The sequence below is a fragment of the Acinetobacter sp. SwsAc2 genome (assembly GCF_013391465.1).
GTDB lineage: Bacteria > Pseudomonadota > Gammaproteobacteria > Pseudomonadales > Moraxellaceae > Acinetobacter > Acinetobacter johnsonii.
This window is the reverse complement of record NZ_JACBEZ010000030.1, coordinates 1-41,796: the sequence shown is the minus strand read 5'-3', so window position 1 is coordinate 41,796 and position 41,796 is coordinate 1. Positions and strand designations below refer to the sequence as shown.

General features: G+C 42.9%; 34 protein-coding genes, 1 tRNA gene and 1 pseudogene. 22 read left to right on the top strand and 14 right to left on the bottom strand.

All coding sequences use genetic code 11. The features are described 5' to 3' along the window. Positions 1-530: 530 nt before the first annotated feature. From HYI04_RS12935 to HYI04_RS12905, 7 genes are all read right to left on the bottom strand, one after another. Complete coding sequence (locus tag HYI04_RS12935; protein ID WP_178896236.1) at positions 531-1,940, bottom strand: efflux transporter outer membrane subunit; 1,410 nt, start codon at positions 1,938-1,940, stop codon at positions 531-533. A 9-nt stretch (positions 1,941-1,949) separates the two neighbouring features. Continuing rightward, positions 1,950-3,941 (bottom strand): MacB family efflux pump subunit, encoded by a 1,992-nt coding sequence (locus tag HYI04_RS12930; RefSeq protein WP_078388513.1) that lies wholly within the window; start codon positions 3,939-3,941, stop codon positions 1,950-1,952. Between the two features lie 2 nt (positions 3,942-3,943). Continuing rightward, positions 3,944-5,278, bottom strand: coding sequence for a MacA family efflux pump subunit (locus tag HYI04_RS12925; protein WP_178896235.1), 1,335 nt, complete (start codon positions 5,276-5,278; stop codon positions 3,944-3,946). A 115-nt stretch (positions 5,279-5,393) separates the two neighbouring features. Then, positions 5,394-6,383, bottom strand: coding sequence for a DNA polymerase III subunit delta (gene holA, locus HYI04_RS12920; protein ID WP_004983481.1), 990 nt, complete (start codon positions 6,381-6,383; stop codon positions 5,394-5,396). 12 nt (positions 6,384-6,395) lie between these two features. Beyond that, complete coding sequence (lptE, locus tag HYI04_RS12915) at positions 6,396-6,905, bottom strand: LPS assembly lipoprotein LptE (protein ID WP_178896234.1); 510 nt, start codon at positions 6,903-6,905, stop codon at positions 6,396-6,398. Between the two features lie 217 nt (positions 6,906-7,122). Next, complete coding sequence (leuS, locus tag HYI04_RS12910; RefSeq protein ID WP_178896233.1) at positions 7,123-9,744, bottom strand: leucine--tRNA ligase; 2,622 nt, start codon at positions 9,742-9,744, stop codon at positions 7,123-7,125. Between the two features lie 134 nt (positions 9,745-9,878). Continuing rightward, entirely contained in the window at positions 9,879-10,223 is a 345-nt protein-coding gene (locus tag HYI04_RS12905; protein ID WP_372239177.1) for a DUF4124 domain-containing protein, read from the bottom strand. A 790-nt stretch (positions 10,224-11,013) separates the two neighbouring features. Here HYI04_RS12905 and HYI04_RS12900 point away from each other — a divergent pair. The 17 genes from HYI04_RS12900 to HYI04_RS12820 all read left to right on the top strand — a co-directional run bounded on the left by HYI04_RS12900 (position 11,014) and on the right by HYI04_RS12820 (position 27,832). Then, positions 11,014-12,741, top strand: coding sequence for an acetolactate synthase 3 large subunit (locus tag HYI04_RS12900; RefSeq protein ID WP_148825479.1), 1,728 nt, complete (start codon positions 11,014-11,016; stop codon positions 12,739-12,741). Next, on the top strand, positions 12,738-13,229 hold the full coding sequence (ilvN, locus tag HYI04_RS12895) for an acetolactate synthase small subunit (RefSeq protein WP_004697653.1): 492 nt from the start codon (positions 12,738-12,740) through the stop codon (positions 13,227-13,229). Before HYI04_RS12900 ends, ilvN begins: the two co-directional genes overlap by 4 nt. A 105-nt stretch (positions 13,230-13,334) precedes the next feature. Continuing rightward, positions 13,335-14,351, top strand: a complete 1,017-nt coding sequence (gene ilvC / locus HYI04_RS12890) for a ketol-acid reductoisomerase (RefSeq protein WP_004983494.1) — start codon at positions 13,335-13,337, stop codon at positions 14,349-14,351. 99 nt (positions 14,352-14,450) lie between these two features. After that, positions 14,451-15,290, top strand: coding sequence for a DUF2971 domain-containing protein (locus tag HYI04_RS12885; protein ID WP_178896231.1), 840 nt, complete (start codon positions 14,451-14,453; stop codon positions 15,288-15,290). Positions 15,291-15,394: 104 nt separating this feature from the next. Next, positions 15,395-16,675 carry a glycosyltransferase family 1 protein gene (locus tag HYI04_RS12880; RefSeq protein WP_178896230.1) on the top strand — a complete coding sequence of 427 codons (1,281 nt, stop codon included), beginning with the start codon at positions 15,395-15,397 and terminating at the stop codon, positions 16,673-16,675. Between the two features lie 192 nt (positions 16,676-16,867). Beyond that, on the top strand, positions 16,868-17,419 hold the full coding sequence (locus tag HYI04_RS12875) for a phosphatase PAP2 family protein (RefSeq protein WP_004697666.1): 552 nt from the start codon (positions 16,868-16,870) through the stop codon (positions 17,417-17,419). A 90-nt stretch (positions 17,420-17,509) separates the two neighbouring features. Next, entirely contained in the window at positions 17,510-17,710 is a 201-nt protein-coding gene (gene iscX / locus HYI04_RS12870; RefSeq protein ID WP_178896229.1) for a Fe-S cluster assembly protein IscX, read from the top strand. 110 nt (positions 17,711-17,820) lie between these two features. Continuing rightward, positions 17,821-18,252 (top strand): nucleoside-diphosphate kinase, encoded by a 432-nt coding sequence (gene ndk / locus HYI04_RS12865; RefSeq protein ID WP_004983508.1) that lies wholly within the window; start codon positions 17,821-17,823, stop codon positions 18,250-18,252. A 122-nt stretch (positions 18,253-18,374) separates the two neighbouring features. Continuing rightward, on the top strand, positions 18,375-19,610 hold the full coding sequence (gene rlmN, locus HYI04_RS12860) for a 23S rRNA (adenine(2503)-C(2))-methyltransferase RlmN (protein WP_004697671.1): 1,236 nt from the start codon (positions 18,375-18,377) through the stop codon (positions 19,608-19,610). Positions 19,611-19,626: 16 nt separating this feature from the next. Then, positions 19,627-20,427, top strand: a complete 801-nt coding sequence (gene pilW, locus HYI04_RS12855; RefSeq protein WP_159153267.1) for a type IV pilus biogenesis/stability protein PilW — start codon at positions 19,627-19,629, stop codon at positions 20,425-20,427. After that, on the top strand, positions 20,418-21,194 hold the full coding sequence (locus HYI04_RS12850; protein ID WP_130235008.1) for a helix-turn-helix domain-containing protein: 777 nt from the start codon (positions 20,418-20,420) through the stop codon (positions 21,192-21,194). Before pilW ends, HYI04_RS12850 begins: the two co-directional genes overlap by 10 nt. A gap of 18 nt (positions 21,195-21,212) precedes the next feature. Next, positions 21,213-22,328, top strand: coding sequence for a flavodoxin-dependent (E)-4-hydroxy-3-methylbut-2-enyl-diphosphate synthase (gene ispG, locus HYI04_RS12845; protein ID WP_159153266.1), 1,116 nt, complete (start codon positions 21,213-21,215; stop codon positions 22,326-22,328). Continuing rightward, positions 22,325-23,620 (top strand): histidine--tRNA ligase, encoded by a 1,296-nt coding sequence (gene hisS / locus HYI04_RS12840; RefSeq protein ID WP_178896228.1) that lies wholly within the window; start codon positions 22,325-22,327, stop codon positions 23,618-23,620. Before ispG ends, hisS begins: the two co-directional genes overlap by 4 nt. 27 nt (positions 23,621-23,647) lie before the next feature. Continuing rightward, the gene (locus HYI04_RS12835; RefSeq protein WP_159153264.1) at positions 23,648-24,346 is read left to right on the top strand and encodes a tetratricopeptide repeat protein; all 699 of its coding nucleotides are present in this window, start codon (positions 23,648-23,650) and stop codon (positions 24,344-24,346) included. After that, positions 24,343-25,488, top strand: coding sequence for an outer membrane protein assembly factor BamB (bamB, locus tag HYI04_RS12830; protein WP_078388498.1), 1,146 nt, complete (start codon positions 24,343-24,345; stop codon positions 25,486-25,488). Before HYI04_RS12835 ends, bamB begins: the two co-directional genes overlap by 4 nt. Before the next feature lie 169 nt (positions 25,489-25,657). Then, a complete protein-coding gene (gene der / locus HYI04_RS12825) occupies positions 25,658-27,067 on the top strand; it encodes a ribosome biogenesis GTPase Der (protein WP_010327527.1) in 1,410 nt (469 codons plus the stop codon). A 90-nt stretch (positions 27,068-27,157) separates the two neighbouring features. Beyond that, positions 27,158-27,832, top strand: a complete 675-nt coding sequence (locus HYI04_RS12820; protein ID WP_171519361.1) for a 4'-phosphopantetheinyl transferase superfamily protein — start codon at positions 27,158-27,160, stop codon at positions 27,830-27,832. Between the two features lie 31 nt (positions 27,833-27,863). On the opposite strand, the gene secF is transcribed toward HYI04_RS12820, so the two are convergent. The 7 genes from secF to queA form a co-directional block, all read right to left on the bottom strand. Beyond that, positions 27,864-28,838, bottom strand: coding sequence for a protein translocase subunit SecF (gene secF / locus HYI04_RS12815; RefSeq protein ID WP_005401700.1), 975 nt, complete (start codon positions 28,836-28,838; stop codon positions 27,864-27,866). A gap of 8 nt (positions 28,839-28,846) precedes the next feature. Further along, on the bottom strand, positions 28,847-30,748 hold the full coding sequence (secD, locus tag HYI04_RS12810; protein ID WP_058870295.1) for a protein translocase subunit SecD: 1,902 nt from the start codon (positions 30,746-30,748) through the stop codon (positions 28,847-28,849). Between the two features lie 55 nt (positions 30,749-30,803). Beyond that, positions 30,804-31,133 carry a preprotein translocase subunit YajC gene (gene yajC, locus HYI04_RS12805; protein ID WP_004697692.1) on the bottom strand — a complete coding sequence of 110 codons (330 nt, stop codon included), beginning with the start codon at positions 31,131-31,133 and terminating at the stop codon, positions 30,804-30,806. A gap of 104 nt (positions 31,134-31,237) precedes the next feature. After that, positions 31,238-32,368, bottom strand: a complete 1,131-nt coding sequence (gene tgt / locus HYI04_RS12800; RefSeq protein WP_126035309.1) for a tRNA guanosine(34) transglycosylase Tgt — start codon at positions 32,366-32,368, stop codon at positions 31,238-31,240. Positions 32,369-32,683: 315 nt separating this feature from the next. Beyond that, complete coding sequence (locus tag HYI04_RS12795; RefSeq protein WP_159151775.1) at positions 32,684-33,253, bottom strand: LemA family protein; 570 nt, start codon at positions 33,251-33,253, stop codon at positions 32,684-32,686. A 25-nt stretch (positions 33,254-33,278) separates the two neighbouring features. Further along, entirely contained in the window at positions 33,279-34,307 is a 1,029-nt protein-coding gene (locus tag HYI04_RS12790) for a hypothetical protein (RefSeq protein WP_178896227.1), read from the bottom strand. A gap of 9 nt (positions 34,308-34,316) precedes the next feature. After that, positions 34,317-35,357, bottom strand: coding sequence for a tRNA preQ1(34) S-adenosylmethionine ribosyltransferase-isomerase QueA (gene queA, locus HYI04_RS12785; RefSeq protein ID WP_178896226.1), 1,041 nt, complete (start codon positions 35,355-35,357; stop codon positions 34,317-34,319). A 184-nt stretch (positions 35,358-35,541) separates the two neighbouring features. Between queA and HYI04_RS12780 the strand changes: the two genes are divergently transcribed. The 5 genes and pseudogenes from HYI04_RS12780 to HYI04_RS12760 all read left to right on the top strand — a co-directional run. Further along, positions 35,542-35,628 (top strand) — tRNA-Leu (locus HYI04_RS12780). A gap of 359 nt (positions 35,629-35,987) precedes the next feature. Next, positions 35,988-37,256 carry a sensor histidine kinase KdpD gene (locus HYI04_RS12775; RefSeq protein ID WP_148825486.1) on the top strand — a complete coding sequence of 423 codons (1,269 nt, stop codon included), beginning with the start codon at positions 35,988-35,990 and terminating at the stop codon, positions 37,254-37,256. 81 nt (positions 37,257-37,337) lie between these two features. Beyond that, the gene (gene glnE / locus HYI04_RS12770; protein ID WP_159153261.1) at positions 37,338-40,082 is read left to right on the top strand and encodes a bifunctional [glutamate--ammonia ligase]-adenylyl-L-tyrosine phosphorylase/[glutamate--ammonia-ligase] adenylyltransferase; all 2,745 of its coding nucleotides are present in this window, start codon (positions 37,338-37,340) and stop codon (positions 40,080-40,082) included. 33 nt (positions 40,083-40,115) lie between these two features. Next, the gene (locus HYI04_RS12765; protein ID WP_087528050.1) at positions 40,116-41,042 is read left to right on the top strand and encodes a branched-chain amino acid transaminase; all 927 of its coding nucleotides are present in this window, start codon (positions 40,116-40,118) and stop codon (positions 41,040-41,042) included. 210 nt (positions 41,043-41,252) lie between these two features. Next, positions 41,253-41,702, top strand: a pseudogene (locus HYI04_RS12760) (ATP-grasp fold amidoligase family protein); the annotation flags it as partial. Positions 41,703-41,796 lie beyond the last annotated feature (94 nt).

The following is a 41,796-nucleotide window of genomic DNA, read 5'->3' as shown; positions in this document are numbered from 1 at the left end:
TTCTTGACTCAAGCATTAATGCAGTACGATCTTCAAAGTTAAGATGATGGTATGACAATTTTATATACTCCATAAACCCTTTAAATTAATTAGGTGGTTTATGTCGCACTTCAAGTTTTACTCTGCCTGGATAACAACCTAAAATAGCATTTTTCATTTCTTCAGATAAAGTTACACCTAGGCTAGATAAACACAAAATTTCTGCTATCGATCCCTTAAGTATGTAATTACTGTTATATAGTACATCACCATATAACCAATTGATCTTAAAATTATTTTTTATCAGCATATGAACCAGTAATATTTACGTCAAAACATAAAATATGTGAAATACAACAGTTTCTAATTTCAATCTGATACTCAGTTTCTTGATTAGTTATATTATTAGTTTATCTGAGATTTATTTTAATGGTCAGCAACTTTCGTATGAAGTTGTTTTTGATGATCAAGACAATATTAAACGTATTCACCAGATCCAGAATAATCCAGATCTGGTGAAAGAATAAGAGAATAAAGCAATAGTGCTCGGACTATTGTTTTGCTAGTTCTTTTACAGGACTTCCGCCCAAAGCTTGCATTAGCGTGACATAAGCGTTGTATTGGCTTTGTTTGGTATTGACCAACGTTAAGCGCGCAGTACGCGTGGTTTCTTGTTGATCCAACAAGGTTTTTAAAGCCACAGCACCATAGCGATAACGCACTTGGGTCAAGCGTTCCACTTTTTCAGCAAGTTCCAAATTTCGCTGTTGCAATTGTACTTGTTGACTGAGTTCAGTTCGTGCTGACAATGCATTTTCCACATCGGCAAAGGCTTGGTACAAGGTTTGACGATATTGCACGATGGCTTTTTCATAGTCCAATTGACTAATCGCAAGGTCACGTTTCATGTCGTTATATTGCAAGAACGGCAGACTTAAACTTGCGCCTAAGGTTAGAGCTGGGTTCTTGAGCAATTGCGTTAGTGAGGTGCTGCTTGAACCAAGATTCCCAGTCAAACTGATCGAAGGATAATAGCTCGCCGTGGTGGCATCTTTGGTGGCTAAACTCTCACGTAAACGTAGTTCAGCCGCTTTTAAGTCTGGACGGCGCGACAAAATGTCCGCTGGTAAGCCCGCTGCGATATTTGGTAAAGCTAAGCGTGGTAAACGCTGTGGTTCATCAATACTCAACTGCTGTACAGGCATATGCAGTAACACGGCAATTGCGGTACGGGTCTCGACCAAACTTTGCTGAATTTGACTCAGACTGGCTTTTTGACTTTGTACTGACTGTTCAGCTTGAGTTAAGTCCAGTCCTGATACAGCCCCAGCTTGATACTGAACTTTAACCAAGTCATACAGTTTTTGTGAGGTGGCAAGGCTTTGCTCAGCCGTTGTACGACTTTCATTATAATAGGCCAACTGCCAATATAGCTTCGCGGTGGTGCCAATTAAGCTTTGAGCAGTGGCTTGTAAATCTTGCTCAGTCGCTAGTGCTTCCCATCTCTTTGCTTCAGTTTGACGGGCCAATTTACCAAATAAATCGACTTCATAACTTAAGCCAGCACCCAAAGACAGACCACTTGAGCTGTCATTGCCTGAGTTTAAGTCAAACTGATGGCCTGTAGACACCGTAGAGTTCACCCGTGGCTTTTGTTGATTCTCGGCGAGTTCTGCTTGTAAGCGCGCTTGTTTTAAGGTCATCCCTGCAACGGCCAAATCGGCATTTTTTGCTAGCACGGCATCGACCAGTTGATTGAGCTGTGCATCGCCAAATAACGTCCACCATTGATCGGCATACAGGGCTTGTTGGCGTTGTTGTGAGGTTGCTTTGTCGTATTGAAACTGAGTCGGCGTCTGTACTGCTGGTGCTTGATAAGGTGTTTTAACCACAGCTGCACAGCCAACCAACGTGCTGCCAAGCAGCATCGCGGTACAAAGGCGCGTTAATAAAAAAGGCATATTTTTTCCTTATTCTCTGGCAAGTGCTGCAACAGGGTCGAGTTTGGCTGCATTTTTTGCAGGCAAGAAACCAAACACCACACCAATTAAAGTCGAGCATACAAATGCGGCGATAATAGACGTGGTTGAGTAAGCAACCCCAAAATTACCCCCAGCAAATTTTTGAATGATTTGTCCTAGACCCAGCGAGAGCAACACGCCTAACACCCCACCAATCAGGCAGACTAAAATGGCTTCAATCAGGAACTGCTGCAAAATATCACTTTGACGCGCACCCACTGCCATCCGAACCCCAATTTCTTGCGTCCGTTCGGTCACTGAAACCAACATAATGTTCATTACACCAATACCGCCCACCACCAAAGAAATCACGGCAATTGCGGAAACCAGCAGAGTCATGGTACTGGTGGTCTTTTCAATGGTTTGGCGAATACTGTCACTGTTCATGGTGAACACATCTTGTTGACCATGACGCAAGGTGAGTAAGTTCACAATTGCGTTTTCAGCCGCGCTGGTGGAGTACTTATCGTTGATTTGCACCACGATATTACGCACATTACTTTGACCGAGCATACGACTCATGACCGTGGTGTAGGGCATATATACATTCAACGTATCATCGGAACCCATGGCACTGGTTTGCGGTTCGACGACACCAATAATGCGTGCAGGAACACTGCCCAAAAGTACGACTTGCCCAATTGGATTGCTACCATCACTAAAAAACTGTTTTTGTGTATTGGTGTCAATGACCACGTCTTGGGTGCGGTCACGGACGCTCCGCTGGTCAAAGGTTTGTCCATTTTTGAAGGTTAGGCCTTTCACTGTGAAATAATCGCCACCGACACCATTAATGGTGGCATTGGCTTCACTTTGTTGATAGCGAATGGTTTTAGATGAACTCACCATGGGACTGACCGCACTCACATACGGTTGGGTGGCGAGCGCTTCAGCATCGGCAGGAACAAGAGTTTTAAAGTTGGCCGTTTTGGAGTTATCACCAAAACCGCGCCCTTGGAACACCGTAATGGTGTTTGTACCTAAACTACTGATGTTACTTAAAATCTGCTGTTGTGACCCATTTCCTAAAGCCACCACTGTCACGACGGAGGCAATCCCGATAATAATGCCGAGCATGGTCAAAAAGGTTCGCATGCGGTGTGCATTCATGGACAAAAGTGCCATACGGAAGGCTTCACCTAAACGGTCGAGCAGGGAACGCCATGCGGAAACACTTTTATTTTTTTCTTGCTGGGCAGAAATCGCAGTTTCTGCATCAGGGTCGCTGTGTAGTTCAGTGTCATGCTCAGGTTGATTGACACGGTCTGCAATGATTTGCCCATCGCTGATCTCGATAATCCGCGAGGCATTTTTCGCCACTTGCATATCGTGGGTGACCAAAATAATGGTATGACCCGCGGCATTCAGCTCACGCAAAATACGCATCACTTCCACGCCACTATGCGAGTCTAGGGCACCTGTCGGTTCGTCAGCGAGAATGACATCACCGCCATTCATCAACGCACGTGCAATGGAGACACGTTGTTGCTGCCCCCCAGAAAGTTGACTTGGACGGTTTTGAGTTTTATTGCCCAGTCCCAATTCTGTCAGTAAAGCAGTGGCACGTTGTTTACGTGCATACGGTGTTGCACCTGCATAAACCGCAGGGACTTCAACATTACCTTCTGCGGTTAAGTCGCCTAAAAGGTGGTAACGCTGGAAAATAAAACCAAAATACTCACGACGTAATTCGGCCAATTGATCCGGTTCGAGTTTACCAGTTTCGCGACCATTGACCTGATAACTTCCTGAGGTTGGGCGGTCGAGACAACCCAAAATATTCATCAGGGTCGATTTACCTGAACCTGACTGGCCGACAATGGCAACCAATTCACCTTCGTAAATGGTCAGATCAATGCCTTTGAGAATTTGGACAGTACTTTCGCCAGCTGGAAACTCTCGCACCAAATTGCTGACTTCAAGCAAGGCTTTTTTGGTCATGCTTACATTCCCATTGGTGGACTGTTACGACGGCGATTGCTGCTATTGGCAGAAGCGGCAGTATTCTCCGAACTGTCTGCAATCACCACTTGATCGCCTTCTTTTAAGCCTGCAAGCACTTGTGCATTGACGCGGTTATTGATACCCACCAAAATTTGTTTGGGTTGAGCTGAGCCGTCCGCTTGTAAGACACGAACTACGCTCAGCGTAGCTTTGCCTTCTTTAACCAATTGTTGTTGTGCTGCATTTAAATTCAGACGTTCAAGACGTGGACCTTGTGGACGGTCTGAGTCCGATTTGCTTTGTGTCGATGACGCAGCTTGCGTATTTGAATCACTGTTACGCTTTGCATTTGCTGGACGAGTGGAAATTGCAGAAGAAGGGACTAATAACGCATTTTTTGCAGAATCGAGCACGATGTAGACTTGTGCAGTCATATCAATACGTAGCTTGCCGTCATGGTTGGGTACATCAAACAGCGCATTGTAGTAAATTGCAGTGCTGGTTGATGTACTGGTGGTACTTTCATCGGTAATCGAGTCTGGCGCGGGCTCAACTTGACGTAGGCTAGCATAACGCTTGCTGTCATCACCTAAAGTGGTGAAATACACCTGTTGGCCTTTTTCAACTTTCATAATGTCCGCTTCACTGACCTGCGCCTTAATGGTCATGTTTTGCAATTTTGCAATTTTAACAATGGTCGGCGCACTTTGATTGGCGTTTACCGTTTGACCTTCCTCAGTCACGATCGCCACCACAGTACCATCAGTCGGTGCCACAATGCGGGTATAACCGATATTGGTTTGTGCGGTCGACTTAGTCACCTTTGCAGATTCAATCTGTGCATCAATCGCTTTAATCTGTGCTTGCGCTGTTTTATAGCTGGCCTCAGCCGATTCTAATTCTGCTTTTGATGTGGCATCTTGCGCATACATTTGCTGTTGACGTTTATATGCCAGTTGCGCTTCGTTTAAGCTAGCTTCTTGTTGTAGGCGCTGCGCTTGCAAATTTTTAATGTTGGCTTCTGCTGTTTTGAAGCTATTTTCTTGGGTGGTTGAATCAATTTGCGCAATCAATTGACCTTGTTTAACTTCATCGCCCAGTTGCACATACATTTTCTGTACTTGACCTGAGACCTGTGCGCCGACACTCACCAGTTTGGTTGCATCTAAAGTACCTGTCGCCAATACCGTATTTTCAAGATCACCACGAGTGACCGATTCGCTAATATATTGTGGTTGTTCTTGTTTTGGTTTGAAATATGTCCACGCGACATAAGCAAGTACGGCAATACACAGTACCGCGATAACCATTTTGACAGCTTTTATTTTTTGCATTGGAATCAGGGAGTAAACAGAATTGCAGATAGTATAAAAGCGAAATACGGATAAATCGTGAATTTTTTGAACAAATAGAAATGATTATTATTTTAAAAAGACTCGTTGCGGTAATTTAAGCGGGAAAGAGTGACTTTCCACACAGCGTTGCAATGGCTTGCATCACGACATGTTCAGCATTTTCATGCCCCAAACCTTTAATCGAAGCATCAATGCGAAGCAGGAGACTGGGCCACGTTAAAAAGCACTGCGGGTTCAGTCGACGTAAGGCGTGTTGATAGACGCTGACTTTATTCTTCCAAATCCCCAGTTGTAGTGCATTTTGCGGTTGCTCAAACAGTTGCATGAGTAAACGCATTTCTTTGCTGATGCTCCATAAAATCAAACTGAGGGGTTCACCTGAGGCAATCAGGTATTGGTAAATTTTAATCGATTGCGCCAGATTGCCTTCGAGTAGAGCATCACTTAAATCGAAAGTACTATAGCGGGACTGATCTTGTAAGCAGGCATGTAAATGATCAATCTGAATCAGCTCAACCTCGGCAAAGGTGTCGCTGACACGCATTAAGCTATTTTTAGCTGCGAGTAAGTTGTGTTCATGGTGTTGTTCTAACCACTGCCATGCATCCTGACTCAGTTTAACCCCAAGCTTATCTGCTTCAATGCTTAAAATCTGCTGACGGTCACGCGGATAATTCGCGGTCAGGGCAACATGCACACCATTGGCTTCAACCGTTTGAAAAAAGCCCGTTTTTAGGCTAGCGCTGTCCTGTTTTGGCATCACCACCAAAAGCAAGTTCTGTTCATTGCTTTGGATATAGCTTTTTAGCAACTTTAAAGCGTTAGCATCGGGCTTAATATTGCCATGAACTTCAATGGCAAGCTGACTTGAAAATAAGGACAAGCTGTTGAGTGCATTAAAGACATTTTTCCAGTCATTGACATTGTTGATGTCATGCCGTTGTCGTTCAATCTCTTGCTTTTGCCAACTTGCTCGAAAGGCATCCAGTAAATTTTGCTCAAGCAATGGTTCTTGACCTTGCATAATCCACGCGCCGCGAGCTTCATCGACACGTTTTAAGGCTTGCAAATAGTCAAGTTTCATTGTTAATAAACCTTACTGCTGTGCAGGTGGTAGACGGTTCGATGAAATCTGACGCACAATTTGCTGCGCGACATCATCCACGATGACTTGATTCAAATAGTTTTTCTCTTGGTCATCGGTATTGACGGTTTCAACGTTGTATTGATAACTACGCGTTGCAACTACGGTGCGTGGTTCAGTGATTGGACGGCCTTGTGCGTCTTCAATACGGAAGGTGACATTGAGGCGTAGTAATACTTCAATCAGTTTACCGTTCAACTCTAAACGCTGCGGTTTATAATCTAGCACGCGAAGCACATAGGCATCTGAACCATTGCTCAACTGTACACCCGACGCACCCAAATAAATTGCCAATTTTTCATGCAGTTCATCGGTGTTTTTCGGAAGCACCAAATTCATTTTTGAATAAGCAATCGGTGTTGCGCTTGGATTGGTGCCTTTTAAATGAAAGCCACACCCGACCAAGCCAGCACTTAGGCCACAAGTTAAAACAATAGCTGCCAAACGTTTGCCTAAATGCATGTGTTGTCCTCTGTTTGCTCTTTTTGATAAAAGAAAAATAATATGTCGTGATTGTATGTGCAAAGCCCGTTGACTAGCAACGGGCTTTGTTTGGGAATTGTTTATTCCTTTTCGTTTCCCGCTCTTTTTGAAAGAGGTGAGAAGCAATGCTTCGCAAGGGAGATTTTCTAATAAAATCCCACCAAACCTCCCTTTATAAAAGGGAGGCTCAAAGGCCTTAAACCACCAAATTCACTAATTTATTTGGCACCACAATTTCTTTCTTGGTTGGACCTGTCAAGAATTGTTGAACTTCTGGCAATGCTTTAGCCAGTGCACGCAATTCATCTTTAGATGTATCGACAGACACTTCTAGTTTGCCACGCAGTTTACCATTCACTTGAACCACAATCGTTTGCGTATTACGTGTGAGTGCAGATTCGTCTACAGTCGGGAACAATACACTGGTTAAGTCCAGTCCAAATTCAGCCAATAAAGTCTGGCTTAAATGTGGTGCAAATGGCGCAAGTAAAGTTAAAAGCGTTGTAATCGATTCACGAGCAACCGCAACATCATTATCATTTTTCGCTTCAAACTTATTGTTCGCATTTAACAGTTCCATCATTGCTGCAATAGCCGTGTTAAAGGCATGGCGGCGTTCGATGTCATCACCCACTTTTTGAATGGTTTCATGCGTTTTACGACGTAAGTCTTGTGCTTCTGTAGACAGTTGAGCAGTATCAATTGCAGAGGCTGCATTACCTTTTTCAAGGAAGCTGGCAACCAAACGCCATACACGTTTCAAGAAACGGTTTGCGCCTTCCACACCTGCATCAGACCATTCAAGTGATTGATCTGGTGGAGCTGCAAACATCATGAACACACGTGCCGTATCTGCACCGTACTGATCAATAATAGCTTGTGGGTCGATACCATTATTTTTCGATTTCGACATTTTCTCTTGGCCGCCAACAATCACGTCCTGACCATCACCTTGGTATTTCGCAGACAGAATACGCCCTTTTTCATCACGTTCGAGGTCGATATCCGCAGGGTTAAACCAAGTTTTCTTGCCTGTTTCAGCTTCACGGTAATAAGTGTCTGCCAAAACCATACCTTGAGTTAACAGGTTGGTAAATGGTTCATTACCTTGTACTACACCTTCATCACGCATCAATTTGTGGAAGAAGCGTGCATAAAGTAAGTGCAGAATCGCGTGTTCAACACCACCGATGTATTGATTTACTGGAAGCCATGTTTGAGCAGCTTCAGGTTTAACTAAACCATCAGTAAAATCAGGAGATGCATAACGTGCATAGTACCAAGATGACTCTACAAAGGTATCTAAAGTATCGGTTTCACGACGTGCGTCGCCACCACAGCTTGGGCAAGTGGTTTGATAGAACTCAGGCATCTTGTTCAATGGGTTACCCGAGCCATCAGGTACGACATCAGTTGGTAAGACCACTGGAAGTTGCTCTTCAGGTACCGGAACCTGACCACATTTTTCACAGTTGATCATTGGAATTGGACAGCCCCAATAACGTTGACGCGATACACCCCAGTCACGTAAACGGAACTGAACTTTCGTACTTGCAAGAGTTGTTGGTTCTAATTTCGCAAGGAACGCATCATAAGCAGCTTGGAAGTCTAAACCGTCAAATTCAGCAGAATTGACCAATGTACCTTCTTTAGAGCCGTACCATTCTTGCCATTGTGCCGTATCAAAGTCTGCATCGTCTGCACCTTGAGCATCAATCACTTGTTTAATGGTTAAGCCGTATTTATTGGCAAATTCAAAATCACGTTCGTCGTGTGCAGGTACAGCCATCACTGCGCCAGAGCCATAAGACATCAACACGTAGTTGGCAATCCAAACAGGAATGTCTTCGCCAGTGACAGGATGCTTCACAGACAGACCTGTTGCCATGCCTTTCTTTTCAGCAGTGGCAAGGTCAGCTTCAGCCACAGAACCCATACGGCATTCTTCAATAAATGCTTTAAGTTCAGCATTATTTTCCGCAGCTTTCAGCGCCATTGGATGTTCTGCTGCAACTGCAACATAAGTCACACCCATTAAGGTGTCAGCACGTGTGGTGAATACAGTAAGGCCGTCTGCGTAAATTTCAGGATTCGCTGAAGGGAAGGTGATATCCATCCCTTGTGAACGACCAATCCAGTTACGTTGCATGGTCAAGACTTGTTGTGGCCAACCATCTTTTAAGGTATCTAAATCGTCTAATAATTCTTGCGCATAGTCGGTAATGCGGAAGTAATACATTGGAATATCACGTTTTTCAACCAATGCACCTGAACGCCAGCCACGACCATTTTCAACTTGTTCATTGGCCAGTACCGTCTGATCCACAGGATCCCAGTTTACTGTTGATAGTTTACGGTAAATAAGGCCTTTTTTATAAAGTTGCACGAACAACCACTGTTCCCAGCGGTAGTATTCAGGGGTGCACGTTGCAAATTCACGATCCCAATCGACTGAAAGACCTAATTTTTTTAATTGGTCACGCATATATGCGATGTTTTCAAAGGTCCATTTTGCAGGTGCAACTTGGTGTGCAATCGCCGCATTTTCAGCAGGTAAACCAAAAGCATCCCAACCCATCGGTTGCAGGACGGTTTCCCCTTTGAGACGGTGGAAACGGCTGATGACATCACCAATAGTGTAGTTACGCACATGACCCATATGCAGTTTGCCACTTGGATAAGGGAACATCGAGAGGATATAACGACGTGGACCTTCTACAGAGTCGGCAACTTTAAAGGCTTTACGAGCTTCCCAGTCTTGTTGGACGGTAGGTTCAATCGCGCTCGCTTGATATTCAGGGTCAATGTGAGTAGTCATATACGTATGTAGAACAATGGTTAAAAAGTTTGTTGCACAGCATAGCGCAAAATGCACCTAAAAGTGAATTTTGCGCTATGTTTTGTGCAGGAAATTAAACAAGCTGAAAATAAATCTGGAACCGTACGGAATGATTAAACCGCAGGGCGGACTTGTTGGCCTTGTTGAAGTGCTTCATTCGCTTCACGTCGTTGATTTTCTAACTCAACCGCTGGTGCTGGGGCAGCGCTTGGTACAGCATTGGAGGGAGCTGGTACGGTATTTGGCATATTGGCAGCTGGAGGTGATTCCGATGACGCAGCTTGTGGCGAATTTTTCCAACCATAGGTATCGACTTTGCCTTTTTTCTTTGCTGTTTTGGGTGGAGGTGTAGTGGTGTAATGTGTCGAGCCTTGGCTATCAACCCACTTATAATACGTCTTGGCAAAGCTTTGTGTACTGCCCATTGCAAGCCCCATCCCCACCAAACATACTGCCATTTTTGCAAACTGAATACTCATCTACCATTGTCCTTTTTATATCCGGAGTCATTGGATTTTATCGGGTTTATCGTTGTCGGTATTTTATGCCAATTTTAGAACAATAAGCAGTGTTTGATGCGTTTTTCATCTGAGTTTTTTGAAATATTTTGCAGGTCAAATCCTCAGTTTAAAGTGTGAAATATGCGCTATGACACAGTATGAAAATAAGAAGGTTGTGCTAAAACCTGATGTATAAATGCTGATCTAAATTTCAAACTGAAAAAATCTGAGATAGATGTTGGATTTAAATTTGGATGAATATCTTATTAAACTTATTTATGGGTTTTATTATGTTTTTTTATTAATAAATTCAGTGAAATAGAAATCTATTTGTTTTTGCACTAAAAAACCGAGAAAAAGCGACTCAGTTTTCTTTGTCCGTGATGAATAAAAAATAAACGCTCTGTAAATAAATAAAAAAAAGCTAATTTTTAAACTTGACTTTAGTCACGAAACTCCTAAAAATGCTGTCTTTAGTTTTATATGCCTTTACTCGATCACCCTTCGATAAAGTGTCATTTCATGCAATGGACACGCTTTCTAGCCGAGACCGTGAACAAAGTAAAAAAATGTGTTTATCCCAACACGTTTTAGATCTCATATTGCTCAAACAGCATACAGATCAGAATTTTTTCCTATTGCTATGAAAACTAAGAAATATGTGTGCTATAACAGTGCAGACAATCAATGAATGAAACACTGCTGGTGCCTTCCACCATTGCAGTGATAAAGATTAGGGTGAATCACGTTGGAACTTTTATCTGGTGGTGAAATGCTCGTTCGCGCATTGGCGGACGAAGGCGTTGAACATGTATTTGGATATCCAGGCGGCGCAGTTTTACATATCTACGACGCGTTCTTTCAACAAGACAAAATCAATCATTACCTCGTGCGCCATGAACAAGCTGCTGGTCATATGGCAGATGCTTACTCACGCGTAACAGGTAAGACGGGTGTGGTCCTCGTGACTTCAGGTCCGGGTGCAACCAATACTGTGACTCCAATTGCAACGGCTTATATGGACTCAATCCCAATGGTGATTTTGTCAGGTCAGGTTGCGTCACATTTAATTGGTGAAGATGCATTTCAAGAAACAGATATGGTCGGTATTTCTCGTCCGATCGTAAAACATAGTTTCCAAGTGCGCCATGCCAGCGAAATTCCTTCGATTATTAAGAAGGCATTTTATATTGCAGCTTCTGGTCGTCCGGGTCCAGTTGTGGTCGATATTCCAAAAGATGCAACCAATCCTGCTGAGAAATTTGCTTACGAATACCCAGAAAAAGTGAAGATGCGTTCGTATCAACCGCCGCATCGTGGTCACTCAGGTCAAATTCGTAAAGCGATTGAAGAGCTGATTCATGCTAAACGTCCTGTGATTTATTCAGGCGGTGGCGTGGTTCAGGGGAATGCTTCTGCACAGTTAACTGAACTGGCGCACATTTTGGGCTTCCCAGTCACCAATACCTTGATGGGGCTTGGTGCATTTCCAGGCAATGATCCGCAGTTTATTGGCATGTTGGGTATGCATGGTACCTATGAAGCCAATATGACCATGCACAATGCTGATGTGATTTTGTGTATCGGTGCGCGTTTCGATGACCGTGTGACCAATAATCCAGCAAAATTCTGTCCAAATGCCAAAGTGATTCATATTGATATCGACCCTGCGACGATTTCAAAAACCATCATGGCGCATATCCCGATCGTGGGTGCGGTAGAACCTGTTCTTCAGGAAATGTTGACACAGTTGAAACAAATGAATGTGTCTAAACCAAATCCTGAAGATATCGCTGCTTGGTGGGCGCAAATCAATGAATGGCGTAAAGTTCATGGCATGCGTTATGAGTCTGGTGCAAATGGCGTAATGAAACCACAACAAGTGGTGGAAGCGTTGGATAAAATCACCAATGGTGATGCGATCATTACTTCTGACGTAGGTCAGCATCAAATGTTTGGTGCGAACTATTATAAGTATAAACGTCCACGCCAATGGATTAACTCAGGTGGCCTAGGCACCATGGGTGTTGGTTTACCCTATGCGATGGCGGCGAAATTGGCTTTCCCTGACCAACAAGTGGTGTGTATCACAGGTGAAGCATCGATTCAGATGTGTATCCAAGAGCTTTCGACGTGTAAGCAATATGGCCTAAACGTAAAAATCCTCTGCTTGAATAACCAAGCTCTAGGGATGGTGAAGCAGTGGCAAGATATGAACTATGAAGGACGTCACTCAAGTTCTTATATCGATTCATTGCCTGACTTCCCTAAATTGATGGAAGCATATGGTCATGTTGGCATTCAAATTGACCATGCGGATGAGCTAGAGTCGAAGCTTGCTGAAGCAATGGCGATCAATGATAAATGTGTATTTATTAATGTGATGGTTGACCGTACAGAGCATGTTTATCCAATGCTTATTGCAGGTCAGTCAATGCAAGATATGTGGTTAGGTAAAGGGGAGCGCACGTCATGAGACACATTATCTCTGTACTTGTAGAAAACGAAGCTGGTGCGCTTTCTCGTTTGGTGGGTTTATTTTCTCAACGTGGTTATAACATTGAGACTTTAAATGTTGCACCAACCGAAGATCCAACCTTATCTCGTTTGACATTAACGACTTATGGCGATGACCATAAAATTGAACAAATCACCAAACAGCTCAACAAATTGGTTGAAGTGGTGAAAGTGGTTGATCTGTCTGAAGGTGCGCACATTGAGCGTGAGTTGATGTTGATTAAAGTCAAATCACTTGGCTCGGCACGTGCTGAAATCAAACGAACTGCGGACATTTTCCGTGCGCAAATTGTTGATGTCACCCCAACGACTTACACCATTCAAATCGCGGGTACGACTGAAAAAATTGATGGTTTTATTGATGCACTCGCAGAAAACACCATCCTTGAAGTTGTACGCTCAGGTGTTTCAGGCATCGCGCGTGGCGAAAAAGTTTTAACCATTTAATTCATTAACACGATTCAACCTCCTTTTGAGAAAGAGGGGGATTTCATCAAACAATAAACCCCTTGATGGAATTACAGAATACCAAGCATTTTAGCGGAGACAGCAATGCAAATTTTTTACGATAAAGACTGCGACTTATCTATCATCCAATCTAAGAAAGTAGCGATCATTGGTTACGGTTCACAAGGTCACGCACACGCGCTTAACCTTAAAGATTCTGGTGTAGACGTAACTGTAGGTCTACGTGCTGGTTCTACTTCTTGGAAAAAAGCTGAAAATTCAGGTCTTAAAGTTGCTGAAGTTCCTGCTGCAGTTGCTCAAGCTGACGTTGTCATGATCTTGACTCCAGATGAGTTCCAATCACAGCTTTATCGTGACGTGATTGAGCCAAACATCAAAGAAGGTGCAACATTAGCATTTGCTCATGGTTTCTCTGTTCTTTATAACCAAGTGGTTCCACGTGCTGATCTTGATGTAATCATGGTTGCACCAAAAGCACCAGGCCATACTGTACGTTCTGAATACCAACGTGGTTCGGGTGTTCCTGACTTAATCGCGATTCATCAAGATGCGTCTGGTAATGCACGTAACTTAGCACTTTCTTATGCTTCTGGTGTAGGTGGTGGTCGTACAGGTATCATCGAAACTTCTTTCCGTGAAGAAACTGAAACTGACTTGTTCGGTGAGCAAGCAGTTCTTTGTGGCGGTGCAGTAGAACTTGTGAAAATGGGCTTCGAAACTTTGGTAGAAGCAGGTTATGCACCTGAAATGGCTTACTTCGAATGCTTACACGAACTTAAGTTAATCGTTGACTTGATGTTTGAAGGTGGTATCGCGGACATGAACTATTCAGTGTCTAACAACGCTGAATATGGTGAATACGTAACTGGCGTTGAAGTCATCAACGAACAGTCTCGTGAAGCGATGCGTAATGCACTTAAACGTATTCAATCTGGTGAATACGCGAAGATGTTTATTAACGAAGGTGCGTTGAACTACCCATCAATGACTGCACGTCGTCGTCAAAACGCAGCGCATGGTATTGAAGTAACAGGTGGTAAGTTACGCGCGATGATGCCTTGGATTCAAGCAAACAAGATCGTCGATAAAGAAAAGAACTAAGGTTACGTTACGTGCCTTTAAAAAAGGGAAAGCAATGCTTTCCCTTTTTTTTCGTACCTTAGATTCAAGCGAACAAGATTGTAGATAAAGATAAGAACAATGATTTTATATAACTATGTCAGTTTTGAAGCTGGATTCAAGATTTTAGAAACAAGTACTTTGGGGTTTTCTCATTTAGAGGACTTTAATGATCCATTTGAAGGAACTGGTTTAGGGCTTTATGATTTAGATGTTTCCTTGTCAGTTGCAATCAATGCATTCCGCAATCGCTTTTCGAGAAAATATTGTATTTTGAGTCTAACTAGAACGGCTTTGAATCCACTGATGTGGTCGCATTATGCTGATAGCTACAAAGGAATGGTCATAGGTATTGATACTGAAAAAGCAGGCTCTGAAAATATTGATCAATATGTAATTCCAGCCCAGAAGGGCGAAGTTAGATATTTGAAAACAGTTCCTAAAGGTGTTAATGCAGCCAATATTGATAATTTACTTTCAATAGGTAATTCGAGCTTATTAAATTGGCAAGTGAATGAAAATCTTCTGAAGCATGGTTTCCTTTATAAAATGCAAGAATGGACATATGAGGAAGAAGTTCGAATTGTTAAAAATATCTCATCAGCGAATATCGGATATCATTATTCAACTCAAAGGGAGTTTGAGTTGAATGGTCAACTTTGGCATCGGGTGGAGCTTCTTACTAGACCAATATATACCACCAAAATTCCGAAAGAAGCATTTGTAGATGTGACCTTAGGTTTATCTACCTATCAGGAATTAAAGCGCTTACAAGAACGAGAGACACAGCAGTTTAACCCTGAAAAAGTGGAGCGGTTGGAAAAATTATTTGCATGGATTGGTTTGATGAACTTGCCAGTTTATCGAATTGAAAGGGATAACCAAGATTGGGCGCTGAAAAGAAAAGAGATGACTAGATAATTTTTAAAATATGCTGGTGGCCTATATTAAATCTGTCATGAATTTATCATCAAACTGTCAAACTCGACATCTATGCTAAGGGAAAATCAAGCAATAGGTGTCATATGTCTTACATATCCACTGCGGGCCTGCTAAAACAACAAGATTTTCCAGATAGTTTTAAGTTTTATTTTAAATTACACCAAAACAAAAACAGCATAGAAGAAATAAGTGTTTTAAAAGATCTGGTTCGCCCGCGGTTAAAAATAACCATCGTGACGGAAACATGGTCACCAGAAATCAATGGTGTTGCGAACTCTTTATTACAACTATGTAAAGGTTTGCAGAAACTGGGGCATCGTATTCAGCTCATCCGCCCAATACAAAAAACCATATGTACCGACTTTCAGGCAGAGCAGGAGTGTTTGGTCTGGGCAAAGAGCATTCCTAAATATGCTGACATGCAATTTGGTATGCCACAGTATGTTAAAGTCAGCAAAGCGATTGAGCGCTTCGCACCAGATGTGGTCCATATTGTGACGGAAGGTCCTCTAGGGCTGACTGCACTGTATGCAGCTCAAGCATATCAAATTCCAGTATCAAGTGGCTTTCATTCAACTTTTCATGATTTTAGTCGCTTCTTTGATTTGGCTTTGCTGGTCAAACCGATTGAAAGTTACCTTCGTTGGTTTCATAACCATACGGTGCTCACCTGTGTGCCGAGTCAAACGACGTTAAATCAACTGCAGGCCTTTGGAGTGACTTGTCCTTTGGTTGAGGTTGGACGAGGGGTCGATACAACTCGCTTCCATCCAGAGCATCGCTCAGAACAATTGCGTCAGCGTTGGCAAGCAGATGCAAATACTACGGTGCTGTTATATGTGGGACGTTTATCTCCAGAAAAAGAAGTCGATGTGCTCATTCAAAGTTATTTGAATATCAAGAAGCAGCAATCGCGCAAGTTGAAAATGGTGATTGTGGGGGATGGGCCAGATCGTAAGCGCTTAACCGAGATAGCAAATGGCTCAGATGTTATTTTTACGGGAAGCTTAACAGGGCAGTCACTCGCCCAAGCCTACGCTAGTGCAGATGCTTTTGTTTTTGCTAGTCAAATAGAGACTTTTGGTAATGTGGTACTCGAAGCCATGGCCAGTGGCTTACCTGTGGTGGCCTATAACTATGCGAGTCCGCAGCGTTATATCAAGCAAGGTATAACAGGGTGGTTGAGTCCTTTTGGACAAGTGGCACACTTTATGCAAACTATTATTCAGTTGCCAGAGCAAAAGGTGCTTAGATGTATGGGAACTCAAGCGCGTCAAGATATTGAAAGTGTAGGCTGGCAGTATCCTGTAAAACAGTTTGAGCAAGCCTTATATCACGCGGCAAATATTAAGGTAGCACTTTAACCAATAGCTGTTTTAAAAGTGTCAGTGATAAAGATGAGTTGGGTAATTTTGATGGGTTTTAATTTAAATCATTAAACTGTCAAAAACACCCTTTAATATGAGCTTAACGAGAAGCGATTTTGATGAATTAAATCGTCATATAACAATGATTTTCCAGCTGAACTTTCAACATTGTTGTTAAGGAGAAGTGGTATGAATCTTAAAACTGCAAAAATAAGAATATTAGATTTAGATTTAAAAGGCTGTGTCTATCTCAATCATTTTTCCCATTCGCATGCTGTAGCCAATTTTTTTAAACGGATCAGTCGATTGGGAGATGGTATCTTTTGGTACACCATGTTGGCTTTAACTTGGTTGTTGCAAGGATTGGTCTACAGTTTGCAAATCGTGTATTTGGTTCTTGGTTCATTGTGCGGGACTTTAATTTATAAAGTTTTAAAAATCAAAACTATTCGCCCAAGACCTTATCAAGTACATCAAGTGATTCGAATGGGTGAGCGACCGCTTGACCATTTTAGTTTTCCTTCTGGTCATACTTTACATGCGGTGATGGTCAGTACGTTATTGGGCTTTGTACAGCCAATTTTATTGGTGCTTATGTTGCCTTTTACTGTTCTGGTTGCTGCATCACGCATGATTTTAGGGCTGCATTATCCAAGTGATGTGTTGGTCGGAGCGGCTATAGGTGCGGTCGTAGCTGTCGCTTTAATTTGTAGTGCACCATTTTTAAATATCGTGTTGTAAAAAAGCCCAATTTTATCTCAAACAAACTAGCGCTTAAATTTCAGAGTTTGCTACAGTACAGCATCTTCTACATTGTGATGAGACTCCACCATGGGCTTACGTTGGTCAGACACTATTGATATTGCTATTGAGTTGTATGAAGCTCATCCAGATGTCGATCCGCAGTGGATTCGCTTTACAGACTTACATGCTTGGGTGTGTGCCTTACCAGACTTTTGTGATGATCCGACCAAGTCGACGGAAGGTTTGCTTGAAGCAATTCAAATGGCATGGATTGACGAAGCGCGATAATCCGTGCATCGAAAAAAGCAACTTTTTACAGAGTAAAAGCAGAAAATTGTGCATTATGTCGGTATAATGCGCCAAAATTTTCATGTCTACATTGACTTAAGGAGCCAATCATGGCTATTGAACGTACTTTATCTATCGTAAAACCAGACGCAGTTGCTAAAAACCACATCGGTGACATTTTTGCTCGTTTTGAAAAAGCTGGTCTTCAAATCGTTGCAACTAAAATGAAACACTTGACTCAAACTGAAGCTGAAGGTTTCTACGCAGAGCACAAAGAACGTGGTTTCTTTGCTGACCTAGTTGCGTTCATGACTTCTGGTCCAGTTGTTGTTTCAGTTCTTGAAGGCGAAAACGCAGTTCTTGCTCACCGCGAAATCCTTGGCGCAACTAACCCTAAAGAAGCTGCTCCAGGTACTATCCGCGCTGACTTCGCTGTAAGCATCGACGAAAATGCTGCTCACGGTTCTGACTCTGTAGCATCTGCTGATCGTGAAGTTAACTACTTCTTCGCTCAAACTGAGATTGCTCCACGTACTCGTTAATTCGAAGTATTCAAACCAGATAAGTGTTATTATACTTATCTGGTTTTTTTATTCCCTGAATAAATTTCTGCTCGTTTATTGAGCTTCTCCTTTCATCGTTAGACATGGTTTAGGTAATACACATGAGTACTGAAGTGGTCGCTGTCTCTACAGTTTCGGCTGAACAGCAACAATCTCCATCCGCTCCTGCACAGCAAAACTCTGTTGCCAAAGTGAACTTACTTGGCATGTCACGTCCGCAGCTTGAAAAATTCTTCGAAGATATGGGAGAAAAAAAGTTTCGCGCAGGACAGGTGATGAAATGGATTCATCAGTTTTTTGTGACTGATTTTGCTGAGATGACCAATATCTCAGGCAAGTTACGTGAAAAACTTGAAAAACTTTGTGAAATTAAAGCGCCAGAAGTGGTGCATAAAAATTATTCTAAAGATGGTACGCGTAAGTGGGTCTTTCGTGTCGGTGAGGGCGAAGGCTCTTTGGTTGAAACCGTATTGATTCCTGCTGAGCATCGCAGTGGTTTGCGCCGTACTTTATGTATTTCATCTCAAGTGGGCTGTGCACTGGATTGTTCATTCTGTTCAACCGGTAAACAAGGCTTTCAGCGCGATTTAAACCCAGATGAAATTATTGGTCAGTTATGGGTCGCAAACTATTCTTATATGGAAGATGTGCCTGTAGCTGAGCGTGAGCGCTCGGTGACCAACGTCGTAATGATGGGGATGGGCGAGCCATTACTGAACTATGATGCCGTATTGAGCTCAATGCGCATTATGCTAGACGATTTTGCTTATGGCATGTCTAAGCGCCGTGTGACCTTATCGACTTCAGGTGTGGTGCCGAAAATTGATCAATTGGCACAAGATATTGATGTTGCACTGGCAATCTCCCTACACGCGCCAAATGACGAACTGCGGAATGAATTGGTTCCAATCAATAAAAAATATCCATTGGCACAATTGATTGCAGCATGTCAGCGTTATATCGCCAAAGACGGTAATGAAAGTGCACGTAAGCATGTCACGATTGAATACGTGATGTTGGATGGGGTGAATGATCATCCTGAGCATGCGCAGCAGATGATTAAACTGTTGAAGAACTTACCAAGTAAAATTAATTTAATTCCATTTAATCCATTTCCACATGCACCTTATGGTCGTTCAAGTCGCAACCGCATTATTTCTTTCCAAAAAACTTTGTCTGATGCGGGATTTGTGTGTACGATTCGTCAAACGCGTGGTGATGATATTGATGCTGCCTGCGGACAATTGGTCGGTCAAGTGGCTGATCGAACACGTCGTGCTGAGCAGTGGAAAAAGAAAGTAGCAGAGAAAAACGAGATTCTACGTTCACAAGGATAATATAAGGGGATGCCAATTGAAAAAACCCGTTTCTAAACTTTACCTTGCGCTGACACTGGGTGTGTCGGTGTGGTACTTGGTGGGTTGCCAAACCGTGAATACGAAAGGTGACCCAAGTAAAGCAGTACAAGTTAGAACGCAATTGGCGGCTGAATATATTAAGTCGAATGATTACGATGCTGCGAAACGCACATTGGATCAGGCATTAGACATCGACTCTCGTGATGCATCTGCAAATATGATGATGGGCGTTTTGTTACAGCGTGAAGGCAGTCCACAAAATGTGGAAAAGGCAGAGCGTTATTTTAAGCATGCAATTGCGGCTGAGCCAAAAAATGCACAGGCTCGTAACAACTACGGTACGTATTTATATCAAATTGGGCGTTATAATGACGCGATTGATCAACTTCAAGTTGCAGGTTCAACTTTAGGGTATGATCAACGTTATCGAGCATTGGAAAATTTAGGTCGTGCGTATCTACAAGTAGGTCGAGTGGCGGAAGCAGAAGCTGCTTTTAAACAAGCCCTACAGGTAAACTCAGGTGCCTATCTTGCCATGATCGAAATGGCGGAAATTTCATATTTACGTCAGCAAAATGCTGAAGCTGCGCAGTACTATGAACAGTTTGTGCGAGCGGTTGGCGAGAAAAACTTAGATGCGCGTGCGCTTTGGATTGGGATCCGAATTGCGCGAGCAAATCATGACACGATGGGTTCGCAAGTACTGGTCAACCAGCTACGTGCATTGTATCCAGACAGTCAAGAATACAAACGTTATTTGCAATTACAGTACACTACTGAGGCCGTATGGAAGTAAATCCTAATTCACCACAATCGAATGGTTCTAGCAATGCTTTAGGAAATATCCAACGTCCGGGTGATTATCTTCGTCAAATTCGTATTACACAAAAACGTGAATTAAGCGACGTTGCCAAAGAGTTGAATATTCCACTCAAGACCTTAACTGCACTTGAGCAGGACGAATATACAGCACTTCCAGAAGCGACCTTCATTAAGGGTTACTATCGTACTTATGCGAAGTTCCTAAAAGTGGATGCTACTACGATTATTCAGCGTTTTGATGACATCTATGCCAATGATACGGGGCTATTGCCAAATCACGCATTGAATAATTCACCGATTAAAATCATGGGTAAATTACCTGGTTCTAACCGTGACCGTAACCGTAAATGGTTGAAACGTGGACTGATTGCGATTGTTGTAATTGCGATTTTGGCAGCGTTGTTCGGCATGATTCAAAATTGGTCAGGCAGTACAGATGAGGCTGCGACTCCGCAGATGGAATCTGATGTACAAATCATCAATATGAATGGTGCTGCTGCAACCACAGGGGATCAGTTGAAACTTGAGTTCAATCGTCCTACGTCTGTACATATTGTCGATTCAACTGGCAAAGTACTGGCAACAGGGCGTCAAGCCTCTACACTTGAGCTTGCTGGCGAGACACCTTTTCAAATTCGTATCGATGATGCCGCTGCTGTGTCACTCAGCTTAAATAATGAAAGTATTTCATTGTCACCATATACCGTCGGTGGAAAAGCAGATTTCCGCTTGTCACGTTAATGGGATCAAGGAAAAGCAATGATTGTAAATCCAATTAAACGCAAGCCTACTCGCAAGATTCGTGTAGGTTCAGTCTATGTCGGTGGCGATGCACCCATCAGCATTCAAAGTATGACCAATACTGAAACTTGTGATGTGGAAGCAACGCTAGCGCAAATTCAGCGCTGTGCAGATGTAGGTGCGGACATCATGCGTGTTTCTGTACCGACGATGGAAGCTGCAGAGGCTTTTGGTGAAATTCGTAAGCGTTCATCGGTGCCGTTGGTTGCAGATATTCATTTTGACTACAAGATTGCACTGCGTGTTGCGGACTTGGGTGCGGATTGTTTACGAATTAACCCAGGGAATATTGGCTCTGAAGCTAAAATCCGTGAAGTGGTGGCTGCAGCGCGCCATAACGATATTTCTATGCGTATTGGGGTGAATGCAGGTTCACTGGAAAAAGATATTCAAAAGAAATATGGTGAGCCAACAGGTCAGGCATTGCTTGAGTCGGCGATGCGTCATATTGATATTCTAGATCGTTTAGATTTCCACGAATTCAAAGTCTCAGTGAAAGCATCCAATGTGTTTTTAACCATGGATGCTTATCGCCTACTTTCACAGCAAATTGATAATCCGTTACACCTGGGTGTGACGGAAGCTGGAATTTACCGTACGGGTTCAGTGAAGTCTGCGATTGCATTGGGCGGTTTGTTGTTGGATGGCATTGGTGACACCATGCGTATTTCCTTGGCAGCGGAACCTGAAGAAGAGATTAAGATTGGTTTTGATATTTTAAAATCACTCAGTCTTCGCTCAAATGGCATTAACTTCATTGCTTGTCCAAGCTGTTCACGTCAAGAGTTTAACGTGATTTCAGTGATGCAAGCCTTAGAAGAGCGTTTAGAAGATATTCGTACCCCAATGGATGTGTCGGTGATTGGGTGTAAAGTGAATGGTCCGGGTGAAGCCAAAGAAGCCGATATTGGTGTAGTTGGTGCAAGTCCACGCTCACTGGTGTATCGTAATGGTGAAAAGAGCCATTTAATTGACACAAATCAGTTGGTTGACGAAATCGAAACGATGGTTCGTCAGCGTGTTTCAGAGCTTAAAGAAGCTAAATCTAAAGAGATCATCCGTAGTTCATCATGAGTTCAATTGTCGCAATCAAAGGTTTTAATGACATTCTTCCTACGCAAACACCAGCGTGGAGACGTCTTGAACAGCATCTCGCATCATTGATGGATGCGTATGGCTACCAGCAAATTCGTTTGCCTATTGTTGAACAAACCAATTTGTTCAAACGTTCAATTGGTGATGCAACGGATATCGTTGAAAAAGAAATGTACACCTTCTTGGACAAAGGTAATCCGCCTGAGTCTTTGACTTTGCGTCCTGAAGGAACAGCAGGCTGTGTACGCGCCATGCTGGAGCATAACTTGCTTCGAGGTGCGACGCCTCGTGTCTGGTATATCGGGCCGATGTTCCGTTATGAAAAGCCGCAAAAGGGTCGTTATCGTCAGTTCCACCAGTTCGGCGTGGAAACCTTTGGTGTCGCAACCCCAGATATGGATGCTGAGCTGATTTTGATGACGGCACGTCTGTGGAAACGCATGGGTGTGGCAGATAAAGTTCAACTTGAGTTGAACACTCTCGGTGAGTCTGATGAGCGTGCAGCTTATCGTGCGGCATTGGTGGAGTTCTTAGAATCACATAAAAATGATTTAGATGAAGATTCACAGCGTCGTTTAACCACCAACCCACTACGTATCCTTGACTCTAAAGATGCAAAAACCCAAGCCATTTTAGAAAATGCACCGAAGTTGCATGACTTTATGGGGGAAGAGACACTACACCACTTTGCCACTTTGCAGCAGTATTTAACCGATGCAGGTGTGAGCTTCGTGATTAACCAAAAGCTGGTGCGTGGCTTAGATTATTACAATAAAACTGTATTTGAGTGGACCACCACGCATTTAGGTTCACAAGGCACAGTCTGTGCGGGCGGTCGTTATGATGGCTTAGTGGGTCAGCTTAAAGGCAAAGCCGATCAGTCTGTACCTGCAGTTGGCTTTGCGATGGGTATGGAGCGTTTATTGTTGTTGCTTGAACAAGTGGAAGACGCTACACCTGTACGTGACTGCGAAATGTTTTTATTGGCAGATCCTGCTTCTCAAGGCAAAGCTTTGGTGCTTGCAGAACAAATTCGTAACCAGTTAGATGCTGCATCAAGTACGCTTCGTTTGAAAGTTGGTTCACATGGTTCAATGAAGTCGCAAATGAAAAAAGCGGATCAGTCTGGCGCATTGTTTGCCCTTATTTTGGGTGAGCGCGAGGTGGAAGCTGCACAGTTTGCCGTAAAAGAGTTGGCAACAGCTGAACAAACTTTGGTTGCGGTGGATGACATCGTGCCATTTATGATTGAAAAATTTTCTTCAAAATAAGCCAAAATATAAGGAAAGGGTAGTCACATGAGCGCATTAAGTGATGATGAGCAACTTGATAGTTTAAAGTCTTTCACTAAGAAATATGGTTCAGCCATTATTAGTGGGATTTTAATTGCGCTGATTGCCTTTTTTGGATGGCAATACTGGCAGAAGAAGGCTTTAGCCGAGAACCAAATGAACACGGCTAAAGTTCAGCAATTGATGGATGAAGCACGTGCAACGCAAGGTGATGCATTTACAGCCTTGTCTGCAACTGCGGACAAAATTGTGAAAGAGGCACCAGATTCGGCGCAGGCCATTCAAACGCAATTGTTGATGGCAAAATTGGCCTATGACAAAGCGGATTATGCTAGTGCTGAAAAAGCGTTGAAGAAAGTTGAAAACTCGAAAGTGGATGACGACGGCTTAATGCAAATTGTGAAATTGCGTTTAGCGTATGCACAATTGGCTCAAAAGAAGTTTGATGATGCGATTAAAAACCTTGCATTGGTAAAAGATCCTGCTTTTAAAGCGACAGCCGATGAAGCTTTGGGCGATGTCTATGTGGCTAAAAACGACATCGAAAATGCGAAAAAAGCCTATCAAAGTGCATGGGATCAGTTGGTTGAACGTAAACAAGAACGCCAAATTTTACAAATTAAACTCGAAAGTGTTGGTATTTTAGTTGATGATCCTGAAATCGAACGTCCACTTATAGAAACAGCAGCGGAAGAAACTGAATGAATAGAAAATACAAAATTTCGTGCGCATTAACCGTATTAACTTTGGCACTTGCGGGTTGCGCAAGTAGCGGAAAAGTAGAAGAAGTTAAGCCGAATCCACTTCCAAAACTGACGCAGGCGAAAACCCTGACTCCTGTATTTTCTCAAAGTGTGTCTTCAACTTCGACTGCTGATCCTTTACGTTTACGCCTTGATGCCGACAACGGTGTAGTTTTTGCGCTTGACCCTAAAGGTCTAGTGACGGCATATCAAGGTAAACAAAAACTATGGCAAAAAGAAGTATCTAAAGCCGGTTTGAGTTCAGGCGTTGAAGCTGCCGATGGTCATGTCATTGTAGGTAACGCCAAAGGTCAGTTGTTTGCTTTAGATCAGGCTACTGGCGAGCAAAAATGGACAGCACAATTAACGGGTGCACTTCTTGCGCCATCGTTGATTCAAGCTGGTCGTGTCATTTCTGTAAGTAATGATGGCACTGTTTTTGCGCATGATTTGGCAACAGGTCAGCAAGTGTGGACTTATAACTTACCAAATGTACAACTTAGCTTACGTGGTAATGCAGCGCCTGTTCCTGTTGATGCGCGTACAGTGCTGATTTCTTCAGCTAATGCCTATGTTTATGCTTTAGATGTGCTTACAGGCGTGCCACGTATGCAGCGCCGTGTGGCTGTGTCGGATGGTCGTTCCGATATTCAACGTTTGAATGATGTTGATGGTGATCCTGTAGTAGCAGGCCAGTACTTGATTACGACCAGCTATCAAGGTCAAGTGACCATGACAGATTTGGCTTCACAGCAGGTGGTGTGGAGTGAAGACTCAAGCAGTACGCAGCGCCCTGAAGTGGTGGGTAATGGTGTATTTGTGGCGCAAACTGACGGCAAGTTAGTGGCTTATGAAATTAGCACGGGTCAAAAGCTTTGGGAAAATGACAGCCTGCTGAACCGCCAATTGAGTAATCCTGTGATGTTGGGCCAAGACTTGATTGTCGGTGATCTAGATGGCGTATTGCACATGCTGAACCCTGCGACAGGTGAATTGATCGGTCGTGCGAAGACGTCTGGTGAAGTGCGTACTTTACGTGTGATTGATGATCAACTCTATGTTGCAACACGAAAGGGTGCATTAAGCATTTGGCAGAATCGTTAATTCTGTTCGACTTATGTTAAACTAGTCGAAATTCGTATTTTTTAAAATTCCTCGGGGTGTTTGCTTAGTCAAAACCCCGAGTTTTTATTCAGGTTTTTCACCTAATTTTTCTTCCAGTTTCTGATGTTCAGACCAGTCTCACTGGCTGATCTTGAATAAAGGTTAATCTATGAAACCCGTAATTGCGCTCATTGGTCGTCCGAACGTCGGAAAATCAACGCTATTTAACCAGATCACCAAAAGCCGAGACGCGCTTGTTGCTGACTTTGCCGGTCTGACTCGTGACCGTAAATATGGTGATGCTGTATTTCAAAATAAGTCTTTCATTGTGGTTGATACTGGTGGTATTGGCGAAAATGAAGGCGGTATCGACTCTTACATGGCAGAACAGTCTAAAACTGCCATCAATGAAGCCGATATTATTGTATTTGTCGTCGATGCACGCGCAGGCCTACTCGCATCGGATGAGCAAATTGCGCGTGAGCTGCGTACACTCGGTAAGAAAGTTTACCTTGTGGCGAACAAAGTTGATGGTGTACATGCCGAAGCTGCACTTGTTGAATTCTACAAGTTGGGTATGGGCGAACCCATGCAAGTGGCTGCGAGCCATGGTCGCGGTGTACAGCAAATGCTTGAAGATGTGCTTTCAAGTGTGCCTGAAGATGAAGATGCAGATGAGCACGACAAGAACACAGGCTTACGTTTAGCGATTATTGGTCGTCCAAACGTCGGTAAATCGACGCTAGTGAACCGTTTGTTGGGTGAAGAGCGTGTAGTTGCATTTGACCAACCGGGGACAACCCGCGACTCGATCTATATCCCGTATGAACGTGATGGCCGTCATTACACCTTAATCGATACTGCAGGTGTGCGTCGTAAAGGTAAAGTCGATGAAATGATTGAGAAGTTCTCAATTGTGAAAACCCTACAGGCGATTAAAGATGCCCATGTCATTGTGGTTGTTCTTGATGCACGTGAAGGTGTGGTTGAGCAAGATCTACATTTGATTGGTTACGCGCTTGAAGCGGGCCGTGCGATGGTGATCGCGATTAACAAATGGGACAATATGTCTGAGTATGATCGCAAACAATGTAAGTTGGATGTTGATCGTCGCTTTGACTTTATTCCTTGGGCGAAAGTGCATTTGATTTCTGCATTGCATGGTACGGGTGTGGGGGATCTATATCCATCGATTCACCGTGCTTATGATTCGTCACATTTGAAAGTTTCACCTGCAAAAATCACACAAATTTTAAGTGATGCTACGGATGCGCACCAACCGCCAATGGTCGGTGGTCGCCGTATTAAAATGCGTTATGCCCATATGGGTGGACAAAATCCACCTACGATTGTGGTGCATGGTAACAAAGTTGATAAAACGCCTGCGGATTATCGTCGTTATTTAGAAAACGTATTCCGTAAAGTGTACAAACTTGAAGGTACGCCAGTACGTATTGAGTTTAAAACCTCTGAAAACCCATTTGAAGGACGTAAATCACAGGTGGATGAACGTACAGCAGCGCGTAAGCGTCGTTATGTTCAGAAATTTAAGAAAGCTGAGAAGAAATTCAAACGCTAATCAGGCATTAAGGTTTTGATGCTGAAAAGCCCAAAGTGATCTTTGGGCTTTTTTATTTTATGATGCATGAAACTATGATAGGAAGGCAAAGTGGCAAGGACAATACGTGTTGAGCTGAAAAAGATTGAGGACATTGTGCTGGTGGATCACAACCTGTCACGTGTTGAGCAAATTGCACAGCGAAAACAAGCCATTTATCAATATCGCAATCAATGCTTATCCGAACAACGGCAGATGATTGTGGATGATCACTCCATTGCGTTGAGTGAGACAGGTAAACCTTATTTGCTTGATCAGCCTTCCTTTCATTTTAATCATAGTCACAGCCAAGATTACTATGCTTTAGCTACCAGTGAGTGGATGCAAGATTTAGGCGTGGACGTGGAAGAATTAAGCCGAAAAGTACGCTTTGAGGCTTTGGCTAAACATGCTTTTCACGTAGAGGAACTTCGCGTGTGGCACGAGTTTGATCAGGACAAAGCATACTGGTTTAAGGTCTGGACCACCAAAGAAGCGGTGCTTAAAGCCTCGGGTTTAGGCATTCGTTTAAACTTAAATGAACTGAACACTCAAGCACATCCAACGCATAATGGCGGCATGTGTAGTCATCCGCTGATTGGGAGTTTTGCCTATCAAAATTTTGAGTTGGGAGATGTGATGTTGACCGTGGCTTGGCGGGCAGAACAGTCCTGCCGTGGCTATGCGTTGCCTCAGATTGAGCTGGTACAACACCTTCTCACCGACATAAAAAAGCCTCTCGATTGAGAGGCTTTCTTTTTCACACTATGGTGTGCATTTATGGAATTTCATTTTCTTCTTCAAACTCAGGCTTCACTTGAACAATGAAGTCTTGACGGTTTAAGCCACGCCATAAAGCAAAAGCTGTACCGATGTAGATTGAAGAGTAGGTACCCACAAAGACGCCCACAAACATTGCAACGGAGAACCATTTAAGGCCATCACCACCGAGGATCATCATCGAGATCACCACCAACAATAAAGTCATTGAGGTGTGAATGGTACGACGTAGGGTCTCAGTTAAAGCGATGTTGACGATCTCTAAAGGCGAAGCGCCACGAATCTTACGGAAGTTTTCACGAATACGATCCGAAACGACAATGTTGTCATTCAATGAGAAACCAATCAGAGCCAGAATTGCAGCCAATACAGTTAAGTCAAATGGCCACTGCATCATGGCAAAAATACCGATGGTGACCACCACGTCATGGAACAAAGACAGTACAGCACCCATCGCCAGTTTGAATTCAAAGCGAATCGTTACGTAGACCAACATCAGCAGTAACGCTAAAGCCACAGCACCCGCTGAGCGAATGTAGAGTTCATTCCCGACTTGTCCACCCACCACATCAACTTTGTTAACTGAAGCAGAGTTACCCGGTAGCTGTACAGCTTGGGTAATGGTTTTGGTTAAGTCTTCTGCGGCTGTGTCTTCTTGTACAGGCATACGCACAATCAAATCACGATCTGAACCAATGGTTTGTACCACAGGGTCATGAAAGCCAGCTTTGGTCAGTGCAGCAGAGACATCGGCCGACTTCACGGGTTTGCTATAGTTCAATTCGGCAGAAATACCACCAGTAAAGTCCAAACCTAAGTTAAGACCCTTGGTGAAAATAAAGAATAGGCTGCCAATGGTTAAGACAATAGAAAGAATGGCTGCAGGCAGCGCAATCTTCATAAAATCAATTACACGTTCATCATCTGGACGGCCGTATTTTTTTGAATCTTGTTGAGTCACATCAGTCATCATCGATCTCCTTATATGCTCAACTTTTTCAAGTTACGTTTTTTGCCATAAATGAGCTGTACAATCGCACGTGTTACTGTAATAGCAGTAAACATAGAGCAGATAATACCGATCATTAAGGTCACAGCGAAGCCTTTAATTGGGCCTGTACCGATAGCAAATAGGATAAACGCAACCAAGAATGTGGTTAAGTTTGAGTCGAAAATGGTGTTATAAGCACGGTCATAACCCGCCACAATGGCTTGTTTGGGTGATGCTCCCCACTTCATTTCTTCACGTATTCGCTCACAGATCAAGACGTTGGCATCGACCGCCATACCAATGGTAATCACGATACCCGCAATACCCGGCAGGGTGAGGGAAGCACCAATCCAAGACATGACGGTTAGAATCATGGCTAAGTTGAAGACCAAGGCAAAGTTAGCAATTAAGCCAAAGAGACGGAAGAAGACTACCATCCAGATTGCGACTAGTAAGAAGCCGATTTGAGTTGATAGCACACCTTTATCAATGTTTTCTTGACCGAGGCTTGGACCCACTACACGTTCTTCAACAAAGTACATTGGCGCAGCAAGTGCACCAGCACGTAGCATTAGTGCAAGTTCAGACGCTTCTTGAGGTGAATCTAGACCCGTGATACGGAATTGAGAGCCGAGGACTGCTTGAATGGTTGCAGCGTTAATCACGACAGACTCTGCATAGGGTGTACGGACTTCAGTTTGCGCACCAGTTGCAGGATCGGTGATATAGCTAATACGTTGTTTATTTTCAATGAACAACACAGCCATACGCTTACCCACCGCATTCCGGGTTGCATCGGCCATCAGTTTGCCACCTGCTGTGTCTAATGTAATGTTTACCTCAGCACCGCCAGTGTCTTGGCTAAAGCCACTTGATGCGTTTTGAACACGTTCACCCGTTAAAATACGGTTACGGTTTAAAAGTAATTCACGTCCGCTGTCTAAAGACTGATATGCAAAAAGTTCGGTTCCTGGTGGAAGCGGTTGACCATTGCTCTTGCCCGTATAAGGGTCAATCACTTGGTCATTTTGGTCAGAGACCAAACGGAACTCTAGGTTTGCTGTACGACCCAAGACACGTTTTGCTTCAGCAGTGTCCTGAACACCTGGGAGCTCAACCACGATGCGGTTACTACCTTGTGTTTGTACCAAGGCTTCTGCCACACCTAACTCGTTAATACGGTTACGTAAAGTGGTTAAGTTTTGGTTCACGGCATAAGATTGAATTTCTTGGCGGCGAACATCGGTATAGGTTAAACGTAAGGTTGAACCTGTCGCAGTTGCGACCGCTTGCTGATTAAACTCATTACCATTACTACGTAAGTAGTCTTGAGCCGCAGTACGATCATCATTGTTGGCGAACTGAACGGTAATGGTGTTGTTGTTTAATGCAAGGCTGTTAAATTTAATTTTGTTGTCACGGAACTGACGACGTAAATCCGTCGCAGAGGTTTCCATGCGCTGAGCAATCGCTTTATCCATATCCACTTCTAATAAGAAGTGAACACCACCACGTAAGTCCAGACCGAGCTTCATTGGTTTTGCACCAATTTTTTGTAGCCACTCTGGCGTGGTTGGCGCCAAGTTCAACGCGACAACATAGTCATCACCAAGGCCACGACGTAACGCTTCTTTGGCTTTTAATTGTGCTTCGCTAGAGTCAAGACGTAACAGTGCAGCATTATTGCTAAAACTGTTGTCATGGCTTGAGATACTTTCAGATTTTAAAATCTGCTCTGCTTTTTGTACGATGCTTTGGTCAATTTGGGTACCAGCTTTGGCACCAGAAATTTGAACCGCAGGCTCATCCGGATACAAACTAGGCAGGGCATATAATGTACTGATCGTCAAAACCACGAGAATCAGTAGATATTTCCATGCTGGGTAACGCATTTGTTTTCTTCTTAAAATGAAAAAAGTCGTGCGGATGCACGACTAATTTTTTTGATTAAAGGTTATTTAATGTGCCTTCAGGAAGAACTGAAATCACACTTGCGCGTTGAATTTTTACGTCTACACCGCGGCTCAGTTCAACCACTGCAAAGTCACCTTCGAGTTTAGTGATTTTACCCATTAAGCCACCAGCAAATACCACTTCGCTGCCTACGCCAAGACTTTCAACCAAAGAGCGGTGCTCTTTGGCACGTTTTGCTTGAGGGCGCCAAATTAAGAAGTAAAAGATTGCAATAAAAACAGCAATCATCAATAAGTTTGCGACCATACTTGGTTGTTGTGCAGCTTCACCCGCTGCGTGAGCTGTAGAAATAAAAAGGCTCATTTCAAATTCCTAAACTAAAAAAACGGTGACCAACGAATTGATCATAAATAGACTTGTTCTGCAATTTACCTTGTCTTTTTACCAAGCGCAAATGCTCACAACAATTAATCTTGGGGGCAAGGTGGAACTTCTAAACCACGACGTGCATAAAAATCTTCAACAAAGGCATCAAAGCGATCATTATCCAATGCATCACGAATGTCTTGAGTGAAGCGTTGGTAGTAACGTAAGTTGTGAATAGTACCGAGCATTGAACCCAGCATCTCTCCACATTTTTCCAAATGGAATAAGTAAGCGCGAGTAAAGTTGGTACAGGTATAACAGTCGCAGTGTGGATCAAGCGGACTTTGATCATGACGGTATTTACTGTTACGGATACGTACTAAACCGTCGGTCACAAAATAATGTCCATTTCGGGCATTACGTGTAGGCATGACACAGTCAAACATATCAACGCCACGGCGGATGCCTTCTACGATGTCTTCAGGTTTACCCACGCCCATCAAGTAGCGCGGTTTGTCTGCTGGCATTTTTTCTGGAAGATAATCCAGCACCTTGATCATTTCTTCTTTCGGTTCACCGACGGACAGACCACCAATGGCATAACCGTCAAAACCCACTTCAAGCAAGCCTTTTAAAGACTCATCACGTAAGTCTTCATACATACCACCTTGAATAATGCCGAATAGCGCATTTTTATTTTCAAGCACATCATGATGCTGAGTCTTACAACGCTTTGCCCAACGCAATGACAATTGTAGCGACTTTTGTGCTTCTTCATGTGTTGCAGGATAAGGTGTACATTCGTCAAAAATCATCACGACGTCTGAGTTCAATGTATGTTGGATGTCCATTGAAATTTCAGGAGACAAAAATACTTTAGAGCCATCAATTGGAGAGCGGAAAGTTACGCCATCTTCTTTAATTTTACGCATCGCGCCCAAGCTGAAGACTTGGAAGCCGCCTGAATCGGTCAGAATGGGCTTATCCCACTTCATGAATTTATGCAGGCCGCCGTGCTCTTTAATCACTTCAAGGCCAGGGCGTAGGTAAAGATGGAAGGTATTGCCTAAAATAATTTGCGCTTTGATGTCTTCAATATCACGCGGGAGCATGCCTTTCACCGTACCATAAGTGCCGACAGGCATGAACACAGGGGTTTCAACCACACCATGCTCTAAAGTTAAACGACCACGACGGGCGCGACCCGACTGACCTAATTTTTCAAACTTCATAAAATATCCTGAACAAGAGCAAAGCACTGCTCTGCTTGCAGTGCAAGAGCGAAAAAACAGTTCGCCGCTAAAAGGAGGCTATTTTCCTTGATTATGCAAATAAACACCAGTGTTGTAACACTTTTAAAGCAAAGCTTTTCTGAGCAGGGTGATGTGCTGTAAGGGTTGTTCCAGTTTGAATTTATGTCATCGTGGCGAGTGAGTCGTGATTAGGACGAAAAGAGTTGATCGCATGGACGAGGTTGTGAATATAGAGGTTAAAAAGGCACTCAAAATGAGTGCCTTGGATGTGTTGTTCGTGTTAAAGCGATCTTTTTAGTTGAAATTGGGACGGTAATCAAAATTTTGCAGCGCAGCAGCGTCACGGAATGGACGCACAGCTTTTTTACCAACAGTCATGGTGTTTACAATGTTATTCGGAAAGATTTGAATGTGGTTGTTAAACAGTTCGACATTGCGGTTAAAAATGCTGATCGCAGCACCGACATTTTCGTTTTGCTCTCCAATTTCATTCATCATTTTGAGATAAATATCATTAGCTTTAAGTTCAGGGTAGTTTTCGACCACAACATTGAGGCTACGCATCAGCTCTTGGTTTAATGCTTCAATGCGCTGTAATTGGTTGACATCCGTATTGTTTAAGTTCAGGTTGAGAATGTTCTGACGGAGCTCAGTGACTTTTTCCAAGGTGCCTTTCTCAAAGCTAGAGTATTGTTCGACCAAAGGTTCTAAGCCATCTAGAATTTTTATTTTCTGACGCTCATAGGTTGCTACATCCGACCATGCGCGAATGGTTGCATTGTGGTGTCGCACAATATTATTGCGAATGACGATTACGCCGAACACGATCGCAATAATAATCAATAAGAAAATCAATAGCCCCATACAGTCCTCAAACGGCAAAATGTCATTATTTTAAAAATTGCGTTAGATCAGATTCTAAGCGCTCTAGATAAGGTAATTTAAATGTGCGTAAGTGTCCACGCAATGTCGAAATGTCATTGATTTTTTTTGCTTTGCTGGATATTTCAAACAGGTTTTGTGGGCTGATATAGCACAAGATATTTTTTTCAGGATGAAAAAGTAAATCGCCTTCACGAGAACGGAAAAAATCGGCAGTACGCAGCACAAATGCAGGGGAGAGAAGTTTGGCCATCTGCATCTGGTCAGTACCAAAAAATTTGAGTTTCTGGTTAATCTGAATATCACTGCTATGCCATGGAAAACTATAAGGATAATAAAATTTTTTATTGTATGCGGTAATCGCGAGTCCTTGCGTGGGTACCTCAAAGACAAAACATCCCCATAAGTCTTTATGCACTTCTTTAACTTTTAACTCATTGCCATCTTTATCACGCACACGAATTTCATCAACAAAATGATATTGAAACAACAAAACCTGATGTTGTTGTCCTGCTTCATCCTGCCAAGTGGTACTGGCGTAGTAAGGAATATCATTGCTGATGGTGCCTTGATTAAAAATTGGAAACAGTTGTTTGAGGTGGGCAATAAAAAATGCAGGTTGTAGCGCTACGCCAATATGCTGCGGAGGGGTAAACTCGTTGAGCTGGTATTTTTTATGAATAATTTGTTTTTCGAGATAGTCAGTGACCTCTTCAAGTGGATCATCTTGCTCATAACTTAAATAGGCCCAAAGCAGACAGCCTAAGCCAAATAAAAAGCTGAATAAGGTCCAAATGTGCTCTCCGGTAAAGAACACTGGCACAATAAAAAAAATGCCGACTATTCCAAGTAGAATAGGCAGCACATTTTCAAATTTCAGGGTAATCGGGGCATTCCAAGGATGCAGTCGGTCAAGAATGTCTTGTGCCGAATCGGCCCCTCGGCCGATGTCCCAAAGCCTGTCGATATTATCAAACACAACTTTATTCTTTTTACGTCGAATATGAATGGAATGTTTGATCGTATCGATAGGCATGTGAGGTTCTTATTTGGGTTGAAGTTGGTCGACTAACATGGCATCGCCATAACTAAAGAAGCGATACTGGTTGGCTACCGCATGTTGATAAGCTGCCAAAATATTATCACGATTTGACAGCGCTGAAACTAACATCAGAAGGGTCGATTCAGGCAGATGGAAGTTGGTGATAAGACGATCCACCACTTTGAACTCATAACCTGGGTAGATAAAAATTTGAGTATCTCCCGTCCATGCTTTGAGTTCACCCTGATGCGCTTGAGCCGCACTTTCTACGGCACGAGTGGCGGTTGTTCCAACAGAAATCACCTTGTTACCACGAGCTTTGGTTTGGCGAATCAGCTCAACCGCGTGCTCTGGAACATCACACCACTCACTGTGCATAATGTGATTGGAAATGTCATCGGTACGTACAGGCAGAAAGGTGCCAGCACCGACGTGTAAAGTGACAAAGGTTTTCTGAATACCTTTGGCTTCAAGTTGATCCAACAGCTTTTGGTCAAAGTGTAAGCTTGCGGTGGGTGCAGCGACACTGGCTAACTTGGTTGGATCATTAAATACTGTTTGATAACGCTCGGTATCAATGGCTTCAGCTTCACGGTTGAAGTAAGGAGGGATCGGAAGTTGTCCGTATAAATCCAGCACCGTTAAAATTGGCTGGGAAAACTCCACAATAAATAAATTTTCATGACGACCTAACACCGTGACTTTAACGGCATCTGGGCCAATAAAGAGCTCAGCACCCGCTTTGGGTGTGTTACTGGCTTTGATGTGGCAGTGTGCAATAAATGTATCTTGCATGCGTTCTACCAGAACCTCGACAGCTCCACCGCTGGCACGTTTGCCTTTGAGACGTGCTTTCATCACTTTGGTGTCATTTAAGACCAGTAAATCACCTGCATCGAGCAAATCTAAAATGTCGGTGAATTGAAAGTCATGATGCTGACCTTGAGCATCGAGGTGTAACAGTCGAGAAGCACTGCGCGTGTCTAAAGGATAACGGGCAATGAGTTCATTAGGGAGGTCGAAATTAAAATCAGAAAGTTGCATGATGGGAAAGCAGCGTCAAAATAAGGGAGGTCAAAATTGCGCTTAGTATATGCGTTTTTGCAGAAAAACGCTGAAATTGCACAAATATAAAGCTAAAAAATCAAATATGACTTAAAAATAGCCAATCACCACCAACTTGCGTTGACAAGTTTTTCAAAAAGTTTAATATACGCATCAACACCTTCCCGAGGTGGTGAAATTGGTAGACGCGGCGGACTCAAAATCCGCTGTCAGAGATGACGTGTCGGTTCGAGTCCGACCCTCGGGACCAAGATATTAAAAAACCCAAGCATATTCAGTCTTGGGTTTTTTATTGCCTGAAATTTAAGATTTGAATTAAATCGCCGTAAAACGTTACAGATGGCTTAAAGCAATTGAATGTTTGGTGTGGGTTTGCTTAATTATTTCCTCATATGATTGACTCAAAATTTTGTTTTAATCATTCTGATAAATAACGATTTTTCAAAAAGAGAAAGTAGTGACAAGATAAAAGCATGACATAATTGATTTTTTTGTTAAATGCCACGCTTGTATTGTTGTATTTTTATATTGTTTTAATGCTGAAAATTTGCTAATACATAGAGTAAATAATGGGTTTGTGCCGCTAAAATCACAAAAGATGAGGCAGAAATGGGTATTCAATTGCTAGATGTCGGGTCTGATACAGAACAGTTAAGTGCTTGTCACTTGTCTTTGTTGTTGGGCGTGAACAGTAATGACAATAAAATTAAGAGCTTTCTCAAATTTGCGCGAAAAATTTTAGGTGCACATGCCGCAATTTTAACGTTTAGCAATGAACCTTATAGTTGGTATTCGGGCAAACATGCATTCAATGCTTTTCAGTTACCCGCTGAAACCAATTTTTCCACCCATTTTGAAGGTGATATCACGATTGATGCCCTGCATCGCCATTATCATCGTCTTTCTCAGCAGGTGAATGCTTTAGGGTTTAAACATCAGCGGATCATCGCATTGGATTTAAAGGCATCGGATAAATCTGTAGGGCAAGTGATTTTCTTTGATGAACAGTTGGACGCTTTTACGCAGGATGCTGTAGAAAATGTTTATGAACTGGCCTCTGGTTTTCTCAATCTGCTGCATTTGCGCATGGAAAATGCGGAGCTCAAAGAGTTGTATGAACAACAGGTGGCCATGAATGTCAGTAAAACCAAATTTTTCCAAATTATTGCACATGATTTAAGGGCGCCTTTTCATGGCTTAATTGGTTTTTCTGAGGTGTTGGCTGAAGAGCGCAAAAGTTTGGATGAGTCTGGTGTGCAAAGTATTGCAGATTATTTGCATGATACCGCACAATCGACTTATAGCTTGTTAGAGAGTTTATTGAATTGGGCGATGGCAGAGGGCGGACGTTTTGTTTATCACCCCATCCATTACAAACTTAAGCAGTCCTCTCAAATCGTTTTTGATGTGTTGCATGCGTTGGCCATTAATAAAAATATTCAACTGATTGACCGTGTCCCAGATGATTTAAAAATTTTTGCAGATATCAACATGGTGACCTCGGTGATCCAAAACTTGGTATCAAATGCGCTGAAATTTACCCATATGCATGGCGAAGGTGTTGTGACGATTGATGCCAAACAACGTGATGACTTTATCGATATCTACATTCAAGATACTGGTCTAGGTATGACATTGGGGCAAATCGAATCGTTGTTTGAACCGAAACTAACTGTTAGTTTTAAGGGGACAGCGGGGGAGAAAGGGACGGGTCTAGGTCTGGTGCTGTGTAAGCGGTTTGTCGATTTGAATAAAGGTGAAATTTCAGTCACATCGAAAGAAGGTGTCGGTTCAACTTTTATCGTCAGCCTGCCACGTTCGAACAGCGCACATCAAGCATTGTCACTCGAGACATCCCAACAAGAATTTAGTGAATAATCATACTTTTCTTATAAAATAATTCGCCTAATCTCATGATCTGCTGTTATAAATAACCAAAACAATGCGAAAGGGTCGATCATGAATGCTGAGCAATTGCAAAAGACATTGCGCGCAAGTCAATATGCGGAACAAGTCCTATCTATACATCAGGTTTATCTTGAACAAGATTATGCAATTGATCAATTTTCTCAGCCATTGACCACCGAACAAATTTTCGATGTCGTTCAAAACACCTTAAAAGAGATCAGTGATGAAACTACATGGATGCGCACCATCCGAATTTTACGTGCGCGTTTAATGTTTCGCTGGATTTGGCAGGATGCCAATCAACTGATCGATGTGATGACGCTAACGCGGGAGCTATCTGATTTTGCTGATGCAGCCATTTGTGTGGCAAAAGCGTTTGCCTTAGCGCCATTGGTGGCTAAACATGGTCAGCCTGTGGGCTATAACCATAAAATTCAAGATTTAATTGTGGTTGCGATGGGGAAGCTCGGTGCACAAGAGTTGAACCTGTCCAGTGATATCGACTTGATTTTTGCTTTCGATGAGCAAGGTGAAACCAATGGTCGTAAATGCATCGACGTACAGCAGTTTTGCATTTTGTGGGGTCAGAAGCTCATTTACTTGTTGGACCATATCACGGCTGATGGTTTTGTCTTCCGTGTGGATATGCGCTTGCGTCCTTGGGGCGATGGTTCTGCATTGGCCATTAGTCATGCTGCGCTGGAGAAGTATTTAAGCCAACATGGACGTGAGTGGGAGCGCTATGCGTGGATCAAAGCGCGGATTGTGACAGGGGGCAGAGAGGGGGATGAGTTGTTGGACATGACTCGTCCTTTCGTATTCCGTAAGTATGTCGATTACACCGCTTTTGAAGCCATGCGCGAAATGAAAGCCATGATTGAGCGTGAAGTATTACGCCGCAACATCGAAGATGATATTAAGCTGGGTGCGGGGGGTATTCGTGAAGTCGAATTTATTGTTCAGGTTTTTCAGCTAATTTATGGTGGGGCAAAATTAGAATTACAAGACCGTCAATGTTTAGTGAGCTTGCATCATTTGGGTGAAGTGGGTTTGCTGGATGGTCAGGCGGTCAGTGAGCTGGAAGAAGCTTATTTATTTCTGCGCCGTGTAGAGCATGCAATTCAAGCCTTAAATGATCAACAGACCCAGTCTTTGCCAACAGAACCAGAACTCAGACAAAGGATGATTGACACCTTGGGTTTTGTAAGTTGGGATGCATTTATTGAGCACTTAAACCAAAAGCGCGCCAAAGTTATTTACCAATTTGAGCATTTAATTAAAGAAAAAGAACATGACCCTTTCGTAGAAAGCTTTAGTCAGTTAGAAGCGCGTTTAAATGAGGTGTTGGATGCGAATGCAAAAAACCTCATTCATGAATTTTGGAATGGTCATGCGCTGAAAAAACTGCCTGCAAAAGCGGTACAGCGTTTAAAAATCTTTTGGCCGCATTTGATTGAAGCGATTTTACAGTCAGATAAGCCGCAAGCCGCACTGCTACGCCTTATGCCCTTGGTTGAGTCTGTGATGCGACGTACCGTATATTTGGTCATGTTGATTGAGAGTAAAGGGGCTTTACAGCGCTTGGTGAAAATGGCAACCGTAAGTCCATGGATTTGTGAAGAATTGACCCATTATCCAGTACTCTTGGATGAATTTTTGTCCATGGACTTTGAGTTGCCGCGCCGTCAAGATTTGGAAGATTCTCTGCGTCAACAGTTGCTTCGCATTGAGCTTGATGACGTTGAAGATTTGATGCGTGTGCTGCGTCTTTTTAAAAAATCCAATGTTTTGGCAGTTGCGGCTAGTGATGTTTTGGCTGAAAGTCCGTTGATGAAAGTATCCGATGCTTTGACCGATATTGCAGAAGTTTCGGTCAGTACGACTTTAAATTTAGCCTATCAAATGACGGCAAAGAAACATGGTTATCCGCTCGATGTTGAAGGACAGCGCTGTTCGATCGATCATTTGGCATTTGCTGTTGTAGGTTATGGCAAAGTTGGTGGGATTGAGCTGGGTTATGGCTCGGACTTAGATCTGGTCTTTATTCATTATATGGATGAGCAAGCCGATACTGATGGGCTGAAGTCGATCAGTGGATTCGAGTTTGCAATGCGTGTTGCACAGAAATTTATGTCGTTGATGACCACGCAGACCCTCGATGGTCGGGTTTATGAAATCGATACACGCTTACGCCCATCGGGTGAAGCGGGGGTGTTGGTCACCAGTTTAAAAGCCTTTGAGCAATATCAGTTGAAAAATGCATGGGTCTGGGAGCATCAAGCATTGGTGCGTGCTCGTTCGATTGCGGGTGAGCCAAGTTTGCGTGATAAGTTTGAAGCATTGCGCTGTCGGATTTTGACGCAGCCAAGAGATGAAGAAAATGTACGCGCAGAAGTGCTGAAGATGCGTCAAAAAATGAAAGACCATTTGGGTTCTTCTAAAGAACAACAAAAAGATGGAATTTTTCATTTAAAACAAGACGCAGGTGGTATCGTCGATATCGAATTTATGGCACAGTATGCTGTGTTGGCATGGAGCGGATCTCATCCAGATCTTGCCCATTATTCCGACAATGTACGAATCCTTGAAGATGCCGCAAAAGCCAGTTGCTTATCCAGTGACGATGCGACTGCATTGATTCAAGCTTATCTCAGTGAACGAGCCGAGAGCCACCGTTTAGCCCTTGCGAATCAATCCATGCAAGTAAATGCTGCGGACTGGCGCGATACCCGAGTGATCGTTTGCAAATTATGGCAAAGATTAATTGATCCAAGCTCAATCGTGAGCATTGGGTAACATGACTGTGTATATAAATTTGGAGTGTGTGTCATGAATTTGGCTGATCGTGATGGTTTTATTTGGCAAGATGGACAATTGGTTGACTGGCGTGAGGCAAAAACTCACGTATTAACACATACCTTGCACTACAGCATGGGTGTGTTTGAAGGTGTCCGTGCCTATGAAACACCGAATGGCACGGCTATTTTCCGTCTAAAAGAACACACTAAGCGTTTATTGAACTCTGCAAAAATTTATCAAATGAAAGTCCCGTTTGATCAAGCAACACTAGAGCAAGCTCAAATTGATGTGGTTCGTGAAAATAAATTAGCGTCTTGCTACTTGCGTCCAATTATTTTTATTGGTTCTGAAAAATTAGGTATTGCTGCAACAGACAATACCATTCATGCGGTGGTTGCTGCGTGGAGCTGGGGTGCGTACTTAGGTGATGAAGCAATGGCGAAAGGTATTCGTGTGAAAACTTCATCATTTACCCATCACCATCCAAACGTGACGATGTGTAAAGCAAAAGCGTCAGGTAACTATACCTTGTCGATTTTAGCTCACCAAGAAGTAGCGCACTCAGGTTATGACGAAGCAATGTTGCTCGACCCTCAAGGTTATGTATGCCAAGGTTCTGGCGAAAACGTATTCTTGGTAAAAGATGGTGTTTTACATACGCCAGATATCGCGGGCGGTGCACTTGATGGCATTACGCGCCAGACCATTATTACGATTGCAAAAGACTTGGGCTATGACGTAGTTGAGCGTCGTATTACACGTGATGAATTCTACATTGCGGATGAAGCATTCTTTACAGGTACTGCTGCTGAAGTGACGCCTATTCGTGAATATGATGACCGTGAAATTGGTTCCGGCACGCGTGGTCCAATCACTGAACAAATTCAAACCACATTCTTTAATGCAGTACAGGGTAAAGACCCGAAATATGCACACTGGCTAACTTATGTAAAATAAGTGGTTGGATGAAAAAAAGGGCTCTTTGGAGCCCTTTTTTGTTTTTCATTATTTAAAAAGATATATGGATTATATTTTATAGCATTTAATTGTTTATAAGGGATCGAAGATTTTTGAACTTTTAGTAAAAATAATATTCTTAAAGCATACATAATATAATTTAATTTGTTATTATTTGGTAAAAATGAGATGTATTTAAAAATTTTACCCATGATTAACAGTCTTATATATAAAGCAAAAGTATTTAGAACATTGTTTGTTTCTGATGAGAGATATTTAAAAAAGAGGTTCATTAATAAATTAGGGTATATGCCAAATTTTAATCAACCTGAAAGTTTTAATGAGAAAGTTACTGCACGAATGATTTTTGAAAGGAGTGCATTACATACCAAATTAGCGGATAAATCGGCAGTAAGAGAATTGATTATAGATCGGATTGGAGAAAAACATCTGGTCCCGCTTATAGGCACATATTGTGACTTTAAGAATATTGATTTTGATCAATTTCCAAGCCAATTTGTTTTGAAATGTACCCACGACAGTGGAAGCGCTATTGTTTGTCGCGATAAAGGTACATTTGATGTTAATAGAGCGGAAAGCAAACTAAATAACAGTTTAAAAATGAATATGGGCAGAGTAAAACTTGAAGTGCGACATAAACCACCTAATTAATTTAAAGGGTTTATGGAGTATATAAAATTGTCATACCATCATCTTAACTTTGAAGATCGTACTGCATTAATGCTTGAGTCAA

Coding starts and splice junctions, on each gene's coding strand:
- HYI04_RS12935 (WP_178896236.1), bottom strand. CDS start 1,940: ATGCCTTTTTTATTAACGCGCCTTTGTACCGCGATGCTGCTTGGCAGC.
- HYI04_RS12930 (WP_078388513.1), bottom strand. CDS start 3,941: ATGACCAAAAAAGCCTTGCTTGAAGTCAGCAATTTGGTGCGAGAGTTT.
- HYI04_RS12925 (WP_178896235.1), bottom strand. CDS start 5,278: ATGCAAAAAATAAAAGCTGTCAAAATGGTTATCGCGGTACTGTGTATT.
- holA (WP_004983481.1), bottom strand. CDS start 6,383: ATGAAACTTGACTATTTGCAAGCCTTAAAACGTGTCGATGAAGCTCGC.
- lptE (WP_178896234.1), bottom strand. CDS start 6,905: ATGCATTTAGGCAAACGTTTGGCAGCTATTGTTTTAACTTGTGGCCTA.
- leuS (WP_178896233.1), bottom strand. CDS start 9,744: ATGACTACTCACATTGACCCTGAATATCAAGCGAGCGCGATTGAACCT.
- HYI04_RS12905 (WP_372239177.1), bottom strand. CDS start 10,223: ATGGCAGTATGTTTGGTGGGGATGGGGCTTGCAATGGGCAGTACACAA.
- ilvN (WP_004697653.1), top strand. CDS start 12,738: ATGAGACACATTATCTCTGTACTTGTAGAAAACGAAGCTGGTGCGCTT.
- ilvC (WP_004983494.1), top strand. CDS start 13,335: ATGCAAATTTTTTACGATAAAGACTGCGACTTATCTATCATCCAATCT.
- HYI04_RS12885 (WP_178896231.1), top strand. CDS start 14,451: ATGATTTTATATAACTATGTCAGTTTTGAAGCTGGATTCAAGATTTTA.
- HYI04_RS12880 (WP_178896230.1), top strand. CDS start 15,395: ATGTCTTACATATCCACTGCGGGCCTGCTAAAACAACAAGATTTTCCA.
- HYI04_RS12875 (WP_004697666.1), top strand. CDS start 16,868: ATGAATCTTAAAACTGCAAAAATAAGAATATTAGATTTAGATTTAAAA.
- iscX (WP_178896229.1), top strand. CDS start 17,510: ATGGGCTTACGTTGGTCAGACACTATTGATATTGCTATTGAGTTGTAT.
- ndk (WP_004983508.1), top strand. CDS start 17,821: ATGGCTATTGAACGTACTTTATCTATCGTAAAACCAGACGCAGTTGCT.
- rlmN (WP_004697671.1), top strand. CDS start 18,375: ATGAGTACTGAAGTGGTCGCTGTCTCTACAGTTTCGGCTGAACAGCAA.
- HYI04_RS12850 (WP_130235008.1), top strand. CDS start 20,418: ATGGAAGTAAATCCTAATTCACCACAATCGAATGGTTCTAGCAATGCT.
- ispG (WP_159153266.1), top strand. CDS start 21,213: ATGATTGTAAATCCAATTAAACGCAAGCCTACTCGCAAGATTCGTGTA.
- hisS (WP_178896228.1), top strand. CDS start 22,325: ATGAGTTCAATTGTCGCAATCAAAGGTTTTAATGACATTCTTCCTACG.
- HYI04_RS12835 (WP_159153264.1), top strand. CDS start 23,648: ATGAGCGCATTAAGTGATGATGAGCAACTTGATAGTTTAAAGTCTTTC.
- bamB (WP_078388498.1), top strand. CDS start 24,343: ATGAATAGAAAATACAAAATTTCGTGCGCATTAACCGTATTAACTTTG.
- der (WP_010327527.1), top strand. CDS start 25,658: ATGAAACCCGTAATTGCGCTCATTGGTCGTCCGAACGTCGGAAAATCA.
- secF (WP_005401700.1), bottom strand. CDS start 28,838: ATGATGACTGATGTGACTCAACAAGATTCAAAAAAATACGGCCGTCCA.
- secD (WP_058870295.1), bottom strand. CDS start 30,748: ATGCGTTACCCAGCATGGAAATATCTACTGATTCTCGTGGTTTTGACG.
- yajC (WP_004697692.1), bottom strand. CDS start 31,133: ATGAGCCTTTTTATTTCTACAGCTCACGCAGCGGGTGAAGCTGCACAA.
- tgt (WP_126035309.1), bottom strand. CDS start 32,368: ATGAAGTTTGAAAAATTAGGTCAGTCGGGTCGCGCCCGTCGTGGTCGT.
- HYI04_RS12795 (WP_159151775.1), bottom strand. CDS start 33,253: ATGGGGCTATTGATTTTCTTATTGATTATTATTGCGATCGTGTTCGGC.
- HYI04_RS12790 (WP_178896227.1), bottom strand. CDS start 34,307: ATGCCTATCGATACGATCAAACATTCCATTCATATTCGACGTAAAAAG.
- queA (WP_178896226.1), bottom strand. CDS start 35,357: ATGCAACTTTCTGATTTTAATTTCGACCTCCCTAATGAACTCATTGCC.
- HYI04_RS12775 (WP_148825486.1), top strand. CDS start 35,988: ATGGGTATTCAATTGCTAGATGTCGGGTCTGATACAGAACAGTTAAGT.
- glnE (WP_159153261.1), top strand. CDS start 37,338: ATGAATGCTGAGCAATTGCAAAAGACATTGCGCGCAAGTCAATATGCG.
- HYI04_RS12765 (WP_087528050.1), top strand. CDS start 40,116: ATGAATTTGGCTGATCGTGATGGTTTTATTTGGCAAGATGGACAATTG.